This is a genomic window from Nocardia miyunensis NBRC 108239 (genome assembly GCF_001613065.1).
Taxonomy (GTDB): domain Bacteria; phylum Actinomycetota; class Actinomycetes; order Mycobacteriales; family Mycobacteriaceae; genus Nocardia; species Nocardia miyunensis.
This window is the reverse complement of record NZ_BDBQ01000083.1, coordinates 1-56381: the sequence shown is the minus strand read 5'-3', so window position 1 is coordinate 56381 and position 56381 is coordinate 1. Positions and strand designations below refer to the sequence as shown.

Below are 56381 nucleotides of genomic sequence, written 5' to 3'. Positions count from 1 at the left end.
AGCGTGTTGATCCGGCAGCCGATCGCTGCCACACCGCCCTCTTCACTTCCGGAGGTCTGCCTCGATGTCACCCGCACCACGATTCGAACGGTTCGTCGCCATGGGAGACAGCCAGACCGAAGGTTTGTGGGACGGTGACGACGACACCGGTGTGCGCGGCTGGGCCGACCGTTTCGCCGAGCGGCTGGCGCGGGACAATCCCGATATCGGGTACGCCAACCTCGCGGTCCGGGGCCGCCGCGTCGCCGAGGTTCGCGACGAACAGCTCGACGCGGCACTGGCCATGCAGCCGGATCTGGTCGGCTTCTGCGCGGGCATGAACGATGTGACCGCGCCCGGCAGCGATTTCGGCGCGGCGCTGGACGTCATGGAGGAGCTGTACGCGAAGCTCAGTGCCAGCGGTGCGACGGTCGTCACCACCACGTTCCCGGACGCCCGCCGCATCGTCCCGCTCGCCGCCCGCCTGATCGGCCCCCGCATGGATCTGATCAACGACCGAATTCGCTTGTGCGCCAATAGGTATGATCTTCGCCTGGTCGACCTCTTCGCCGCACCCTCGATGGCCGACCTGCGCATGTGGAGCCCCGACCGATTACACGGCTCCGCTGAAGGCCACAACCGCTTCGCCCTGGCCGCCGCGCAAGCCGTCGGCCTCGACGGCACGGACGACAGCTGGTCCACACCCCCGCCGAACACCGAAAACCACCGCGCCGGTGCGATTTTCGGCGAACTCACCTGGGTAGCGGCCACGGTCCGCCCCTGGCTGTGGCGACGCCTGCGCGGCACGTCCACCGGTGGCGGCCGCACGGCCAAACGTCCGGAACTGCGGCCGGTCGATCGCTGACGCGCACCCGACCCGGCTCACAGTCGTTCCGACATCGCGTTATCCGGTTGTGCGGCTACCGCAGACAGGTACGCTCGATTCGGTGGAATGGAGCTTCCGGACGGCTGAAGAACTCATCGTCGCGCTGCGCGCCGGTGAGGTGACCTCGGTGGAACTGACCGACGAGGCGATCGCTCGGATCGAGCGGGACGACAAGGAGATCAACGCGATCTGCGTGCCCGACTTCGATCGGGCACGGGATGCGGCACGCGAGGCCGATCGGGCGCGCGCCCGGGGTGAGGATCGGCCGCTGCTCGGTATTCCGGTGACGGTCAAGGAGTCCTACAACATCGCCGGACTGCCCACGACCTGGGGCATGCCGCAGTTCGCGGATTTCCGGCCCGGGGAGGACGCGGTGCAGGTGGCCCGGGTCAAGGCCGCGGGCGCGGTGATCCTGGGCAAGACCAATGTGCCGTTCATGCTGGCGGATCTGCAGAGCTTCAACGAGATCTACGGCACCACCAGCAATCCGTGGGATCTCGGGCGCACGCCGGGTGGCTCGTCGGGCGGATCGGCGGCGGCGCTGGCCGCCGGATTCGGCGCGTTGTCCATCGGCTCGGATATCGCCGGATCACTGCGCGTCCCCGCGCATTTCTGCGGAATCTATTCGCACAAGCCGACTTTCGGGCTCGCCACGGCTCGCGGGCACGTCCCGCCGCCCGCACCGGCACTGCCGTCGGATCGTGATCTCGCGGTCGTCGGACCGATGGCGCGCACCGCCCGCGATCTGTCCCTGCTGCTGGATGTGATGGCCGCGCCGGATCCGCTGACTCTCGGCGTCGCATACCAACTCGCACTGCCGCCCGCCCGGCACGAACGTCTCGGCGACTTCCGCGTCCTGGTCTTGGAGGACCACCCGGCCATTCCGACCGGGTCCGCGGTGCGAGCCGCGGTTGATCGTGTCGCCGACGCGCTGGTCGCCGCCGGTGCCCGGGTGGAACGACACAGCCCGCTGCTGCCCGACCTCGCCGAGGCCGGGACGCTCTACACCCAACTGCTGCTGGCGAACCTCGCCTCCGGATACCCCGACCAGGCGTACGACGCGATGCGCGAGCACGCCGCCACGTTCGCCCCGGATGATCGGAGTATGGACGCGGAGCGATTGCGCGGCGCGGTATTCAGCCATCGCGACTGGATCGCCGCCGCCAACCGCCGCGAACTGCACCGTCAGGGCTGGCGCGAACTGTTCACCGAATTCGACGCCGTGCTCTGCCCGATCACCCCGACTCCCGCGTTCCCGCAGGAGCGCGATACCAACCTGGGCACCCGCCGGATCGACATCGACGGCGTCGCATACCCGTTCGCCGATCAACTCGTCTGGCCGGGCCTGGCCACCATGCCCGGCCTCCCGGCCACCGCGATCCCCGCGGGCCGATCCCCCGAGGGTCTCCCCGTGGGCGTACAACTCATCGGCCCGATGTTCGAGGACCGCACACCGCTTCGACTCGCCGAACTGCTCGAACTGGAGATCGGCGGTTTCGAACAGCCGCACCGGTAGAGCTTTCCCTGCGTGGCGACATCGTGAGTGTGGAGCACGCCGAGTTTTCGTGAGCAGCCGCCGGTCGCAGTCGCCACGAGGTGCCGAAACACATTGGTATATCGCTATTTCGACGGTATTCGGTGCGGATTCATACGCTCGGTGGAACCACAGCTGTTCTCGCGCTTCGCTTTTCGAGCGCGTCGAGATCAGCTGCGGTCAGGGCAGGGCGAGCCTCCGGGGCGCCACCACTTCGGACGGATCGGCGTCGAAGGATGTGTGCGGCCCGAATCGCGACCTGCGGCGTGGACGAGTTTTGGGATCTTGTCGCGGGTCGGTCTTCGGTGAGGCCGGATCGTTGGCGGCACAAGGACATTCAGGCATCGGGTAGGTACGGGTTCCGGCGGATCCGGTGGTCGGTTGGGGGAGTAGTCGTCGTCGGATGACCGAAGTGGGTGGGGATCATCGAGAGAGGGCCGGGAAACGCTCTGGCGAGCAATGGGATCGGGTAACAAGTCCATCACGGAACGGTCCGTCGGGGTGGGCGGAATCGAATAGTGCGCGGCAGAGCGTTGTCCACTGCGTCGCTGGTAGATAGCTAAATGAGTGCCAGATGGGCAGTTTCGGGGATGGATGCGCCCGAGCGAACGTGGCGTGTACGGATGCTGATCGATACGTGACTCGCTACACGGAATCGGCGAACGTGCGATAGCGTGATGCTCGGCATTTGCCAGTACGTATGGATCTGCACGGAAGGAACCTGTCGAATGGGATTCGAAGTCAAGGGAACGATCGGCGACCACTACAACGAAGCCGGCGGTGCGTCGAGCCCCTTGGGCGAGCCGACCTCGGAGGAACTGGACGCCCCCAACGGCGGCAAGTACCAGGAATTCACCGGCGGCGTCATCTATTTCAACCTCCCGACGGGCACCTACACCGTGTACGGCGAGATCCGCAAGGCATGGGAGGCCGAGGGCGGCGCGGGCGGCCCGCTCGGCTACCCGACCTCCGACGAGCAGGACATCGAGGGCGGCAAGGTCAGCAACTTCGAGCACGGCTCGATCAGCTACTCGTTTGCTGACAACAGCACTTCGGTCAACCGGGCCTGATCCCGCGCGACTAACAGGTGGGCACCGACCGATCGGTCGGTGCCCACCGTTTTGTCCTAATTTACCCAGCAAATCATTGCGGATAGTTAGCTATTCGAATCGAATCGCAGGCACTCGCCGCACCGGCGGCAGCCGCTCACCGGGCAGCGTTCCGCGCGCGAGCGCCCGCACCGCCGGACTCCGGATGACGCGCCGCATGCAGATATGCCTCGAACAGCGCATCTAGACTCCCGGACATGACGTCTCTGCACGCCTTTCGCGACGACGCGCTCGGCGGATTCGATGCGGTAGCCCTCGCCGAGCAGGTCCGCGAGGGCGCGGTCAGCCCACAGGAACTCGCCGCCGCGGCGATCGAACGCGCACGCCTGGTCGACCCGCGGTTGCACGCGGTGGCGAGCACGATCTACGACGCCCCGCGCCATTCGGACCGCACCGAGTCCGCCCTCTACGGCGTGCCGACATTCGTGAAGGACAACACCGACGTCGCCGGTCTGCCAACCACGCACGGCAGCAATGCCTTTCAGGCCCGGCCGGCCGCGCGGAACGGCGCGTACGCCGAACAGTTCCTCGGCACCGGCCTGTCCCTCATCGGCAAATCCCGGTTGCCGGAGTTCGGTTTCAACGCCACCACCGAGTTCATGACCGAACCACCCGCACGCAATCCATGGCATCTCGACTATTCGACCGGGGCGTCCTCGGGCGGTTCGGCCGCGCTGGTCGCGGCGGGAGTCGTGCCGATCGCGCACGCCAACGACGGCGGCGGGTCGATTCGCATTCCGGCCGCCTGCGTCGGACTCGTCGGACTCAAGCCGAGCCGCGGCCGTCACATCGACGGCGAGCAGGTGCGGCGCCTGCCGATCCACATGATCTCCGAGGGGGTGCTCACCCGCACGGTGCGCGATACCGCCGCATTCCTCGCTGCGGCCGAAAACGTCTGGCGCAACCCGAGTCTCGCGCCGATCGGCGATGTGCGCGGCCCGGCGCGACGCAGGCTGCGGGTCGGGCTGATCACGGAAAGCGTGACCGGCGCCGGCGTGGACGCGCCCACCCGGGCCGCCGTCGAACACACCGTCACCCTGCTCGAGCGGGCCGGTCACATCGTCGAGCCGATCACGTTGCCGGTCACCGCGCAGTTCGCCGCCGATTTCGTCCAATATTGGGCGCTGCTGGCCGATCTCGCGGTCCGCACCGGCCGGCTCATCCTGGACCGGTCCTTCGACGCGACGCGCATCGACGGACTCACTCGTGGCCTGCGGGCGCAGCACCTGCGCACCTTCCACCGGACCCCGAGCGCGCTGTGGCGGCTGCGCCGCGTTCCCGCCGCCTACGCCCGGATGTTCGCTCGGCACGAAGTTGTTGTCTCACCGGTACTTTCGCACACCACCGCACGGCTCGGTTACATCGCGCCGACGGTCCCGTTCCCCGAGTTGATCGACCGGCTCACGAACTACGTGGCATATACGCCGCTGAACAATATCGCCGGGACACCGGCCGTCTCGCTCCCGATGGGCCGCACACCCGAAGGACTTCCGATCGGCGTGCAGCTCTCCGCCGCCTACGGCGACGAACGGACGTTGATCGAGTTGGCGTACCTGCTCGAAGCCGAACATCCGTTCCCGCGTATCGAGAGGGATGCGATCGACGATGCGCAACAGTGAATTTCGTGAGCCAGCAACCCGATATGACGTCCGCCCACCGCTTCCATCTCGAGCATCCGCAACCCGGCCCGTTCCGCGACCACCCCGGCGGCGTCGACGCCGACCTGCGCCCAGGCGAACCAACTGCCGGACCACCCGCCGGTCTCCAGTCTGATCCGATGGCTCTGCAATCCCACACCCGCCGAAGCGAATTCGACGATCGCGACACCGTCCGGCGCAAGCAATTCCCGGACCCGCCGTAGCAGCCGCACGGGATCTGCGCCGATGCCGATATTGCCGTCGGCGAGTAGAGCACAGCGCCACCGCCCCTGGCCCGGCACCGGATCGAACACATCCCGGCACAGTGCGGGAGCGCCTCGTCGGCGGCTGACCGCGATCGCGATGGCATCGGTGTCGATCCCCAGGGCGGGAACTCCGCGCCCCAGCAGGTCGGCGACCAATCTTCCCGGGCCACAGCCGATATCGAGACTCGGACCGTCGCAGTGACGAATGAGCGCCTCATCGGCGCGATGTGCGGCGTCGGGGAACCCCAGCCACCGCCGCATCGGCAACCGCAGCCGCACTCCGCCTTGCGTGCGGGCCCAGACCGGCTCGCCGGCGAGCGCGCTCAGATAGGCCACCGACACATCCGACAACGCCGAGACACCGGCATTTCCCCTGGCGGCCGCCCGCAACTGCCCTGGTACCGGCCCCACGGTCACCGCCGCACCACCCGATCCGACACTCCGCCTTCGCATCGTCCCGGGGACCCGGTACAGCCGCGACCAACTCTCGGCACCACCGGGCCGTCTCCTGAAATCGCATCCATGGCTTCGACGCTAGGACCCCCGGCGGCATTTCAGGGCCCGCAAATCATGACCGAACTCTGACATCCGCCGCAGGCCACGGCGCCGCGCGAGCACCATCGAGGTCGACAGGCTCCCCTGCCCGTGCCACATCACACCCTGCCGAACCGAGAAGGCGGCACAGCGCGACCGGGCCCACCGAAGCGGATGCCACGATCACAGCCAACGAGGGAGCAGCGTTGCTCGAGACCCTGACCATTCACTCGACCGAGCCGCACCAGGATTTTCCCTACGAATGGCTCACGGCCACTGCGGAATTCGCTGTTGATCCGGCAGCCGCGGCGAACGCTCGCATCGTCGATCTCGACCGGGCCCCGCGCACCGGGGACGGGCGCGTCCGGTTCGACGCGGATGTCCGGATGCTGCGCCCGCGGACGGGCGGCAATGGCCGCACCCTGCTCGCGGTGCCGAATCGCGGTATGGCCCTTGGGCTTCCGTGCAATGCGGAACCCACTCCCCTGTCGTTCGATCCGACCGCCGCGCCGTCCGCGGGCGATGCGTTCCCGTTCCGACGCGGCTGGACCGTCGCCTGGTGCGGCTGGCAGTGGGACGTTCGCCGCGAATGCGGTGCGTTGCGGCTCGACGCACCGATCGCCGAGGTCGAGCCCGGCTGATCCACCAGGATCCCCGCACCGGCGAGGATCTGCCCGAGGATCCCGACGCCCGAGCCCACCTGTTCTCCGGCACCGACCACATCGGCCCGGCGCCGGAGATGAAAAAGATCATGCCCCTTGCCAATCCACCGCACGAACTGGATCCCGCACTCGTACTGCGCGCGTTGTTCGTCCAACTCGAACAGTGGGTCTGCGACCGCCGCGAGCCGGGACCGAGCCAGGTCCCCCGCCGCGCGAACGGCACCGCCGCCACCCGCGAACAGGTCCTCGAGCAGATCCGCGCGATATTCCCCGACGCCGCCCTCCCCGATCCCGAACACCTGCCGTGGACGCCGGTCATCGACCCGAACAGCACGGAACTGCCTCTCGCACTGGGCGATCCACTCATCGCCCTGGTCTCGACCGTGGACGAGCACGGCAACGAACTGGCCGGTATCCGTCTCCCCGACCTCGCCGCCGGAACAGCCGCCTACACCGGCTGGAACCCCCGGATCCACATGGACGGCCTCCCCGACGTCCTCTGCGAAATGCTCGGCAGCCGTCTCACTTCCGGATCCCCGACCACCCCGGACACCGCCGCCATACAGGCCGCAGCCAGAGCCTTGGCCGACCACCGCTTCCTACTTCCCGAAGACCTGGACCGAGCCGTCGACCAGTCGAGCAGTTCGACCTGACCCACTGCTCATAGCCATCTCCGCCTGCGCATTCGGACCGCAGCAATATCGATCAGATGGGACGCGAACTCATCGATCACCACCGGAATCTCCCGCTCGGCCGTCACCGCCAGCAGCCCATCGACCGCTTGCCGCCCATCACCCAAGCTGACGGGCAGCGCCGACCCGGTGAATTCGGCAATCGCGTCGCTGAAATACCTCAACGATTCCGTCTCGGTGGCTTGATCGGCGGCGAAGCAGAAGCCACCGGCCGTCTCGCACAACGCCTCCAGCGGGAATGTCTTACCTTGACGCCACCGACCCGACACCACGCCGAGGGTCGCGTGTGGCTGTCCGCTGGTGACGAATCCGGTCAGCGCCTTCCACTCACGTTCCCGGTCGAACCTCGGACGGGGCCGAATCCGCGTCCTATCAAAGATCGGGTCGAGCTCCGTCAACGCCCATCAGAGTCCACTAGTGATACGAAATTGATAATCCGTATCACCCGGACATCACGCCTCGGGGTCGAGAACCACCGCGCGGGTGGCGGTGGCGGCGACCTGTTCGTCGCTCAGGTTGCTGTGGGCGAGTAGGACGTGCGACAGGACGATGCGGACCACGACCTCGGCGGCCTGCACGGGTGTCAGGGCGAGGGCGTCGTCGGCGCGGGCGGCGATCAGGGGTGCGGCCAGGGCGGCGACGGTTTCGACCAGGTTCAATTCCGATTTACCGTGCGTGATGGCGACGTTGATCAGCCATGCTGGTTCGTGATCGCGGATGTATCCGAACGCGGCGTGCTTGCGCAGGTAGCCGAGCGCGAAAAGGGTTACGGCGTGGACGATTCGCGCGGGCGGGGCGAACAGGTCCAGCTCGGTGTACGCGGCGGTGATCATCTTGACCACCTCGCCGCGACCGATGGCGGCGAGCAGGCCGTCCTTGTCGCCGAACTCGCGGTAGGCCGTCGCGCGGGAAACTCCGGCGCGTTCCGCGACGCCGCCGATGGTCAGAGCGCCCAGACCGCTCTCGGCGATCAGCTCGACCGCCGCGTCGTGCAGCACGTCAGAGGATCGAGTCGGTGAGGTCATGCCTATTTTTCTACCTGCACGCCACCTGCCGCCGCGCGCGAACCGGATGACAATGGTTGCGACAACCAACTAACTGAGACTATTCTCCGATCCAGTATCAGTAACCGGCGGTTTCGCACACCGCCGGACAGGCCACGACGCCGGAGGACGCCGATGACCGCACGCGGGCAGGCCCATCCGGCGCGACGCGGACATGCCGTGGTCCTGGGCGCGAGCATGGCCGGGCTGCTCACCGCGCGGGTGCTGAGCGAGAGTTTCGCCTCGGTGACCGTGCTCGAACGCGACGACCTGTCCACCCCCGGCGACCGCCGCGGCGTGCCGCAGGGCAGACATGTGCACGCCCTGCTCGCGCGCGGCGAACGCGTTCTGGCCGAACTGTTTCCGGGCATCACCGCCGAACTGCTCGCCGACGGCGCGGTGCGGTGCCGCTCGCTGACCGAGATGCGGATGAGCATCGCCGGATACACGCTGTCGCAGTCCGACGCCGGATACTCGCTGTTGCAGGCGAGCCGCCCGTTCCTGGAATGGCGTGTGCGGCAACGCGTCCGGGCCCTGCCCAATGTCGAGATCCAGGACCGCCGCACCGCGCTGAACCTGCTGACCGACTCCGCGCGAACCAGGGTCACCGGAGTTCTGGTGCAGCCGGAGCGAGACGACCATCCGCACGAGCTGTTCGCGGATCTTGTGGTGAGTTGCCTGGGCCGCCACGGCCCGATCATCGACTGGCTCGAGGAGCTCGGCTACCCGCGCCCCGCGGAGGAGGGCGTGCGCATCGACATGATGTACGCCAGCCGCTATATCCGCCTGCCGGACGATTCGGCCGCGAACCTGGGCGGCGACAAGGAGATCGTCGTCGCGAACCAGGATCCCGCGCGCGGCCTGGCCCTGTTCGCGGTCGAGGAGGGCAAGCACATCCTGACCCTGATCGGCTACGGCGCGGACCATCCCCCGACCGACCAGGACGGATTCTGGCGATTCGCCTCCTCGGTCGCGCCACCGGACGTCGCCCGGGCGCTGCTGTCGGCCGAATCCGTGAGCGGCATCAGCACCTACCGCTATCCGGCCAATCAACGCCGCCGCTACGAGCGCCTGTCCCGCTTCCCGGACGGGCTGCTCGTCCTCGGCGACGCGGTGTGCAGTTTCAGTCCGGCGTTCGGACAGGGCATGTCGGTCTCGGCAATGCAGGCGATGCAGCTGCGCGAGGTACTCGCCGCGGGCGATCACGATCTGCCGCGCAGGTTCTTCCGCGCCGCGGCCCGAGTCATCGATGACCCCTGGCTGATCACCCGGCTGTTCGACCTCGCGATGCCGCACGTCGATGCCGCGCGCGGGATCCCGATCCAGCTGCTGGGTCTGGCCGCACGCACGGCGATGGCCATCGGTGCGCGGGACGCGACTGTGGGACAACAGATCTCACGCATCGCGGGTCTGCTGGACAGTCCGCTGGCGGTGGCCCGCCCGCCCCTGCTGACCCGGATCGCCGCGAACGGGGCCGTGGTCGGGCTGAATCTCCTGCGTGAGGTCGTGAAACCCGGATATCCGCCCCGGGCAACCGGATTCGACCCGATCCCGCAGACTCCCGCACACGACTTCCACCTGCTTGCGGTCCGCGCGGTCGAGCGCGACACCGTCGACAGCGTGCTGATCGAATTCGAGGTCCCCGATCGGCTCGCGGATCGTTTCGGCTACCTCGCCGGACAGCACGTCGTCATCCGCGGCACCGCCGATGAACGTGCGATCCGGCGCAGCTACTCCCTGTTCGATCCACCCGATGCGGGCCGGTTGCGCATCGCGGTGAAACGGCAGCAGGGCGGCGTCTTCTCCGAGTACGCACTCGAACGACTCACCGCGGGAACGGTTCTGCACGTCGGCGAGCCGGCGGGAGCGTTCACCGCGCGCCGCGATCCGGCGACGGGTCACCACGCCGCCGTCGCCGCGGGCAGCGGGATCACCCCGGTCGCCGCGATCGCCGCCGCCGTCCTCGCGGACGACCCACACAGCCGTTTCACCCTGTATTACGGCAGCCGCGACAGCACGACGATCATGCTCGGCGATCTGCTCACCACACTGACCGCCCGGTTTCCCGGACGGCTGCGGATCGTCCACCACCTGTCCCGCCGAGACGGCACACCCCTACCGTCGGCCACCCCCGGCATCGAATACCGCCACGGCCGCATGGACATCCGCGAACTCCCCGGCCTCGACGCCGACCGCTGGTACCTGTGCGGACCGGACTCGCTGCTCTCGGCCGCCCGCGACGCACTCCTGGACGGCGGCGTCGCACAGTCCCACATACATATCGAGCGTTTCCGGACCCGCGAGCCCGAACCCGCGGCCCCGCAGCCGGATCGGCCGCCGTGCACGGTCACCCTCACCGGCCACGGCGAGGATCTGGTGTTCACCATGCCGCAGGGCGGCCACATCCTCGACGCCGCCCTCGCGCACCGCGAGGATCTGCCCTATTCCTGCCTCGGCGGATCGTGCGGAACCTGCATCGCCACAGTACGATCCGGCACAGTGCGCATGGACGAGGATCCGATGCTCGCGCTCACGTCGGCCGAAATCGCCGACGGCGCGGTCCTGACCTGTCGCAGCGTCCCCGAATCCGCCTCGGTCACGCTGCGGTTCGGCCGCTGAGGCGAGAGTGACCCAGACCGCATTCCGACCGGTTTCCTGCCGCAGGTCTTGCATATGTACTTGCATCCGCTGTTACACTATGGATCTACAGTAAGTACGTGTCAGGTTGCGCCCCAAGGGATTCAGCGGTACCGGCGATATGGCGAAAAAGGTTCATCTGCAGTTGCGATTCCCACTCGGGGGAGCGGTGCTGGACTACCGTGCCGAGAGATCGGTGGCACACCGGGTGGCCGTCGAGCTGAGCCGACACGGGGTCGACGTCTCCATCGACGATAATCTCCGCACCGGCCTGACCGACCTGCCGCACGAGGAACTCTGGTCGGTGTAATCGCTGGCCGGCCAGCCTTTTTCCGACGCTGGCAATTCTTCAGCATCCCGCTGGTTGTGCATATGCATTTTCGAATGTTCTTGCACTGGTACAATTTTCGCGAACCTCGCGGGAATGTGACACCATACCTACCGGCATGCTCACCGCCGGTGTTGACGCGAGCGTGCTCCGCGCCTCGTACGCACCCAGCGCATCTTCTCCAGCCAGGAGTCACCTGCCACATGCAGCACGCCGCACCCACCCCGGGCTCTCGAATGCCGAATACACAGCGTCTCGCCGATCTGCTGTCCGTGATTCGCGCCGAGGAGAAACTCTTACGCGAGCTCGGTAGTCAGGTCGCGGCCATCGCGATCGGAACCGCGCCCAATCCGCCCGGCACCGGCCCGGCGCACCGGGGCCCACGGCCCGAACTGTTCGTCGGTCGGCCCGACGATTTCCTGTGGGAATGGTACGGATTCCCCTGAGCGTCCTTCGAGATGCAGTGCGGCCCGGGGACGTGCTTGACAACGTCGAATCCTTGGGTTCTGCTGGAATTCGGGTGGTTTCGTGCGCTTTTCTGGCGCGGCCGGACCGCATGCCGACGCAAACAGGCCTCTTGGTCCGGCGCCGCCGAGGTAGGCACGTTGTTTTTCTGATCACGATGTCAGGAGGTGTGGTGTCAGGCGACAGGCCAGCACCCGAGGGTATCGACCCGACGAAACCCAATGCCGCTCGCGTGTACGACTATCTGCTGGGGGGCAAGGACAACTACAACGCGGACCGCCTCGTCGCCAAGCGGATGCTGGAAGTCGCTCCGGAGAATCGGACGCTGGCCTGGTTCAGTCGCAAATTCCTCACCGGCGCGGCCCGATTGGCCGCCGACGCCGGTGTGCGGCAGTTCATCGATATCGGTGCTGGCATCCCGACCTCGCCCAGCGTGTACGAGACGGTCGTCGAAGTCGATCCAGCGGTGCGCGTGGCCTCTATCGACTACGACCCGGTCGTCTGTGTGCACGCCGAAGGCATGACGGCGGGCCAGACCGGTATGACACCGATGCTCGCGGACTTCCGCGAACCCGCGGATCTCATCGCGCGCCTGCGCACCGAGGCGGGCATCGATTTCGATCAGCCGGTTGCGCTGCTGATCGTCGGAGTCCTGCACTTCATCATGGACGATGAGCACCCGGCCGAGACCCTGGCGCGATTCTCCGAGGTGATGGCGCCGGGTAGCTACGTAGCCTTCACCCACGGATCCACCGATACCGACGACACGTTCGTCGACCAGACCGCGAGGGATACCAAGGGGAGTACCGCGCAGTTCGTCTTCCGATCGAAATCCGAGGTGGAGAAGCTGTTCAACGGCTTCGACCTACTCGATCCAGGAATCGTGACCGTGCAGGAGTGGCTGGCCGACGACCTGCCACCCACTCGGCTGGTAATTCTGGCCGGCGTCGGGCGCAAGCCCTAGCGGCCGGGGTAGCACCGCATACGCAATGGCCTGTCGGCGACTCGCGGATGCCCGAAGCACATTCCGACATGACGGACGAAACATACTGCCGGACACGCTTTTCCATTTCAGCTTATCCGATTGCTGGCAATTCTCCGGATTTCTTGCGTGCCGTTGTGCGGCGTTATAGCCTTCCTAACCAATCCATTCGAACGATCAATTCACGAGGACCTCCTCGAGGAGCTCCTCGTATTTCACGACAGGGAGCGCGTCGCGTGCGAGCCTCGGTGCGGACACTGGCCCTATTCGCTGCAGTCCTCTTGTCCTGCTGCACAGGAGGACTCGCCCATGCCGACACTGGAGCGGGGACCTGTCGATCCTTTACCGTGCCAGCGGCGAAGGGCCACCTCGCCGCGACTCTCTGCACACCCGCGGGCAAATCGGCGAGCACCGTCATGGTGCTGATGTCGGGCTCCAATTACAACGGCACCTACTGGGATTTCGCCTATCAGCCGCAGACCTACAACTTTCGCGAGGCGATGAACAAGGCCGGTTACGCGACACTGGTGGCCGATCGTCTCGGCAACGGTGCGAGCACCCACCCCGCCGCGCTGACGCTCACCGCCAACGACACCGCGCAGGCACTGCACGGCATCGTTCAGGGCCTGCGGCGCGGACTGGCCGGAGCCGCGCCCTTCGCCAAGGTCGTCAGCGTCGGCCACTCACTGACCTCGGGCACGTCGGTGATGGAGGCCAGTTCCTATCACGACGTGGACGGCGTTGTGCTGACCGGTTATTCGCACGCGCTGAACATCCCCGAAACCCTCGGCGTGGTCTCGACCTACCACCGCGCCGTGGACGATCCGGTATTCGCCGGACACGGTCTGGACGCCGGATACCTGACCACGCGCCCCGGCGCCCGCATGCACGATTTCTTCGACCCCGGCGACGCCGACCCCGCGGTGGTGGCGCAGGACGAGAAGACGAAGGAGATCTTCTCACTCAGCGAATACCCCGACGGTCTGATGTCGACCCTGCCCGGCATGTCCGGCCTGATCAGCGCCCCGGTGCTCATCGTCGACGGCGGCCGGGACCGATTGTCCTGTGGCACAGGCTATTCCGCGTGCTCCTCCGCCGCGACGCTGAAGGCCGAAGAGGCTCCGTACTTCGCGCCCGCGGCCAGGTTGCGGACCTTCGTGCTGCCCGGCAGCGGACACTCGGTGAACCTCGCGCGCAATACCGGCGCGTATCACACCGCGGTTCTCGATTGGCTGGATTCGACCGTCGGACACTGATATTCGGCGCGGCCTCCCAACGCCGAGAAGGCGAAAATCAACGCCCCCACGAGTATTCGGCAAAACTTCAGCAGATCCGCTGGCGCGGAGCGCCATACGCCGGGCGGGCACGCCCCTCGCGCGGCCGCAGTGGCGCGGACCTGGGGACGACCGGTATGGTCGTCGGCACAAGGGGAATGCCGAGGGGATTCGATGCAACAGTTACTCAGGGTCACAGCAAAACGCTGGACATTCTCCTCGTCACGCTCGGTTTTTCGCCCGTTTCGGCGTTACCATGAGCGGGTGCGGTGATGACGGCACGCACATGCGCATGTACCGACGCGGTGTGTGCCAGTGATCGGAAGACAGCGGAGAAAGCCTCATGACGGCAGAACAGACCCAGATCGACCTCGTCACCACACCCTTGGAGCAGCGCGGTCCCACAGCACTGCGCATCATGGTCGGCGGTCAGCTACGCAAGCTACGTGAGGCCCGCAATATCACCCCGCAGGCCGCCGGTGAGCACATCCGTGGTTCGCACGCCAAGATCAGCCGACTCGAACTCGGCCGCACGGGCTACAAGATTCGCGACGTCAACGATCTGCTGACCCTCTACGGCGTCGTCGATCCCACACAGCGCGAATCCTTCCTGCGGCTGGTCGCCATGGCCAACGAGCAGGGCTGGTGGCACGGCTACAGCGATCTGCTGCCGTCCTGGTTCGAGAACTATCTCGGCCTCGAGGGCGATGCGAAATCGATCAGAACCTATGAGGGACAACTGGTCCCGGGCCTGCTGCAAACCGACGCCTACGCCCGCGCGGTCGTCTCGCTCGCACACGGCGAGCGCGAGGTCGACCGTCGCGTCGAGCTGCGGCGCCGGCGTCAGCAGATCCTGGACCTGCACGACGGCCCGACGCTGTGGGCGGTCCTGGACGAATCGGTGCTGCACCGCCCGGTCGGCGGCCGAGAGGTCCTGCGCGAGCAGCTGATCTACCTGGAGCAGATGTCGCACCGCACCAACGTCACCATCCAGGTCCTGCCCTACCGCGCCGGTGGTCACGCCGCGGTCGGCGGTTCGTTCACCATCCTGCGTTTCAACGAGCAGGAGATCCCGGACGTCGTCTACCTCGAGCAGATGGCCAGCGCCCTCTACCTCGACCGCCCCGACGACCTCGAGCTCTACCGTGAGGTCATGGACCGCCTCAGCATCCAGGCCGACCCGCCCGGCCACTCCCAGGAACTCCTGCGCGCCGCCGCAGCCGAACTGGCCTGAGCCCGACCCCGCACACCGCACTCGCCGGAACTGCTCCTGGCCGCAGTGTGCCGGGTCCGAGCACAGCCCTTCCGACTCCGCGCGCACCCTGACGACACGTACACACTCGACTCGACGGCCGATCGAATACTCCTGCGGCACAGACGGTTCCGCCGACGTCGAGCCGTCGATTCGCCACGGGTAACGCCGCAGTCGGCGATTCGCATCCGAGCGGGTCAGGGCCGCACACCAGCGGAACTGCTCCGTGCCACAGGGGATACGCGCCACCGTCGATCCCGATGACATCAACCGATCGGTTACCCACGAGGAACGCAAGCGGCGGCGATTCGCATTCGAGCGAGGCGAGGTCGTGTCCCAGCGGAACTGCTCCGGCTCGAGGCTCGGTCGCGGGTGTTGCTCGTGGCGCGTCGCGCATCCGGCCGATGATCCGGACCGAGGCGGATGTGCTTGTGCGGAATCTGATCTCACGCGCATCGGATATCAGTTCCGCGCGAGGGCAGGGGCGGTGGCGGGTTCGTGCACGTTCGGGGAGAGTGTGGCGGTGTAGAGCGCTTCGATGTCGGTGGCGTACTTCTCGGTGACGACTCGGATCTGCGCCAGCGGAACCGCGTGGACCGGGTCGAACCGCGAAATATGCTCACACGCACTTCTTTCGTATACCAGCTGCGGCGCGGTCGGCGTCGCACCGCGTCCTCGTCGAGGTAGATCGGACCTGCGGGGACCATTGCCGCAGCGAAACATGTTCACACGCAGGTCATTCGGATACCGGCTGCGATCTCCTTCTCTGCTCGATCTCGCGAATGAGTTGGTGGACGGTCGAATCGGCGGCGAGTTTGGCGTCCAGGACGACGTTGATCGCACCGCGGAACAGGGCATAGGGCTCCCAGCTGGCGGGGGCCACCGTGCGGGCGGCGCGGCGGCCGATGCCGTCGGCGATGGTGCGGGCGGCCTGGGTGGCGGTGATGCGGTGGTTCAGCGGCCAGGGCAGCAGGCCGTCGATGCGGCGGCCCAGGTCGTCGGCGTCGAGCATGTCGTGGGTCATGGCCGTTTCGACGATGCCGAAATACGCGACCCCGGCACTGGCTCCCGAGGCGGCCAGCTCCACGCGCAACGCGCGGCCCATCTGCTCGACCGCGGCCTTGCTGATCATGTACGGCGAACCGCCCATCCCGGGTGCGAAGGCCGCGCAGGAGGACACCACCGCGACATGCCCGCGCGAACGCACGATGTGATCCAGCGCCGGGTGCACGGTATTGAACGCACCGGTGAGATTGATACTCATCACCCGGTCGAAATCGGCCGGATCCATCGCGCGCACGGTCGAGGGCACCGGGGTCACACCGGCATTCGCCACGACCACATCGAGGCGGCCGAACTGTTCGATCACCTGGTCGACGGCCGTCGCCATCTGCGCGCGATCCGCGACGTCCGCGCCGATCGACAGTGTGCGCGTGCGCAATTCACGCGCGACCCGCAGCGCGGCCTCGGTATCGATGTCGACCACGACGACGATCGCGCCGCGCTCGTGCAGGATCCGTACGAGCTCGCGGCCGATCCCCTGTCCCGCACCGGTGACCAGCGCGACCTTGCCCGCCACGTCGTACCCGGCCGAGCCGAAGCCCGGGATTCGGAGAAGTCCCATCACGCCACCTCGTACGCGTCGGCATCGAATTTACTTGTGCGACGGCGGTATTCGAAGCTCCAGCTCGGATACAAGCCCGCGTTCTGTCCCTCGGGAGTGGTGTAGTAGCCCTGGCATCCGCCGGTGAGCCAGACCGTGGCCGCACTGCGTTCGCGCATCTCCTCGACGAAGGCGTCCTGCACCTCCGCGCGCACCTCGACCCGCGACGCCGCACGCTCCCGCACGGTCGACAGCGCGTCCACGATGTAGGCGATCTGCGATTCGATCATGAAGATCGCGGACTGATTGCCCGCCGCACCGAACGGTCCCAGCGTGCAGAAGAAGTTGGGGAATCCGGCGACGCTCGTGCCCAGATAGGTCTGCGGCCGTTTGTGATACAGATCCGCGATGGATACGTCCTCGCGCCCGATGATCCGGCCGAACGCGGTCGGGATGGGCGCGAATCCGGTGCCGAAGATGATGGTGTCCACCGGAATCTCGTCCCCGGCGTGGGTCACGATGGAGTGCGCCCGGACCTCGGCGATTCCGTCGGTGACCACCTCGACGTTGTCGCGGTCGAGCGCGGGCAGATACGCGTCGGAGAAGATCGCGCGCTTGCAGCCGATGATGTAGTCCGGCGTCACCTTCCGGCGCAGCCCGAGATCGCGGATCTGCCGCCGCAGCTGGTACCGCCCCATCAGCTCGAACGGATGCCGGAATCGGTTGTCCACGAAGCCGACCAGCCCGAAGCTCTCGATCAGGGTGTACCAGGTGCCGCGAACCGTCTTCCGCGCCAGCGGAAATCGTCGCAGCAGGAAACGCTCGAAACCGAGGGTGGCGCGGTCCATGCGCGGCACGATCCAGGGTGCGGAACGCTGGAACACCGTCAGCTCGGCCACTTTCGGCGCGATCTCCGGCACGAATTGCACCGCCGAGGCCCCGGTACCGATCACCGCGACGCGCTCACCGGACAGATCGTGCTCGTGATCCCAGTGCAGCGAGTGGAAGGTCTTGCCCTCGAAGGTGTCCAGTCCGGGCACCGACGGGAGCTTCGCCTCGGCGAAAATCCCCGCGGCAGAGATGAAGAAGTCGGCGGTGAGATCGCCGCGCGAGGTCTCGATGCGCCACAGCGACGCCTGTTCGTCCCAGCGCGCCCCGAGCATCTCGGTGCCCAGCCGGATGTGCCGGACCACGTCGTGCTCGGTTGCCACCGAACGGATGTAGTCGAGGATCTCGCGCTGCCGGCCGTAGGTGCGCGTCCAGTTCGGATTGGGCGCGAACGAGTAGCTGTACAGTTGCGAGGGCACATCGCAGGCGCAACCCGGATAGGTGTTGGCCTGCCAGGTGCCGCCCAGATCGTCGGCCCGCTCGAGCAGCACCAGATCCTCGAATCCCGCCTCGCGCAACTTGATCGCGAGGCCGATTCCGCCGAAACCCGCGCCGAGGATGACGATTCGATGATGTTCGGCGCTCATCGCCGCGCCTCCTGCTGCGCCTTGGCCGTGATGCCCTGCGCGATGCTCCGGGTGACGATGTTGTTCACCGGACTCGCCACGCCGAGCAGCGGTCGCAGCAGCGGATTGCCCTCGAGGGCGAACGTCCAGGTCAGCCGGGTTCCGCCGGAGGTGCGTTGCAGCACCAGATCCTCCGCGAAACGCCGCAGCCCGGGAATCGAGGCGGCGTCGACGGTGAACGTCATGCGTTCGCCCTCATCCCAGCGATAGAACCGTTCCTCGAGCCGCACCGCACCGCCGAGGGTGACCAGCCGGGTCGTCCCGACGCCGAACGGCCTCGGCGAGAGCCACTTCGAGGCGGTGATCACCGTCGACCAGGACACCAGCGCGTCGTCGGCGGTCAGCATGTCCCAGACCTCTTGCGGGCCGGCGGATATGTCGACGGTATGCACGTAGCGGCGGGCGGCGGTCGCCAGGAACGTGTCGTCCGAGGCGGCCAGTGTGAAGCGTGGAGTCATTGTGGCCGTGAGCCTTTCGCGGATCTACAGATCGAGTACGAGGGGGCCGTCGCAGCGGGAGACGCACACCAGCATGTGGTCCGCACGGTCGGCGTCCGACAGCAGGCGGTCGCGGTGGTCGACCGCGCCGGAGAGCACACCGGACTTGCAGGTGCCGCAGAAGCCCTGGCGGCAGGAGTACGCCGCATCGGGTTTCACGCGCTGGATCGCCGCGAGCGTGGTCTCCTGCGCGCCCACCCGAACCGTGCGGCCCGAACGCGCCAGTGTCACATCGAATTCGCGGCCGTCCCGCACGGGCAGCGGCGAAAAGCGTTCGGTGTGCAGCGATCCCGACGGATTCAGCTCGAACAGGCGACGCTGCGCGGTGTCCAGCACCGGCGGCGGGCCGCAAACATACACCGCCGCACCGGGTTCGGCCTCGGCGAGGATGGCGGCGATATCCGGGATGCCGTGCTCGTCGTCGGTGCGGACCTCCGCGCCCTCGGGCAGTTCGTCCAGGAACGGCATACTCTCGCGGGACCGGCCCAGGTACACCAGCCGCCCACGGGATCCGGCCGCGTGTGCCATCGGCAGGATCGGCGTGATCCCGATACCGGCGGCCACGAACAGATAGGACGGCGCGGTCTCCACGAAGGTGAACGCGTTGCGCGGGCCGCGCAACCGCAGCCGATCACCCGGCCGCAACGTGTGCATCTCCCGCGATCCGCCGTCGCCATCGGCGATGCGGCGCACCGCGATTCGATAGCGGAACCGATCGCGCGGATTGCCGCACAGCGAGTACTGCCGCTGCTGTCCCGAGGGCAGGAAGACATCGACGTGCGACCCGGGGCGCCACGACGGCAGCGGTGCGCCGCCGGGCCGGATCAGGGTAAGGCTGACCACGTCCCGCGCCTCGCCGCGGACCGACTCGACCAGAACGTCCAGATCGAATCCACTGCGCCGCAACGGATTCGGCCGGGATACCGCGGGCGCGGTCACGACCTTCTTGTACACGTCCATCACCACGCCCAGGGCCCGCAGGGCGACCATGGCCTTGTCCACACCGGCGCGCTCGGCGGTCACCTCCGCGACGACCTCGGCCGGCGCGACCGTCCCGGACCCTGACCCGCTCATCCGCGAGCCGCCGGGGAATGCGCCAGATAACGCAGTGCGCTGTCCATCGATCCCAGCTGCGAGGGGTGGAAATTGCGGCTCAGATACCGCGGCATCTCGGTGAAGAACGTGGTGAAGCTCGGAATCACGCCGCGCGCGGTGGCACTGGCGAATTGCCGGAGCCAGTACCGGCCCTTGGCCGGGCTCGGATCCTTGCGGTACAGGTATGCGGTCGAGAAGATGAACAGCGGCAGCAGCAGACCACTGGCCAGCAGGCCGGTGCGGAACCGGCGGGCGTATCCGCCGTCGACGTGCATATAGGCGTCGAACACCACGCTGCGGTGCTCGACCTCCTCCGCGCCGTGCCAGCGCACCAGATCCAGCATCGTCGGGTGCATGCCCAGCTCGGCGAGCACCTCGGACTCGAGCAGCCATTCGCCGATGACGGCGGTGAAATGTTCCATCCCGGCGAACAACCCGAGACGTTCGCGCAGCCATTGCTCCTTGGCCCGCCCGCTCAGGCCGTGATCACCCAGCACCCGGTCGACGAGCCAGGCGACCTTCGACACATAGGACTCCACGTCCAGACCGATGGACTGCAGATGCTTGCGCGCACCCTCGTGGCTGCTGGCGTGCATCGACTCCTGACCGATGAATCCGGTCACCTCTTCGCGTAGGCGCTCGTCGTCGATGTACGGCAGCGCCTCGCCGAGGCACGCGGCCATCGCCCGCTCCCCTTCCGGCAGAACCAGATGCATCACATTCGTGACATGGGTCGCCAGAACTTCTCCGGGAATGTAGTGCATCGGCACCGACGAGAAGTCGAAGTGGACGTCCCGCGGGTGGATCGCGTGCGCTTCTTCCCGGTAGGGGTGCGATGCCGCACCGTCATAAGCCATGCCCCGACCGTACAAGACCACAAATCGCATTGCAATGTTGCAGCAACAAATCGATGAAGATTGTTGCAATCGACGCGGGAGCTGCTAGCGTCGAAGTATGCCCACCGCCTCTCGGACCTCGAAAGAAGCGCCCAAGACCGAGTCCATCGAGGGGCGCATCCTCGACGCCGCCCTCGTGCAGTTCCAGCGTCTCGGCGTCAAGAAGACGACCATCGAGGACGTGGCCCGCCAGGCCGAGGTCGATCGGGTCACGGTCTATCGGCGTATCGGCTCCCGGGAGGATCTGGTGCGTTCGGTGACCGCGCGGGAGGTGCAGGGCGTCCTGGCCGAACTACGCGAACTGCCCGCACAGCACGCCACCATCGAATCCGTGGTGACCGCGGTCTTCGTCACGGTCGTCACGCGCTGGCGCACCCATCCACTGGTCGAGCGCATGATCGCACTGGAACCCGATCGTCTGCTACCCCAACTCACCACTGATGGGGCGTCCTTCTTCACCATGGCCTCCACGGCCAGCACCGCCATCCTGCGCCAAGCCCTGCGCGAACGCGCCCTACCCGACATCCCCGACCTGAGCACACGGGCCGAAATCTGCTGCCGCATAGTGCATTCCCTGATCCTCCAGCCCGTCGGCACGGTCACTCTCGACACCACGGACGACCTGGAGACCTTCGCCCAGCAGTACATCGTCCCCATCGTCGTCGGCTGACCGACGGACCCACTCCGAGGCAACGGAAGTCGACGCCCCCGCACTGCCCGATCGGATCGACGCGACGACGCCCGCAACCGAGCGACATCGCGATGCGCGGATGCCGAACCCGTTGCCGCTGCGATGAATCGGGCTCGGCCGCTCCACCGAACGGACGAGCCGCGGCAACCGAACCCCTCACCATCGCAGTGAATCCAACTCACCTCGCGGCCACCGACCGAACGGCTTGCGCCACAACGCCGCCGCGGCCATCAGACGAACAGTGCCGATTCGGGTCCGGTCCGCTGCCACCGGACCGATGGCCGCAACCGAACTCGACACCGCAACAGTGCATCCAGCTCACTCCACGGCGACCGACCGAATGGCTTCGGTGACCGCAGCGACCGCCATCAGACGCACGGTGTCGACGTGGGCCTCGACCGAACCCGTTGCCGCGGCTATGAATCCGTCGCCGTCGTAGCGGGTGTGCGGTGGGGTCAGGGCGCGAGCCAGGCCGTCGTGGGCTCCCTGGGCGGCGATCAGGCAGCCGGTTTTGTCGAGGCGGGCGTTGGTCAGGACCGCGCCGATCGTGGTGTGGGTGCGGGAGGTGTCGAATTCGAAGGGTTCGCCCATGATCGCGACGGCGTCGAGGGAGATGTCCGCGCGGCCGTCGTCGATATCGCCGAAGGCGTTCACCGCGCACAGCGCCCCGACCACCAGTGGGCCCAATGTTCGCTCGGCATAACCGATTCCGCCGGGACGTCGTCGCTCACCGCGCCACTGCGAGGTGTACGCACCGGTCCCCGCGCCGACGCGCCCGCGCAGGATCTGCGCACCGGCGGCGGCCTGCGCGGCGGCGTAACCGTGCTCGGCGGTCGGCCGGGCGGACGGATCGCCCGCGGCCAGATCGAACAGGGCCATGGTCGGCACCAGCGGCACCGGCCCGGCCGGGGTCGGCACGCCCCGGCCCTGCTCCTCGAGGTAGCGCAGCACCCCGTCGGCGGCGGCCAGACCGAAGGCGGACCCGCCGGTCAGCACGATCGCGTCGATCGTGACCGCGGCCTTGTCCACCGCGAGCGCATCCAGCTCGCGACTCGCCGGCGCCCCGCCGCGCACCTCGCACGAGGCCGTGGTGTGTTCCGGCAACGTCAGCACCGTGCAGCCGGTCTGCGCGGCCGGATCGGACCAGTGCCCGACCCGGATACCCGGAATTCCGATCGTCATGTGCACCCTCCTTCGCGGCAATGTCCCGGCGATCATCGCATTCATCGGCCGGAATTCCGTTGCGCCACAGCACCGCCACTGCCGTCGACCTGGACCCCGCCGCGGGGCAGCCCCCTTCCGTCAGGCGGCGATCTCCCCGCGGGAGAACTCGAGTTCAACGTACGACGGTGTCGTCGGATGTCGAGCCGTGCATCCCGGGCGGCCCCTCTCGGTATCGACGGCGACGCTCGTTGCGACCCCGCGTCTATCGCGAGAATGGAACCGGCCCGCAACGCGGTCGGGACAGGTCGGAGGGCCCGCATCGCGAGTCCTCCGACCTACACAACGCATCGCTCGAAAGTCGCCCTGCGCCCCGAGACAGCGACTCTCGTTACACCCCAACGCCTATCGCTTCGGCGCGGTGAGGTCGTAGACGCTCGTGCCGTCGACGGTGGTCGGGGTGTAGTGCTGCTCGACCCAGGTGGTGATCTTCGTCGCCTCGGAGTCGGCGTCGTGGCGCGGGCCGCGGTCTTCCTCGGCGATGAAGTAGTGGATGCGGCCCTGGGCGACGTACTGCTGGAATTGCGCCAGGGTGGGGGCGGGGTCGCCGCCGCTGAATCCGCCGATGGACATGACGGGCACGTCCGCGGCGAGCTGATAGCTGTTGGCGCCGTGCGAACTGACCGCCGAACCGGCCCAGGTGAACCGGCCCGCATCGGATTTCAGCAAAGCGACGATCTGCGACGACGGACCCGAGCCCCAGCCCGGCCCGCCGTGTCCGCGACCCGGCTTCGCCGCGTCAGCCGGTTTGTCGGCCTTCCCAGGCTGTGCGGCGTTCCCCGGTTGGGCACCGTTCGCGGGCTGTGCACCACCAGCGTTGCTCCCCGGACCATCGCCGCCCTTGTGCCCACCCTGGGGCCCCCACCCCGTCCCCGGAACCTGCGGCCCCGCACCGCCGAACCCACCCGAGTCGGACGAATTCGCCAGCGTGTCAACGGTGTACGACACCGGCCCGGCCAGCCCCACCAGCACCGCCAGCACGGCCGCCGCGATCCCGGCGCGCGTCCGCACGACCAACCCCACCGCCGCGACGATCCCGGCGACGAGCACCACCCACCGCAACCACGGCACGAAATCCGTTGTGCGCGAGAGCGTCACCCATGCCATCGCCACGGTGAGCAGCACACTCACCGCGAGTACCGCACGCACCCAGCCGCGTTCACGCGCCCGCCACACCAGCACGCCCGCGCCGCCGACGAGCGCGGCGACCGCCGGGGCCATGGTCATCGTGTAGTACTGGTGGAATGTCCCGTTCATGAAGCTGAACACCAGCCCGGACACGACCAGCCACCCGCCCCACAGCACAAGCGCACCGCGCACGCTGTCGGTCCGGGATCCCCTGCCGCGCAACACGAGCCCCGTGACGAGCAACACCAGCGCGGCCGGAACCAGCCAGGTGATCTGCCCGGCCAGTTCGGGCCCGAACAGTCGTGTGATGCCCGGTTCCCCGGCGCGGGGTCCGAATCCGGAGGTGTCCAGCCGCTGGATCCCGTTGTAGCCGACGGTCAGGTCCAGGATCGAATTGTTCTCCGAACCACCGAAATACGGCCGCGAGTCCGCGGGCCACAGCTGCGCGATCAGCACCCACCATCCGGCGGCGACCAGCAGTCCCGCGACCGCGGCACACAATTGCGCGATCCGCTTGCCCAGCCGCGGCGGACCGGCCACCAGATAGGCCAGCGCCAGCCCCGGCACCACCAGCATCACCTGCAATTGCTTTGCCAGGAAACCCAATCCGACGAACGCACCGCACAGCACGAGCCACCGCCAGCGCCCGTCACCAAGCGCCCGCGTCATCGCCCAGGCCGCGGCGATGATCAGGAAGGTGAGCATCGCATCGGGATTGTTGTACCGGAACATCAGCGCCGCCACCGGCGTCAACGCCAGCACCAGGCCCGCCAGCAACCCCGCGGCGGGCCCGAACACGCGCCGCACGGTCGCCCACAGCAAAGCCACCGAGGCGACGCCCAGCACGACCTCAGGCAAGAGCATGCTCGCACTGCTGAATCCGAAGATCCGCCCGGACAGTTCCATCGGCCACAGCGACAGCGGCGTCTTGTCGACCGTGACGATATTTCCGGGATCCAGCGACCCGAACAGGAACGCCTTCCACGACAACGTCCCGGATTGCACCGCGGCGGCATAGAACTCGTTCGCCCAGCCCCCGGCGGTGAGGTTCCAGCAGTAGGCCGCGGCCGTTCCGATCAGCAGCAGGGCCAGAATCAAGCGTTCACGTGGAATTCCGGGCCCGGACGAGGTGGGCACGGCCGCTGGGCGCGCGGCGGCCCCGGGTTCCGCGGTGGCAGTCTCGGTCATGATCGGCAATCCTGGTCGATCACCCTGCTAGAGCTCTCAACCGACACTGGGAGAACTCTGTGAGCCCCCGCCGCCTCGGCTCCTGCCGGAGAACGATGGACGCCCACCGGCAAAAAAATTTCCGAGGTTCCTTTTCCGGCGGGCGCCCGAAATCAATTGTAGTAGTGTCATGTCCCGATGCCAGAGTTGTTTCCTTCAAGCAGCTTCCGGATCGAGAATTACCCGATACCGCCATTGTCCACAGCATCTCGGGCAATCATCGAAATTACATTCGAACCGGTCAGTTCGTCGCAACCCGACCGAGCGCGAGCAACGACGTATTCGACCGTAACGAACGCGTCGTCCGCGCATTGTGTCTGGATTCCTCCGATTTCTGCTGCTGCTCCTCCGAATCGGGTTGCCACGCGGGACTGTTCCGCGCTGCCAGCGCACGCGATATCTGCGCACCCGCAGTGCGCAACAATGGCACCATCGCCCGCGCGCCATCGGTATTCGGCACTATCGCAGACAATGACGCCACAACCTCCCGGGTACTCGACCGCAACGGCACGGAGATCGCGGCGTTCGCGGGATCGATCAGTCCGGGACAGAACGCCGCACCGGTCCGGCGAATCTCGCTCAGCAATGCGCGCAGGGCGTTCGGCTCGGTCACCGTGCGCGCCGACAGCGCGGGCAGCGGGCCCGCAAGCACGGCCTCCTGCACCACCGGGGGCCCGTAGGCGAGCAGTACCAGTCCCGCCGCGGAGGCGTGCAGCGGCAGCCGCGATCCCGGCCCGCGCAATACGGTCTGCACCGCATTGGGTGCGGACAACGTCTCGATGAACATCGCCTCCGAGCCCTGCCGCACGCTCAGGTTCACGTTCTGCCCGATTCGGGCGCTGAGCTCGGTCATGAACGGCACCGAGGTTCGCACCAGATCCCGGGTGGGCGCGGCCCGGGAGACCAGTTCCCACATCCGCAGCCCGATCCACACCCGCCGGTCGGCGTCGCGCTGCAACCACCCCCGTTCGACCAGTTCGGACACCATCCGCGAAACCGTCGGTAACGAAAGGCCCGTTCGTTTCGACAACTCTGAGACAGTGATGACCGGACTGTCGTCCTCGAACGCCTCGAGGAGGCGGGCCAATCGCGAAAAAACGGACTCACCGTTGGAATATCTGGCCATCTACGACTTACCTTCCGGTATATCCGGGACACGCAGCATCGGTCCGCGGCGTTGCGGACGCGACAGGTCCGACTTTGTCGTATGGGGCTGGAAACCTCCTGCCCAAAAGCTTAGAATCCACTGTGCGTCAGGCTTTGTTGTAACCAAGGAAATCCATCGCGTGTCCGTTTTCATACAGAAAAAAACCTCCACCGTGACAACGAACACAATTCACGGTGGAGGTTTATTCTATTTGTCCGAATTATCCGATGTCCGAATCATCCGATACTGAAGGGCTTCCCCCAGACCGTCACATATCCGATCGACGAGTTCGTGTACACCTTCGCCTGAGCGAACGAACGCGCCTGGGCGTACCCGCCACAACCGTCCACGGCGAAGGTCTCGTTGTGCCAGGTCACACTCTGATGCGGCCCCTTCACCTGCTGGAAATTGTTGTGCGAATCGGCGCCGAAATCGTCCGGCGCCTCGACATCCAGCAGATTCAGCACCTTGGCCTGTCCCGCCGCGATCGTCAGGGTGGTCGAGGCCCCGCCGGTGGCCGAGACGGTCGCCGGGCTGGTGCTCAGGTCAGCGTCACCGCTGGCGTTGACACCGGGCTCGATGCCGCCGCTCAGATCGACCTGGCAGCCGACGATATAGCCGACGATCAGCCTGGTCGCGGTCTTCGGATCCTTCGCTTCCCCGCCGGTCAGATTGACCTCGGCATGGCCGCTGGTCCACGCGTTCCGGCTCAGCGGGGTGCCCTGCAGGGAGGGGTTGATATTCGCCGATTCGCCGGTGATGTCGACGTTCACGACGGTCCCGTCACCGATGGTCCGGGTGATGTGCCCGCCCGGCAGCGGTACGAAGGTGTCGGCGTTCGCCGCGCCCACGGAGAAGTATCCGAACGCGGCGGCCGCGGCCAGCCCGATGCCGGCCGTCCGGGCCAATAGGCCCATGCGAAAAGTATTCATGTGAGTATTCCTCGATCGAGATTCGCCGTAGCGAAATGCTGTGAGTGACAGGCGAACTCAGCCGAGGCTGAACGGCTGGCCGTAGAGGGTGGTCTTGGAGTAGTCGGGCCCGACGATTTCCACCGTCACCACCTGACGTGCCTGGGCATAGCCCCCGCACCCCTGGATATCGACCTGTTGATCCTGCAGATCGAACGTGTATCGACCCGAGGAGGTCATATCCTTCTCGTCGAAATTCACCCACTTCACCTGTCCGGGCGAGAGCGGCACCGACAATGAACCCGACAGGTCCGGTGTGGTGCTGATCGAGCCCGACAGCGACGCCGAGAAGCTACCCAGGGAGACCTGGCAGCCCACGAGGTAACCGACCGCCATGGTCGAGGCGCCGTGCGTCGAGGAATTGTTGGTACCGGCATTGTTCTCCGGCCCGTTCCACGGTCCGACCGTGCCGGGCGGCGTCGTCACGTTCGCGGCGATGTGCGAGGTCAACCAGGCCACGCGGCCCGCCCCGTTCGCCGCCAGCGACGGCGAGATGTTCACACTGTTTCCGACGCTATCGATGGAAACACCCGGGTCCACGATGTGTCCGTCCGGCAACGGCACAAACGTGTCCGCGTTCGCGGCTCCCGTTGATAGAAAGCCGATCGCGGCGCTCACCGCCGCCGCTATGCCGGCGGCCCGGAGCGCCCGGGTCCCGGCACGACGATATTCCCTCATCTGTTGTCCCTCACTACCTTCATCGGTCTACCCCGCGTGAGCGGGGCAATCGTGTGGCGCGTGGGCGGTTACGCCTTCGAATTCGCAATCCGCCGAACACGCACCGAGCCGAACGGTAGCCCAAATCACTATTTACATCAGTCGCACTTTCCTTGATTACACTATCTATCATTGAAATTCGAATCGCGGCATTTTCTTCAAGGAAATTCTTCCTTCAATGAAAAGGGAGTGGCGAAACCAAGGAATTCGAGGCGATGCTGGTAGTGGCCCGTACGGAGGGCAGGACAAGCACTCGTCGAGCACGCACCCGGTACTGCAGCCGGACTCTCGCGACCTGCCGCCGTAAGACCACCGGGCCTGTGCGCGTGCCCGCCGAAGTGTATGTCCCCTCATCATATTTCGGCGGGCACGCAACCTCCCCCTCTACTTCCAAGGCGGAAGCCCTTCCCGGGCGGAAGTCTTCCGATTCGGAAGTGTCCTCTCCGGCGGAAGGCCCCTCTCAGGCGAAAGCAGGTTGCAGTGCGACGTGTCCGCTTCTTCCCGATCGTGGCCGGGCTCACCCTCGCACTCGGCCTCGGTGTCCCCGGAATCGCCTATGCCGCAACGGCTTCCACCGCCTGCCTGTGGGATGGATCACCGCACACCGATGGTTTGGCGATCTCCTCCGGCGGCTGGAACTTCCGCTGCACCGACGATCAGGGGACGCCGACCTGGCAGTCGTCCGGACGCACGACCGCGCACAGCACGGTGCCGGTGCCGGGCGCGGACACCAATCCGACCGGACTGTTCAGTGTCGGCGCGCGCCAGCCCGGCACCGCCTACGACGACTACTGTGTCGGCGATCAGCTCATCCCCGGCACCGACGACGTCTACGAGGCGTACTCCGGCGGCGACGGCCACCTCTACTGGCACGCGGTCGCCCCGATCTCGCAGTGGTCCTTCGATCCCGGCGCGGCCCGCCCCGCCCCGACGACCCGCACCGGAAGCCTGTGCCACGACAGCAATCTGACCTGACCAACCGGTAGGAAATTCGCTTTTGCCGCCCGCTACGAGCAGACTTCTTCGAATGGACCAGGAGAACGGGCCGAAACCCGGATTGTTCAGCCACAGCACCGTCACGGTGCCCACCCCAGCGAGCGCCACCACCGAGGCGAAGGCGCAACGCCCCGTCTTCAGCAGCGCCCCCAACGCGCAGCCCGCCGAACCCGCCGACGGCGACCACTGAACCCCCTGCCCGAATGCCCGATCGGCGATTACGGTTGTCCCGAGACCATCACCTCACCTCAGGAGAGCTGACTGCCGTGAACGCACTCGCCGACAAGGCCACGAAATTCCTCGCCCTGCACAAGCCCGGTGAACCGGTGATCCTGCCGACCGTCTGGGACGCCTGGTCGGCGAACCTGGTGCAGCAGGCCGGATTCGCGGCGCTGACCGTGGGCAGCCACCCGCTGGCCGATTCGCTGGGCAAACAGGACAAGGAGGGCATGACCTTCGCCGAGTCGCTGGCCCGGGTCCGCGAGATCACCGCTGCCGTCGAGATCCCCGTCTCGCTCGACATCGAGGCCGGATACGGCCGCAAGCCCGCCGAACTCATCGAGGGCCTGGTCGAGATCGGCGTGGTCGGCCTCAACATCGAGGACACCGTGCACAGCGAGGGCGGCCGCCTGCGCGAGCCGCAGGAGCACGCCGATTTCGTCGCCGCCCTGCGTCAGGCCGCCGACGCCTCCGGCGTGCACGTGGTGATCAACGCCCGCACCGATCTGTTCCTGCGCCAGGACGGCGACGAGTCCGACCGCACCGACCGCGCCATCGCCCGCCTCCGCCTGGCCGCCGACGCGGGCGCCGACGTCCTCTACCCGGTCGGCCGACACGCCCCGGAAACCCTGCGCCGCTTGACTTCCGAGCTCCCCCTCCCGGTCAACGCAATCTCCACCCCAGACCAGAACGACCGCGCGTACTTCGCCGAGGCGGGCGCCGCGCGAGTCAGCTTCGGCCCGTTCCTCCAGGCCGCCCTCGCCACCGAAACCAACCGCCTGCTCCAGCGCTGGAGCTGATTTCCCCCGGATCCGGGGCGGCCCGTCGTCATCACCCGAACGGGTCGCCCACGGATGGACACCGCACCCTCGACGGTCATCTCGGATCCCCCTCCGTCTCGCCTTGTCCACCTGCCGATTCCAGTCTTCCACAGCGCTCACCACTCACGCCGCGATCGCACCCATACCTGAATCCGGATCCGTACGATGCGTCGGCAACAGGTGCGGATGCATGCATGGGGTGCGGCAACCCGGGCCCACGCGTGAACCCCGATACCAGTGCGGCGGGTCGGGCGATGCGGCCGTGTCATGGCCCGCCCGGTAGACGGCGGCGGCCGGATTGCAGTTCGGTGATCAGGTCCTCGTAGCCGACGGCGAGTTCGGCCAGGCGTTCCCAGGCGTCGCCGAGGCGCCAGTCGGTCGAATTCGCCAGTGCCGCAAAGGCGGCGGCGGTGAATTGGGCGAGGCGGTCGACCACCGCGCCGAGCGTCTCGGTGTGCACGTGTGCCGCACCGTGCGCGGGCGGCAGCGATGCGGTGACCCAGCGGTCGATCTCCGCGACCCGGAGGGCGCGTTCACGATCCATCTCCGCGGTCGCGGCGCAGCCCGCGCCCAGACGTCTCTCGTGCAGTTCGGTCAGCGTGTGCGCGGCGCGCAGGATCGGGTGACGGTCGAACCCGACGCCCCGACAGGCATGCAGCACTTCATATTTCGTCGGCAACGGCTCACACGGCATCGTCATGCATTCTCCGAATGGTTCTAGGCCGAAGTGGATCTACTCGGGTCGTCGTCTCGGCACAGGGAGCACTCGCCCGGAGCGTCGTCCGGGTTCAGCCGTCCGAGTTCGATCAGCCGCCCCCGGCAGTACCGGATCATCGCGCAGGTCTCCGGCGTGCAGTCCGCATGCCTGGACATGTGCAGTTCGCGATGCATCTGCACGACCGGAAGCGGATTCGGCGGATAGTCGTGAAAAACCGGATTGCCTCGCAACGTTTTTCCTCCTTGGTTATTTCGAACTGAATCCACAATGGACACAGCAAGATTGGGCACGTTCCATTTCCCTGGACAAGCCATGCCCTTCGGAACTACTGATGTACGAACGTATTCCGTTCTACGCCAACCGACAGCGAAGCAGAACATCACGACCTACTATGTCCGCTGAAACAGCAAAGATATCCAGTGCGATCCTCACCGCGAATCCCATTCCAGCACGGAACATTCCGACACGGATGCCACCGATGCATTGTTTTTCCGCAATTCGGTTTTCCAATGCGACGCTTTCCAGAACCGTCGCGCCAGTATGGAATTCACCGGCCAGGACAGCACGAACGACACCAGACAGTGAGGCAATGCCATGACAGGATCAACGCTCGCGCGACGGTCACTCGGCCGTCGGCTCCGAAAGCTCCGGGACGCAGCCAAACTCAGCCAATCCGCCGCCGCACGAGCCGTCGAATTGTCGCCGCAGTCCATCGGCAGACTCGAGGACGGGCAGGTCACCCGGGTATCAGGCTTGCACATCAACGCGCTGTGCAACCTGTACGGGGTTTCTGACGACGAGCGTCGACTGCTGCTCGAATTGGGTCAAGAAGCCCGAGAGGCATCCAAATCCGGCGGTAAGTGGTGGCGCGCCTACGCCGACCTGTCGCCCGACGGATTCGAGCATTACTACGGATTGGAGGAAGCTGCACGAAGGTTCACATCGTTCCAAATCACGATGGTCCCGGGCCTGTTGCAGACCGCCGACTACCGGCGCGCAGGAGAGTGGACAATGCACCCGCAGGACTCGACCCCCGATGTGGAGCGTCGCGTCGAGATGGCCATTCGACGCCAAGAACGATTGCAGGACAGAGAGTTCGAGGTAGATCTCTACCTCTCCCAAGCTGTCCTGAACCACCAGATCGGTGGGCCCAGCGTCATGGAACGCCAGTGTTATCACCTCATGACGGTCGGCGAACTGCCCAATGTCTCAGTCCGTGTGATACCGCATTCCGTAGGCAGTCATATGGGTCTACACGTCGGCGCATTCGTCCTGCTGGAGTTCGACAGGCTCCCGGCCAGCGGTTCGATCGAACCTCCAGTGGTGTACGTCGAGGGCTTTACCGGCGATCTCTATCTGGAGCGCGATACCGAGATCGATCCGTATCGGCATGCGCTGGAACACATTCGCCGCGTAGCCTTGAGCGAGGACGAATCAAGGGCCCTCATGGGTCGGATTGCAAGGGAGTACCGAGCGTGACTTACGACCTGTCCCAAGCACATTGGTTCAAATCGAGCCGCAGCAAGGAATCTACTGCCTGCGTGGAGATCGCTCACCTCGACGCCGCCATGGTGGGTGTCCGCGACTCGAAGAACCCCACCGGACCAGCCCTCGTCTTCGGCCCTGAGGATTGGGACGCATTCAATACGAGAGTTCGGAACGGCGAACTCGATCACCCCTGACCGGACACGAATTGCGGGAGGATCGAGTACCGTCTCCGCCCTCCCGCAGCTCGTCACAAATGGGCGGTATCCGAGTCCACCGCTCGAATCCTCTCCATCACTCTTGCGAGCCGCGGACGTCTACCGCCGACCCGATGGAAAGTCGATCAATCGAATCATCGTTGTGGACGAGCGAGACTCGTCGACCCGCGACGTCCACATCCAGCTGTTCACCACCTGATCCGATCGTCCCAGCGCTCCGGACCACAGTTCGCCCCGGGTGAACCTCCGTAGGCAGCCGCGGGCGAGTGATGATCTCGATTGCTCGATCAGCACGCGGATACCCGGCGGCACAGTCGATTTCCACGCATGAGTGAGGACGCATAATGGCGCTTGCTCGCTCGGCGTCGTGAACCATTGTCTCCGTACTGGAATCCCCGGTAAGGTTCGTCGCACAGTCGGGGGATGTGTTGATCAGCCCCTCATTGCCATGACTTCGCCGATGAGGAGGGCAGCAGATGAGCCGTATGCCGAAGACACTCGGGGTATTCGCCCTGATCGCGGCGGCAGAATTGACGCTCGCGGGATGCGGCGAGTCCACCCCGGGCTCCCCGACCGCCGACGCGCAGACCACCGCCAGCGCCTCGGCCGTTGCGACCTCGAGCAACTCGGCGGCATCCCAATGGGATCCCTGCACGATTCCCGAGTCGGCGATTTCCGGTCTGGGACTCGACGCAACGACGAAGAGCGATCAGATCTCCGGGACAACATTCGATGGCTGGAAGGTCTGCGGATGGAAGTCCGCTGACAAGACGTACGGATTCGAGATCTTTACCTCGGACCATTCGCTGGACGACCTGAAGCAGCGAACCGACTACACCGACTTCACACCCACGACCGTGGGCAACCGTCAGGCTCTCCAGTATCGCGCCGCAGGCGGAAATCACGATCTCGACTGTTCGATCAGCGCGCAAATCCCCGGCGGCACAGTCGACTTCGAGGTTCTCAACAACTACGGAGTCAGCGGTACGAGCGATCCGTGCACCCACGTTCGCCATCTCGCCGACGGACTGGCCCAGTATCTCCCTGGCGTTTGAGAGGGGACGTGCTATGGATGGGGTCGACACCAACATATGGCGTAATTTGCTCGGTCAAGCCAACTCTGGCGAGTTGTACCTGGACCCGGAGACGGGAAAAGGGCTCGACAAAGTATGTGACGATCATATTCAGAAACTTAATTCCGTTCTGCAGTCCATCCAATTCGTCAGCCGCATAACCGGTTTCGGAAGCTTCAATTCCAGCCAAGTCCTCGAGAAGAAGTTTTCTTCGCTGGCTTCGGGCGGCGACCGCGCTCTCGACACTGTGATCAAACAGCACATCGATGCAATCAACATCACGAAAGAAGTTGTCGCGAAGGCAATCGCAAACTATGTCGCACTCGATGAGGAACAGCGCGCCAAGATCGAGAAGTTGAAGCCGTAATGGGAATCATTCAGGATCTCGAGAATCTCTTCGGGGATAGTTACGACGCCTACAAGCGCAAGGTCATCCAAGCCCAGGAGCAATGGAACAAGGACCGGGATTGGATCTACAAGACCGAACAGCAGGGTAATTACGACACCGAATTCGCAGGTGACATCCAACCCCGGAAGCTCACGACGCCGGATAATTACGACAGTATGGACCTGGCCACCATGCAGAAGTCGGTGGACAGCATGAATCCATCGACCGTGAACGACGCCGTCACTGCGTGGGCGAATATCGGCCTGACCCTGACCGGCGCGTTCGCCCAATTCCAACGGGAATTCGCCCGCACGATCAACGGTCAGGGACAACATTCCGGCTGGCGCGGAGCGGCCGCGAAAGCCGCGGTCGACGCGGTGAACAACTACTCCACCAAGTCCGAACACCTGGCCAAAGCCGCGACCCTGATCAGCCTCAAGCTCTCGGAGATGAAGACCGGACTCGAGGAGACCAGGAACCTCATGCCCGGCGTCACCGTGACCACCACACCGGCCGGGAAAACCCTCCCCACCGACGGCGTGATGAAGGTGAACGACCACAACAAGGACGAGGCCACGCAGGAGGCCCGGCGCATCCTCAACACCGTCTACGGCCCGGTGGCGAGTCAGACCGACACCGGTGTCCCGTATCTGCCCACGGCCCCGCGGATCACCTCGGGGCCGACCGCGGCGGCGTCCGGACCATCGGGACCGTCGGGCCCGAATGCGCAGCCGGACAACGCGACCGGGTCCGACCAGTCCCCCGGCCCCGCCGCCTCTGGCCCGGCCGCCTCGGGGCCGGGCGCCACCGGTCCCGACAGCGACCGAGCCCAGGATCAGGGCGGCGCGTCCGGCCCGTCGCAGACATCCAGCCAACAGCTCTCCGGCACACGCGATTCCGCGAATTCCGCCGCCACCGGATCACAGTCGACTTCGACGGCGGGCTACAATCCGGCCGCCTCCCAATACAGCGCGGGCGCCAGCCCCGACGCCTCCGGCCACTCCGCTGGCGGGCTCCAATCAGCCAGTGGTCCAACATATTCCGGCACAGACAATTCGGGCGGATCCGCATCCGCGGCACCGGGCCGCAGTGTCCCGGGCACATCGGGAGCCGCGCAGACCGCCGCCGCCGAGCGCGCAGCCGCCTCGGCCGCCCGCACCGGCACGTCGGGAATGGCGGGCCTGGGTTCAGCAGCGCAGGGCAAGAAGGGCGAGGATGCCGAAAAGCCCGGCGTACCTGAATATCTCGTCACCAAGGAGCACGGCGACGAGCTCACCGGCCTGGACGGCCGCCCCAGACATGTACCGCCTGTGATCGGTGGAGACCATGATGCCCCGAAGTACTAGATTCACCGGCCTGGAATTCGAAATCCTCTGGGCCGCATACGGTCGCGACCGTATGCCGTATCCACTGCAGCACCGCACCGACATCGAGGATTTCGACGATCTGAAGCGGGCCCGCGAGGCGGCGGTCGAATCGCTGCTCACCAAATACGACCCGGATCTCGACCGCGCCCTTGCCGTCCTGGTCAATCCCGACGCACGCGTGGAGGCCATGGGTTTCGGCGGCCCCGACCACGACCGGATCTATCGTTTCCACGGCGCGGTCCGCGACAACGGCGGCGCGGTCATGGTCCAGTTCCCCGGCACCGCCCCGGACTCCGGCGGCGATGTGATCGTAAAGTATTGCCCCGCAACCCAAATCGGTGAATACGCCGTCGAATCCCTCCCCAAACGCAAACCCGGAACCCACCCCGCCCTGGAAATCCGCCGCGACGACCTCGAACGAGACCGCCTCAACCCCGTGCGCCACGGCCCCTCCCTCACCGACCGCCTCGACCGCATCTTCGACCGCCCCCGAACCGCCTACGGCGAAGTAATGATCTTCCCCGGCCCCGCCCTCGATGCCCGCCGCTCCCCCGGCCGCTCCTTCTGGTGGATGGACTACCCCGACGGCCGCTACTACGTGAAAACCACCGACCCCATAATCGCCAAACCCATAACCCCTAAATCCCTTGCCGCAGAAGTAAACCGCCTGACCACCCTAACCGCCACCTACTACCGGGACGACCGAGAACACGAGTCCTACCTCCGCACCCGCCGCCCCTGACCCCGTCCGCAATGGGCAATCCATCCGTGCCGGGGCGTTCCGTGCAGGAAGGCCACCCGAAATCCGCCGAAACCGGATGAATCCGCTACCGCCGGAATATATTTCGCACATACCTTCGAGCCCATGGTCGGCAACCCGCACGAGGCGATGCATCGCCTGTTCCAAGAAGATCCAGGAGTCTTCGGTCGAGCCTTCAAGAGGCTGGACCTCCCAGCAAGCCGTGCTCGTGGTCGTGCGCCAGAGCCGCACGACAACTCGGCACCGAAGAAGAGTCCAACGTCTTCACCGAACTCACCGAACTGGGCTTGGGCAAGACAGCCGCCGCCAAGAAATGGAGCCAACTGATGAGCGCAAACCTCGCTTACTTCAAGTCCGAGACCTCGAACTCCTCGAAAAATGGTTCGACCGCGCGATCAGGGCCACAACCATCGCGGAAGTCTTCGCCCAATAACCAACCGCCGCACAAACAAACATGTAATGGCACGAACGCTCACCTCCAACAGGAGTTGGAGGTGAGCGAGACCTGTCCTCGAGGTACGTGGAATACGAAGGTAGCCCGCATCGCACGAGCCAGGCTCACACCGCCGGATCCCCCAACGCTTCCAGCGAGGGCGCCGAGCGCATGAACACCTCGTCCCGCTCGGTGAAGAACGCGGGCAGTTCCCGCCGCAACTCCTCCGCCCACCCGGTAGCCGGATCGGCCGCCACCTCGGCCTGAATGTGCTCGTACGATTCGCGATCGTCGTACTCCCACACCGCGATCACGCGCCCGTCCTCGGTCTCCCACCGACCCACCAGCCGCGCCCCGTGGCGCAACTGCACCGGCAGCAGATGTATCCGGAAGTAGTCGTGGAAAATCGCCAGATTCTCCCCCACCGCCTGATAGATCTGCATCCGATAGATCACAGCTTCCCCTCCAACCGATCACACCGCCGACAATCGCCCCATACTCCCATATCGACGCCGATCTCATTGCCACACAAGATGATCGGTTTACTTCGTCACACCCGGCGAATGTATCCGTACCCCGGAGACTCAGATACGGAAATCCATATTTCCCGTGCTCGGGGCGTCCGGCTCTCGGTTTCGCGGACCGCGGGGATCGCTGTCGGCGGGGCGTGGTTCGATGCCCATGATGGCGGAATAGGCATCGGGGTCGGTGGATTCGTATCCTCGGGCGGGGGTGTCGAATCCGGCGTTCGGGTCCTGTTCGAAGACCACCGAATCGAACTCGTGCACCACCGAATGCGAACCGGCGCTCGGGGCATTCGAGCGCGGCCGAGGGGGCAGGACCGACGGCTCGGGCGCCGGTTCGAACCGCTGGACCGTCGAGTGGGGTCCGGTGAGCGGATCGGGTACCGGCTCGAATGATTCGGGATACCGCGGGTCGTATTCCCGAATCACCGAATCCGATCCGATAACCGATGATTCGTCCCGGGAACCCGATGACTCCGAGGAAGACTCGAATACGTACGGTTCCGACCGCGTCGAGAAATCCGTCTCCCGCCCATACGATTCCGGTTCGTACGACCGCGAAACAGGCCTCTCCGAATCGTATCGATTCCCGAAATCATCTGACCGCGTGGGAGGCTCGACCTCCGAGGCGAACAACCCGGATTCGACCCCGAACTCATCGGTCCGAGCATGCGATTCGTCCTGCTGACCGTATGTATCCGACCAGGCCTCGGAATTATCCTGCGCCGCTGACACTTCTGGCTCGAACGACTCGGCAGAATCGCCGGAATACGCCTGCCGCCAACGCGATTCGGTATCCGGGTCGTACACGCCGGACCGAAACCCGGTTTCCCCCTCCGACACCAGCGGATGAGGTCCGGTCCGCAGTTCGTGCGCACCCAACCCGGGACGCGCGGGAGGCACCTGCACCGTGAAGGATTCGGCGATGAACACCCCTTCATCGATCTCGTCGGCGAAGGTCGTCACGGTCAATTGCAGCAGATACTGCCCGGTGGGGGTGCTGGCGACGAGATAGCGTGTGGACATCCACAGGCTCAACTCGGCATAGGTATAGGTGCCGGAGATCTCCGCGGAGGGAAAACCGTCGTAATCCTCGACGTCGCCACCGAGTTCCACCCAGTCCGGCAGACGCCGCGAATCCGTGTACGCGCAACGCATCACCGCACGTGGGTCGACCGGCAACGACAGCCGCCAGACCATCAGGACGACATTCTCGACCCATCCGGACGCCGCGGCGACGCTGCCCTCCTCGGCTGGTAAAGCCCAGGCCCCGAAGGCATTCGGCAGCACATCGCGGACAACCTCGTGCCAATCTCCCGGAATGTCCAGCAGCACAACGGGAACTCCGGCATACTCGGGATGCACCACGACCGGCGTCGCGCCGACGGCGGCCAGAAACTCCCCGATCGTGGGCAATGACTGCTCGCGCAGTGCTTGTTCGTCCGAGTCCTGATCCCGTGGGACCTGGTCTTGTGAAGCCGCATTCATCGCGCCGAATCCCCTCCTTCTCGTGCGCACCCGACGGTACCGCACATATCGGGCACGTCCATCCTCCGCCGGACGGAAATCTCAGGAACGTGCCTTCTCCGCGGACAACAGCGCGGTGACCACGCCGAACACCGCACCGGCGAAGCCGAAGAACGAGGTCGCGGACGTCGGGTGACGGGTGGCGTCGGACCAGAAACCCATGGCCGCGAGCACCGCGAACAGCACGACCGACAACATCGCGCGCCCCCAGAAGAATTGCGACGGCGGCGCGGCCGCGAGCGTCGCGGCGGCCGCACAGGCCTGGTCGTCGGCATCCGATTCGGACGGCGGCGAGATCTGCAACGCGGTGGTGATCGCCGATTCCAGCCGCGGATCCTCGACGCCGAGTATCGCCATGCGCTGCGCGGCAACCGCGGCCGCGTCGTCCTTCCCGGAATCCAGTAGCGCACGCCGAATCTCGGCGCGAACCACGTCCGCCGGAACCCGCTGCACCGGATGTTCGAAGAACAGCCCCATACCCCGTCGCCTCCCTCAACGACTTGTCCTCGCGCACAGCGTAACTTGTCGCCACGATGGACGCGCGGCAAGCCAGCGAATCTCGATCGCGCAGTGCGACAACGGATGCTATGGTTTCGCACCGACCGGAACGACCGGACACGACCTCGGGGGATTCTCATGTTCAATTGGTATGTGGCCCTGCTTGCGATCAGCGGCATCGTCATGCTGGCGATGGCCGCGCTGAAGCAGGGGCAGAGCGTCGTGTCGCGCTCGATCAACGGCATCTTCGGCGCGGTCTACCTCGGCTACGCGATCTATCTCGCCTTCCTCTTCGACGGCGGCTCGTATCTGATCTTCTTCCAGGCATTCCTGCTGCCGGTGCTGATGGTGGTGAACTTCTTCCGCAACCGCACCCCGCGGCCGAAGCTCACCGAGACGCAGAAGACGTGGCGCGAATTCCAGCGGGCCGATCAGGCGCGCTAGCGTTGCGCGGGTGAAGATCGAGCAGGTTTCCGACTCCGTCCACGTCGTCGCCGGGACGAATGTCAACTGGGCACTGGTCAGCGACGGCTCGGGTGTCACCGTCATCGACGCCGGATACGCCGGGGACACCGCGGACGTGCTGAAATCGGTGCGGCAGATCGGCCACCAGCTCAGCGATATCGCCGCGGTCCTGCTCACGCACGCCCACCTCGACCACATCGGGGCCATCCCGACGCTGGTCGAACGTCTCGGCGTGCCCGTGTACACCGGCGCGGAGGAAGTCCGGCACGCGAAACGCGAATACCTGCAACAGATTTCACCCGCGCAGATGGCCGCGCAGCTGCTGAGCGGCAGGGGCCGGCGCTGGGTGGCCCAGACCGTCCGGGCGGTCTACGGCCACATCAACACCTCGATCCCGTCGGCCACCGCCGCCGACGAGGCGACCCTCGCGGCCCTGCCCGGCGGCATCGTCGCGATACCGACCCCCGGCCACACCGACGGCCACACCGCCTATCTGCTGCCTGCCGACGGTGTCCTGTTCTCCGGCGACACCCTCGTCACCGGCCACCCGCTCTCCCAGCGCACCGGCCTGCAACTCCTGCCGACCTTCTTCAACCACAACGAGTCCGGCACCCGGGCCAGCGCCGTCGCACTCGCCGCCCAACCGGCCCACATCCTCGTCCCCGGCCACGGCGCGCCCACCGAATACGACCCGGCCGATCTCACCCGCCTGTTCGGCTCGACCACCGAATAATCGGTATCCGAATCCCCCGGTGGTACAGCAGATCGCGCCGGTCAATTCAGCGCAATCGCTCTGCGCATACCCGGCAAACCCCGCAGGTGCCGGAACGGGCCGGGGACGGATCACCCTGCCTCACGCCCCTCGATGAACTCACCGAACGGTCGCGCGGGCTCAGTCAACGAGTTCCGCCCCCTTCGTGATACGGGTATTCCGCGCACGACAGGACTCCGACTGTCCAGCAGCCCCTACCGCGCGCCGCACGATTCGAACGCACCTCGGCACGATCGAAAGCGACATCACCCGGGCAATCTATGTGCCGCACCTGGATCGAAGATTTCACCAAACTTGTTGGAGGCCATAGAATTCCGCCCAGCTGGATGGAGCGTTCGGGCCGGGCCGGAACCCCTCGATCGAGATACGCCGCGCACCGAAGGTCCACCCGTACCCGGGGCGACGAACAGTGCGGCGAAGTGCTCGATATTCAGCCGAGCTGGATGGACCGTTTCGCCAGCCCGAGCCAGAACCCCTCGATGGGAGTTCGCCGGTTGTCCAGGTCGGCTTCGCCCGCGCCGAGGGTGACGAACAGCGGGGCGAAGTGCTCGATGCGGGGATGGGCGAGGCGGGCCGCCGGGGCGGTGTGCCGGAAGTCGAGCAGCGCGTCGATATCGCCCGCGGCCAGGGTTTCCCGGCCCCAGGCGTCGAACTCGCGGGACCAGGCGGGAGCCTCGTCGTCGCCGGCGGCGTCGCGGATCATCTCGCTCAGGTTGTGAGTGAAGAATCCACTGCCGATGATCAGCACTCCCTCGTCCCGCAGCGGGGCGAGGCGGCGGCCCAGGTCGAACAGGCCGACCGGATCGAGCGTCGGCATGGACAGTTGGAGAACCGGGATATCGGCCTCGGGGAACATCTCCACCAGCGGCACGTACGCGCCGTGATCCAGTCCGCGATCGGGTGCCTCGTATATCGAATCACCCAGTAGCGCACGCACTTTCGCGGCCAGCTCGGGCGCTCCGGGCGCGGGGTACAGCACCGAGTAGTAGTGCTCCGGGAAACCCCAGAAGTCGTAGACCAGTGGCACGGTCGTGGTCGCGCCGTACGTCACCGGCGCGTCCTCCCAATGCGCTGACACCACGAGAATCGCTGTGGGCCTGGGCAATTCGGCGGACCAGGCGGCCAGCTGACCCGGCCACAACGGATCGTCGGCCAGCGGCGGAGCGCCGTGGCTCAGATACAACGCGGGCATGCGCCCGGCGGTCTCGGCGGTGGACATGGCGAACCTTTCAGCCGATCAATCGAATGGTATGTCCGGTGTGCTGGGCCTTGGCGTGCAGATAGCGAAGGTTGTGCGTGGTCGCGTGCACACCCGTCGGCACCGTGACGCGCACGTCCACACCCAGCACGCGCAGCTGCCGCGGCTTGTCCGGATTGTTGGTGAGCAGCTCGATCGTCCCGACGCCCAGCGCCTCCAGCATCTGCGCGGCGGCGGTGTAGTCGCGGGCGTCCTCGGGCAGACCCAGTGCGGTATTGGCCTGATAGGTGTCCAGTCCCTGATCTTGCAGCGCGTAGGCGTCGAGCTTGTTGTACAGCCCGATATCGCGACCCTCCTGCCGCAGGTAGAGCAGATATCCGCCGGTCTCGGCGATCAGCTGCACGGCCTCCCGCAGCTGCGGCCCGCAATCGCAGCGGGCCGACCCGAACACATCACCGGTCAGACACTCCGAATGCAGTCGCACCAGCGGCGTCGGCCCGGGATCGCCCAGAACCAGCGCCAGATGTTCGCGGCCGTCGGCCAATCCGTCGAAGGTGACCGCTTCGGCGGTGATCGAGTACCCGTCGGCGAAGGCCAGCGGGATGCGCACCCGGGTTCGCACCGCGGCCGCGGCGTTCCCGCCTGCGAGGATGGATGTCATAGCTGCTCCGGGGTCCGGTAATTGTTCCGTTCAAATTTGAACGGAGGCGCCCACGAGGTTATTCCAATTCGAACGATGGGCGGTAACCTTGGATAATGAGTGGTCCGCGCTGGCTCGACGAGCAGGAGCAGGGCGCCTGGCTGGCCTTCGTCACCACAGCGGCCATGCTCAACCGCCGCCTCGATCAGCAGCTCGAACGCGATTCGGGACTCTCGCATCTGCAATACGAAATCCTGGTCCGCCTGTCCGCCGCCCCAGACCGGGAACTGCGGATGAGCGAACTGGCCGGTGCGCTGCTGGACTCCAAGAGCAAACTCACCTATCAGATCGACCGTCTCGAACAGGCCGGACTGGTCCGCCGACGTTCCTGTCCGAGCGATATGCGCGCGGTCTACGCCGTGCTCACCGAGGCCGGGCAGCACACTCTGGAACGGGCCGCACCCGGACATGTCGCCGCGGTCCGTGAGATGTTCCTCGATCCGCTCACCCCCGAACAGCTCACCGCCATCGCGCAGGGCCTGGGCGAGATCGGCCGCCGGCTCCGCAGCCAGCCCTGAGGGCTTCCGCGGCGCGCGCTGAACGCCGGGCGCGGTTACGATTCGACCGCTATGCAACCTCCACCCGACGCCCGCATCTGGATCGATAAGCAGACCCCCGAGCCGTTCCACGCACTCGAGGCGGTGGCCCTCGCCGTGCAGCATGCCGCCGAGGCCGCGGGCCTGGACCGGGACGTGATGGAGCTGGTGAACGTCCGCGTCTCACAGATCAACGGCTGCCCGTTCTGTCTGAACCTGCACTCCCGCGCCGCGATCGTGGCCGGAGTAACTCAGCAGCAACTCGACGTGCTCGCCGCCTGGCGGCGCAGCGACCTGTTCACCCCGCTGCAACGAGCCGCCCTCGTCCTGGCCGAGACGACCACGACTCTTCCGGATGAGGAAACCCTTACGCATGGGTATGCTCTTGCGCGACAACGTATGTCGGACGACCAGGTATCGGTCGTCATCTGGGCCGCGACGACCATCGGTGCCTTCAATCGCGTCTCGATCATGAGCAGGCATCCGGTGCGAGTGCGGAAGGAGAACTGAATGACCGAGCAGACGACACCGACATCGGTTGTCCGCAACGATGCGCAGTTGCGCTACGAGATCTGGTACCAGGACAGGCTGGCCGGATTCGCCGAGTACCGCGAGCGGGAGAACGACACGGTTTTCATCCACACCGAGGTCGACACCGAATACGCCGGTAAGGGCCTCGGCGGCGTCCTGGCCAAGGCCGCGATCGAGGATGTCGTGGAGCGTGGGCGGACCATCGTGCCGCGCTGCCCGTACATCAAGAGCTGGCTGGACAAGCACCCGGAATATGATGATCACGTGGTCGGAAAAGGCATCCAGCGGTGAGCGACCTCGAGGAGCATCCCGAGGCCGCAATCTGTGAGGCCACATCCGGCCCCGGACCGCGAACCGACAGCTACCCGTCGCGGGAGGTGCCGCTGGGCGGCGTGCGCGGAGTGACCGTGCATCGCGTTCTGCCCCAGCGGGATCTGCCGACCGTCGGAGCGTGGTGCTTCCTCGACCATTTCGGCTCCACCGCGCCGAGCACGGACCTGCCGCCGGATATCGATCCGCATCCGCATATCGGATTGCAGACCGTCACCTGGCCGTTCGAGGGCCGGATCCGGCATCGGGACAGCATCGGCTCCGACGTCGAAATCGAACCCGGTCAACTGAATCTGATGACGTCCGGGCACGGCATCGCCCACTCGGAGTACACCGTGCCGGGGGCGCCCGCGGGGCACGGCATCCAGTTCTGGATCGCGCTGCCCGAGAGCGATCGGGAGATCGCGCCGCATTTCGATCAACATCGCGAACTGCCCGTCGTGGAACTTCCCGGGTTGCGCGCGACCGTGCTGATCGGCTCGCTCGCCGGGCTGAGTTCCCCGGCGACGGTCTACACCCCGCTCGTCGGCGCGGATCTGCGCATCGAGCCCGGCAGTGCGGTAACCCTGCCGCTGGCAACGGAATTCGAGCACGCGCTACTGGTGATCGACGGGGATCTCACCGCCGCGGGCGTCGCCGCGCCCGCGGGACCGCTGCTGTATCTGGGCAGCGACCGTGCGGAATTGCCGCTCGCCAGCGACTTCGGCGCGCATGCCATCCTGATCGGCGGCGAGCCGTTCGGCGAGGATCTGGTGATGTGGTGGAACTTCGTGGCGCGCAGTCACGATGAGATCCAGCAGGCCCGGAACGACTGGGAGAAGCGCGATCTCGCTCGATTCGCCGATATCGCGGGACATCCTCCCGAGCAACGCATTCCGGCTCCGACGCTGCCGAATCTGCGGTTGAAGCCGCGTAAGCGTCGAGTTCATTAGCGCGGCAGGGGGATTCGAGCCCCGTTCAGGAAGTTCCGAATACCGTTGCGCCGTTGGTAGATTCATCTGTCATGGACTGAACGCCGATGACGCGCAACAGATCCAGTTTCTCTTGAGCCTCACTGCCGGGACGCGGGTAGTAGACCAGTAGTTTCTGTGTGACGTTCGGGGTGACCAGCGTCTCGCACACCATGTCCATCAAGCCGACCCGGGGATGGATCGTCCGCTTGGAATCCGAGAGTCGCACCGCCACTTCGTGTTCGGTCCACAGGCTCTCGAATTCCTGACTCGCCGAACGCAATCGGGTGATCAACTCGGTGACGTCGGTATCGCCCGATCGACGCGCGGCCGTCGCCCGTAGATCGGCAACGTGCTTGCGGGTCAAGCGATTCCAGTCCTCCTCCGGAAATTTCCGCCGCGATTCGATATTCGTGAACCAGCGCCACAACAGATACCGATCCATGCCGGTGTATCCGGTGTGGTCGCCCATCAGGATGATATGCATCCGATTCTGCGCGAGGATCTCGCCCAGATCCGAGGCCACCGCTGCCGGGGTGTCCTCGAGCTTGGACAGCAGGTACAGCAGTCCGGGACCGACGTGCCGATCACCGCCGCCTCGATGCGGCGCGGTGTGCCCGCACAGGTGGAACAGGTAGTCGCGCTCGTCGTCGGTGAATCGCAACGCGCGGGCCAGCGCGCCCAGCACCTGCACCGACGGCCGTGGTCCGCGGGCTTGTTCCAACCGGGTGTAGTAATCGGTGGACATACCGGCCAGCAGGGCGACCTCGTCGCGGCGCAGGCCAGGTGTGCGTCGCCGGTGACCGGGCAGCAAACCCACCTCGGCGGGTTGCAGCTGGTCGCGGCGGCGTCGCAGGAAGTCGGCCAATTCGTCGCGGTCCATGAGTCCACTGTCCTCCGCGTCCGGATGCGCAACCAGGGATCGCCGATCCCCCGATGCGTCGTCCCTCCCCGATCCCGGGATCCGCACGCACGATGGACCTCATGACCAACATCGAAGAAGTTCAGCTCGGCGCCCAGGGACCATCGGTAGGCCGCATCGGCCTCGGCGGTATGGGGATGTCCGGTGGCTACGGCCATGCCGACGAGCAGGAATCCGTCGCCACCGTCCACGCCGCCCTCGACGCGGGCGTCAACCTCGTCGACACCGGTGATTTCTACGGTATGGGTCACAACGAGATGCTGATCGGGCGCGCCCTGGCCGACCGCAAACGCGAGGATTACCTGCTCAGCGTGAAATTCGGGGCGTTGCGCGGGCCCGACAACAGCTGGGGCGGCACCGACGCGCGGCCCGTGGCGGTGCGCAACTTCCTGGCGTACTCCCTGCAACGACTCGGCGTCGACCACATCGACATCTACCGGCCCGCGCGGCTGGATCCGAACGTCCCGATCGAGGACACCGTGGGGGCGATCGCGGAGATGGTGCAGGCCGGATATGTGCGGTACATCGGACTGTCCGAGGTCGGGGCCGAGACGTTGCGCCGGGCGGCCGCCGTCCACCCGATCGCGGACCTGCAGATCGAATATTCGCTGATCTCCCGGGGTATCGAGGATTCGATCCTGCCGACCGCCCGCGAGCTCGGCACCTCCGTCACCGCCTACGGCGTCCTCTCGCGCGGACTGCTCAGCGATTCGCTGCGCGGCAACCGAACCTTCGGCGCGGGCGATTTCCGCTCGTTCAGCCCCCGGTTCCAGGGTGAGAATCTCGCGGCGAACCTGCGCCTGGTCGACGCCCTGGCCGCCATCGCCGACGCCCACGGCACGAGCGTCGCGCAACTCGCCATCGCCTGGGTCCTCGCGCAGGGCCGAGACATCGTCCCCGTGATCGGCGCCCGCACCCGCACCCGCCTCACCGAGGCGGTCGACGCCGTCGCCATCACCCTGTCCCCCGAAGAACTCGCCGCCATCGAAGCCGCCGTCCCCGCCGACCAGGTCGCGGGTGATCGCTACGCGCCCGCACAGATGGCGATGCTGGACAGCGAGAGCTGAGCCCTCAGGTCCGGTCTCGCCGGGTCCCGGACCGCCACACCCACGCTGCTCGATACCGCGACGCCCGCCCATCCCAGCTCGGCGGCAGCACTGCGAAACCCGAGCCACTCGACGCAGCCCAGCTCGATCCAGCGCACCCGGTCCAGCGCAACACGATCCAGCCCAACCCGATCCAGCGCAGCTCGGTCCAGCGCAGCTCAGTCCAGCGCAACCCGATCCAGCGCAGCTCGGTCCAGCGCAGCTCGGTCCAGCCCAGCTCGGTCCAGCCCAACACGGTCCAGCGCAACACGGTCCAGCCCAGCTCGGTCCAGCCCAGCTCGGTCCAGCGCAACACGGTCCAGCCCAGCTCGGTCCAGCCCAACACGGTCCAGCCCAGCTCGGTCCAGCCCAGCTCGGTCCCCGTCCGACATGCGGACGGGGACCGGCGAGGTTCTCTACTTGCGGCGCGGGCGGATGACGGCGGTGAAAGTTGCTGCGGCGACGGACTTTCCGGTGTTGTCGGTGATATCCACCGGCACGGCGAGTTCGACCGGAACGCCCGCGAGAATGTCCGCACGCATCTGCTTCAGCTCCTCGGAACTCAATTCGGAGGTGGCGCGAATCGGCCCCGCCTCGCCTTTGGCCCGCGCCAGATACTCGATGCGCCCGTCCCGCGCGACGATGAACGCATCCCCCATCAGATCCACGATCCCGGAGATCGACGCACCCATCGCCGCCGTCTCGGCCAGCCCGAACAGTATCGCCGCGTGCAGGTCACCGTTGTGATTCAGATGCTCGGCCGCGGGCGCCATCTGCACGACATTGCGCCCCTCCCGGTACTCGACGTTCTCCATCCCCGCATATTGGATGAACCCCAGCTTCTGAAACCCGGCCCACACCAGATCGCCCACGGCACCGTCCACAGCTACTCCCGTCCCAAGTGAAACACGTTCTACTTTTCATACAGCGTATGGAGAACGTTGTCCACGGGTCGACGGCCTCCTCGAAGCAGGCGAACCATACCGAGCCCCGCCCGAGGCCGAGCCTGAGTTGTGCGAGTGGTGCCCCGGCGGGAATCGAGCCCTGATCGAGTCAGTACCCCGGCCAGCAGAACATGGGGCCGTGGATGACGCGGGCCGGGATCGAACCGGCTCTAGTCCTGACTGAAAGCCAGGCCAGGAGAGCGACTGCGCCGAGCTGGGCGCCGGGACTCGAACCCGGTCGAATCAGCACCGAGCGCGCTCATGGACACCGGTCGATTTCGGGTTTGCGATCGGAGCGGCCCACGAGGTCGCCGCCGGTGAAACTCACACGGGCGATGGACCGTCCGAGCCACCCGCCGCACGGATTCGGAACCCACCCGGCGTCTCGCCGGTGCGCTGGCGGAAGAATCGCGTGAAGGCGCGGGCGTCGGGTAGACCCACCCGGGAGCCGACGGCGGCCGCCGACAGATCGGTATGCACCAGAAGGCGTTTGGCCTCCAGCACGATGCGGTCGTCGATGTAGTGCTTGGCGCCGTGACCGGTGGCGGCCACGGTCGCGCGGGTGAGGGTTCGCACGCTGTAGCCGAGGCTGCGGGCGTAATCCTCGACCCGGTGCGCGCGGGCGAAATCTCGCTCCACCGCGGCACGGAAGCGGGTGAACACCTCGCCGCCGGCGGGCCCACCGCCCGGTCCGTCGTGCAGGTGCGCGAGTCGCAGGAGCAACGCCGCGAGCAGGTGCCGGGCGATCTCGACATGCACGTCGTGCGGTAACTCGGTGCGCCGATGATATTCGGCGACGAGTAACGCCAGAGTCGTGTCGAGCGCCTCGCTGTCGGCCGGGGCCGGGCACAGCGGCCGGGGCGGGCCGGGCAGGTCGGCGTGCGCGGCGGCGACGGTGGCGGAATCGAGGAACCCGGGCGGAAAGAACACCACGATGCCGCGGGCGGTCTCCAGATCGCGGTGGAACTGATGGGTCTGACCCGGCCGCACCCACAGCCAGTCACCCGGCTCCAGCAGGCAGTCGGTGAGATCCACCGAGTGCCGCAACCGACCGGACTCCAGGGCGATCAGGTGGTGGAACCTCGGCCGCGTCGGCCGGTACGGGTTCACCCCGTGCCCGGCCGCGCGCTCGACGAGCTGCTGGAAATCGCAGATCTCGATCCCCTGCGGCGTACCGACCGAGGGATAGAACGGGACCTCGACCACCCGGCGCGTCCCGCTGCGATTGTGTCCGTTTTTGTCCATAGCCTGTCGCGAGCGTAGACCAAATTGCGCTGGTCGAATCCTACCGTTGGAGACATCGGAGCGACTATCTGTCCGAGATTGTTCTCAGCTCCCATTCGGAAAGGAGACCCGGCGTGCGATTGATCGTCGGCATGACCGGTGCGACCGGTGCGATCCTCGGCATCCGGCTGCTGGAGAACCTGGCGCGACTGCCCGAGGTGGAGACCCATCTGGTGCTCAGCCGCTGGGCTCGCGTGACCATCGAGACCGAGACCGGCCGCAGTGCCCGCGAGGTGAGCGAGCTCGCCGACGTCGTGCACCACCCCGACGATCAGGGCGCGACCATCTCCTCCGGCTCTTTCCGCACCGACGGCATGGTGATCGTGCCCTGCTCGATGAAGACCCTCGCGGGCATCCGCACCGGATACGCCGAGGGCCTGGTTCCCCGCGCGGCCGACGTCATCCTCAAGGAACGCCGGCCGCTGGTCCTGGTGCCGCGGGAGACGCCGCTGTCGGATATCCACCTGGAGAACATGCTGGCCCTCTCGCGCATGGGCGTGCGGATCGTGCCGCCGATGCCCGCCTTCTACAACCACCCGCAGACCGTCGACGACATCGTCGATCACGTGGTCGCGCGGGTGCTCGATCAATTCGATCTGCCCGCGCCCGCCGCGCGCCGATGGGCCGGGCTGCGCGCCGAACATGCTGCGCGGCAACCGGTTCCGGCAGGCCGCTGACACACGAACGGAACTCTTCGGAGTCGGAAAGGAATTCGACGATATGGCATACGACGACCTGCGCAGCTTCCTGGATTGCCTCGAGAAGGAGGGCCAGCTGCTGCGGATCACCGAGCAGGTGTCGCCCGAGCCGGATGTGGCGGCCGCCGCGAACGCGGCCTGCCGACTCGGCGACAACGCTCCCGCACTGTATTTCGACGACATCGCCGGTTTCACCGATGCCCGCATCGCCATGAACGTGCACGGCTCATGGGCCAATCACGCTCTGGCACTGGGACTTCCGAAGAATACCGGAACCAAGGAGCAGGTCGAGGAGTTCATCCGGCGGTGGGCGCAATTCCCGGTGAAACCCGAATGGCGCGACAACCCGCCGTGGGCGCAGAACACCATGGAAGGCGAGGACGTCGACATCTTCCAGGTGCTGCCGCTGGTACGACTGAACGACGGCGACGGCGGGTTCTACCTGGACAAGGCCGCGGTCGTGTCCAGGGATCCGGAAGATCCGGAGAACAGCGACAAGCAGAACGTCGGCGTCTACCGCATCGAGGTGAAGGGGAAGCGGAAGCTGGCCATGCAGCCGGTTCCGATGCACGACATCGCGTTACAGCTGCGCAAGGCCGAGGAGGTCGGCGAGGACCTGCCGGTTGCCATCACCCTCGGCAACGATCCGGTGATCTCGATCGTCGCCTCCACTCCGATGCGATACGACGAGAACGAATACGAGATGGCCGGGGCGCTGCGCGGCGCGCCGGCGCCGATCGCCGAGGCGCCGTTGACAGGTCTGCCGGTGCCGTGGGGTTCGGAGGTCGTCATCGAGGGTGTGATCGAGGGACGCAAGCGTGAAATCGAAGGCCCCTTCGGCGAATTCACCGGTCACTACTCGGGCGGCCGGAACATGACCGTGATCAGGATCGACCGGATCTCCTACCGCACCGACCCGATCTTCGAGCACCTCTACATCGGGATGCCGTGGACCGAGGTGGACTACCTCATCGCCGCGAATACCTGTGTGCCGATCTATCAGCAGCTGAAGCAGGAGTTCCCGGAGGTGCAGGCGGTCAACGCCATGTACACGCACGGGCTGGTGGTGATCGTGTCGACGAAGAAGCGCTACGGCGGCTTCGCCAAGGCGATCGGCATGCGAGTACTCACCCTGCCGCACGGATTGGGTTATGCCGCAACGGTTATCGTCGTCGACGAGAATATCGACCCGTTCAATCTGCCGCAGGTGATGTGGGCGCTGTCGGTCAAGATGAACCCCCGCGAGGACCTGGTGGTGGTGCCGAATCTCCCGGTACTGGAACTGGCTCCGCAGGCGCAGACCCCCGGCATCGTCGACAAGCTGATCATCGACGCCACTACTCCGGTGTCACCGGACCGTCGCGGCAATTACAGCACTCAGGTGCACGATCTGCCCGAGACGGCCGAGTGGGTGCAGCGATTGCAGCGACTGGCCGGAAAGTGAACCAGCAGAAGGGAATCAATATCATGACCGCTCAGAACATCTGCCCGCGTTGCGCATTCGAAGATATCGAACACGTCTTCTCCTCACCCGTACCCGGCCTGTGGAATGTGCTGCAATGCAAGCAATGCCTGTACATGTGGCGCACCAGTGAACCCGCCCGCCGCACCGACCGCGACGCCTACCCCACCGAATTCATGATCACCGTCGAAGAAATCCAGAACGCACCCGAGGTTCCGGCCGTCCCGCCGTTGCGCGCAAAGGCATAGCCCATGCTCGACCACCCACCGGACATCCTGCGTGAACTCACCGAACACAACACACTCACGCTGGCCTACGCGGACGAAGACGGTCCACAGGCATGCGCGGTCTTCTACGCCACCACCGAGACCGGCACACTGATCTTCACCAGCTCATCCCACACTCGGCACGGCCGAGCCCTGACAGCGCGAACTTCCGTACCGGTGGCGTTCACCATCCAACAGGATGGCCAGGCGTGGACGGACATCCGCGGCATCCAGGGAACCGGCACCTGCACAGCCGTGCCCGCCGCCGCGCGGTCACGAGCACAAGCCGCCTACCTCGCCCGATTCGAGTTCATCGCCAAAAATCCGCCCCTGGTACAACAACTGGACTCCAGCGACCTGTGGAAGATAACGCCGAATCACCTACGCCTGACCGACAATTCACGCGGCTTCGGTCACAAGACCGAATGGACCGCCGATGCCTGAGCCGACATCGCGGCGGTCAATCGGTTGGAGGAAGACAGAATCCATCACCACATCGCAGCCGATCCGACTGCCCGAACTCACCAGGTGATTTCGGGCAGCTCGATATCGATCGGGAACGGCCGCTCGAGGCGGAGTTGCTTACGGAAGACGCCACTCGGCGTGTAGCAACTGTCCTCAGGCAGCAATTCGAAGGTGTAGACGATCATTTCGTCCTGCTCGTTCTCCACCCGCCAGAAGTACTTGATGCCTGCCTCGGCGTATTGCGCCGGGCGCAACTTGCGGATGTCTTTCCGCAACAGGTCTTCGCGAGTGTAGGTGCGGAAAGATTCAGGGTTCGCAGCGCGTCTCTGCCGCGCACAACCGGCGCAGCTCCTCTCGTTCGGATTTGAGCTGCTGGTACTCGGCCATGCTGACGATGACTCCGACCATCCCATCAGGGTCGGTGATCACGCGATGCGGATCACCGGCGGGTAGCCGCCGATAAGCATTCGGCCCCCGCTCCGAAATGGAGCGGGGGCCGAATGCTGTTCTCTCCTACCGGATTACCGGTAGTCGCTGAAACCGTAATCGTCCAGCGGGACCGCTGCACCCGTGGTCTGGCCGAAGCCCTCCGGGGTGTAGTAGGTGTCGTCGTAGGACGGCACCGCGTAGGCGGCCGCGCGGGCCTCCTCGGTCGGCTGCACCTGGATGTTGCGGTAGCGGTTGATGCCGGTACCGGCCGGGATCAACTTACCGATGATCACGTTCTCCTTCAGGCCGATCAGCTTGTCGGAGCGGCAGTTGATCGCGGCGTCCGTGAGCACGCGGGTGGTCTCCTGGAAGGAGGCCGCCGACAGCCACGAATCGGTCGCGAGCGAGGCCTTGGTGATACCCATCAGCACCGGACGACCCGACGCGGTCGACGCGGCATCGCCGTGCTCGGCCATGACGCGGCGGTTGACCGCCTCGAACTCCGAACGCTCCACCAGCGAACCGGGCAGGAACTCCGTGGCACCCGAATCGATGATCGTGACGCGCCGCAGCATCTGCCGGACGATGACCTCGATGTGCTTGTCGTGGATGGACACACCCTGCGACCGGTACACCTCCTGGACCTCGTGGACCAGGTGGACCTGCACCTGACGCGGGCCCATCACGCGCAGCACCTCGTGCGGATCGGCCGAGCCCTCCAGCAGCTGCTGGCCGACCTCGACGTGATCGCCGTCGGCGAGCAGACGCTCGGAGCCGTCGTCGTGCTTGAACACCCGCAGACGCTGACGCTTCGACAGCTTGTCGTAGACCACTTCGTCCGAACCGTCGTCCGGAATGATGGTGATCTTGTAGAAGCGGTCGTCGTCCTCGAGCCGGATCCGGCCCGAGACCTCCGCGATCGGGGCCTTGCCCTTGGGCACGCGGGCCTCGAACAGCTCCTGCACGCGAGGCAGACCACCGGTGATGTCGTCACCCGCGACACCACCCTGGTGGAAGGTACGCATGGTCAGCTGGGTACCGGGCTCACCGATGGACTGCGCGGCGACGATACCGACGGCCTCACCGATATCGACCAGCTTGCCGGTCGCCATCGAACGTCCGTAGCAGGTCGCGCACACGCCGGTGCCGGTGGTGCAGGTCAGCACGGAGCGGACCTTCACCTCGGTGACACCCGCCTCCAGCAGCGCCTCGATGGCCGGGTCACCGAGATCGTGACCCTTCTCCACCACGACGTTGCCGTTCGCGTCGAGCGCGTCCGAAGCCAGCGTCCGGGCGTAGGTGCTGGTCTCGACGTGCGCGTCACGGATGATCGAGCCGTCGGCCAGCTTCTCCGCGATCGCGACCAGGATGCCGCGCTCGGTGCCACAATCGGTCTCGCGCACGATGACGTCCTGCGACACGTCCACCAGACGACGGGTCAGGTAACCCGAGTCGGCGGTACGAAGCGCGGTGTCGGCCAGACCCTTTCGCGCACCGTGGGTGTTGATGAAGTACTCCAGAACCGTCAGGCCCTCACGGAACGAGGACTTGATCGGCCGCGGGATGAACTCACCCTTCGGGTTCGTCACCAGGCCCTTCATACCGGCGAGGGTACGGGTCTGGGTGAAGTTACCCGTGGCGCCCGAGTCGACGATCGTGATGATCGGGTTGTCGGCCGGGTAGTGGCGGCGCAGCGCGGCGCCGACCTCTTCGGTGGCCTCCTGCCAGATCTTCACCAGCGCGTTGTTCCGCTCCGAGTGATCGAGCGCACCACGCTGGTACTTCTTCTCGATCCCGTCGGCCAGACCCTCGTAGCGCTCCATGATGTCGGCCTTCTCCGGCGGCACCAGCACGTCGGACATCGAGACCGTCACACCCGAACGCGTGGCCCAGTAGAAACCGGCGTCCTTGAGCTTGTCGACGGTCTGCGCGACCACGATCATCGGGTAGCGCTCGGCCAGATCGTTGATGATCGTCGCCTGGCGCTTCTTGGGCATCGGCTCGTTGATGAACGCGTAGTCCGCCGGGAGCAGATCGTTGAACACCACACGGCCCAGCGTGGTCTCGGCGGTCCACGCGTCACCGGGCTGCCAGCCCTGCGGGAACAACTCCGCCTCGATCGCGCGCGGCGGACGCTGATCGTTCAACCGCACCTTGATCTGCGACTGCACGGTCAGCTCACCGCGGTCGACCGCCATCTGCGCCTCGGCCGGCGAGGAGTACACGCCGAACTCCGGCTCGTCCTTGGTGGCCGCGCGGTACTCGCCCTTCGCGCCCTCGACGAGGCGGGTCAGGTAGTACAGGCCGGTCACCATGTCCAGACGGGGCATGGCGAGCGGACGACCCGAGGCCGGGGACAGGATGTTGTTCGAGGACAGCATCAGGATGCGGGCCTCGGCCTGCGCCTCCGCCGACAGCGGCAGGTGCACGGCCATCTGGTCACCGTCGAAGTCGGCGTTGAACGCCTCACACACCAGCGGGTGCAGCTGAATCGCCTTGCCCTCCACCAGAAGTGGTTCGAAGGCCTGGATACCCAGCCGGTGCAGGGTGGGCGCGCGGTTCAGCAGCACGGGGTGCTCGGCGATGACCTCTTCCAGGACATCCCACACCTGCGGCCGCTGCCGCTCGACCATCCGCTTGGCGGACTTGATGTTCTGCGCGTGGTTCAGATCGACCAGACGCTTCATCACGAACGGCTTGAACAGCTCCAGCGCCATCAGCTTGGGCAGACCACACTGATGCAGCTTGAGCTGCGGACCGACGACGATGACCGAACGGCCGGAGTAGTCGACGCGCTTACCGAGCAGGTTCTGCCGGAAACGACCCTGCTTACCCTTGAGCAGATCGCTCAGGGACTTCAGCGGGCGGTTACCGGGACCGGTCACCGGGCGACCGCGACGGCCGTTGTCGAACAGCGCGTCCACGGACTCCTGCAGCATCCGCTTCTCGTTGTTGACGATGATCTCGGGCGCGCCCAGATCGATCAGTCGCTTGAGGCGGTTGTTGCGGTTGATCACGCGGCGGTACAGGTCGTTCAGGTCGGAGGTCGCGAAGCGGCCACCGTCCAGCTGCACCATCGGGCGCAGCTCCGGCGGGATCACCGGGACCGCGTCCAGGACCATGCCCATCGGCGAGTTGCCGTTGGTCTGGAACGCCGCGACGACCTTCAGGCGCTTGAGCGCGCGCAGCTTCTTCTGGCCCTTACCCGTGCGGATGGTCTCGCGCAGGTTCTCGGCCTCGGCCGCGATGTCGAAGGTCTCCATCAGCTTCTGGATCGCCTCGGCGCCCATCGCACCGGTGAAGTACTCGCCGTAGCGGTCCTGGAGCTCGCGGTAGAGCACCTCGTCCACGATCAGCTGCTTGGGAGCCAGCTTGGTGAACGTGGTCCAGATCTCGTCCAGCCGGTCCAGCTCACGCTGGGCGCGGTCGCGCAGCTGACGCATCTCGCGCTCGCCGCCGTCCTTGACCTTGCGGCGCACGTCGGACTTGGCGCCCTCGGCCTCGAGCTCGGCGATGTCGCCCTCGAGCTTCTGGGCGCGGGCCTCGAGATCGGCGTCGCGCTGATCGGCGACGGCCTTCTTCTCGACCTCCATCTCCGCCTCGAGCGTGGACAGCTCGTTGTGGCGCAGATCGTTGTCGACGGCGGTGATGACGTAGGCGGCGAAGTAGATGATCTTCTCGAGATCCTTCGGCGCCAGGTCCAGCAGGTAGCCCAGACGCGAAGGCACGCCCTTGAAGTACCAGATGTGGGTCACCGGGGCGGCCAGCTCGATGTGGCCCATCCGCTCACGACGCACCTTGGCGCGGGTCACCTCGACGCCACAGCGCTCACAGATGATGCCCTTGAACCGAACGCGCTTGTACTTACCGCAGTAGCACTCCCAGTCCCGGGTGGGACCGAAGATCTTCTCGCAGAACAAGCCGTCCTTCTCCGGCTTGAGCGTGCGATAGTTGATGGTCTCCGGCTTCTTGACCTCACCGAAAGACCAGTTGCGAATGTCTTCGGCGGTAGCCAGGCCGATCCGGAGTTCATCGAAGAAGTTGACGTCTAGCACGTAACTTCCTTTCCCCTGTCGGGATTGATTTCGAGCAAGTTCTCAATCGTCGTTAACAGGTGCCCCGCCCGCCCTGCTCGCCCGGCGCGCGGCCGGGTGAGCAGGGGGAACGGGACCAAAATCACTGCGCCAGATCGTCTACCGTGGCGGCTTCGTTGCGCGAAAGGTTGATGCCCAGGTTCGCGGCGGCCCGCTCCAAGTCCTCGTCGTCGCCGTCGCGCATCTCGATGGCCGCGCCGTCCGAGGACAGCACCTCCACGTTCAGGCACAGGGAC

At 66.1% G+C, this 56381-nt stretch carries 59 protein-coding genes; 33 read left to right on the top strand and 26 right to left on the bottom strand.

Annotation, left to right across the window (positions count from 1 at the left end; translation table 11 throughout):
• The first annotated feature begins 64 nt into the window (after positions 1–64).
• From NM2_RS33455 to NM2_RS33440, 4 genes are all read left to right on the top strand, one after another.
• Positions 65–844, top strand: coding sequence for an SGNH/GDSL hydrolase family protein (locus NM2_RS33455; RefSeq protein ID WP_067677298.1), 780 nt, complete (start codon positions 65–67; stop codon positions 842–844).
• 82 nt (positions 845–926) lie between these two features.
• Entirely contained in the window at positions 927–2381 is a 1455-nt protein-coding gene (locus NM2_RS33450) for an amidase (RefSeq protein ID WP_067677358.1), read from the top strand.
• Positions 2382–3127: 746 nt separating this feature from the next.
• A complete protein-coding gene (locus tag NM2_RS33445; protein WP_067677296.1) occupies positions 3128–3469 on the top strand; it encodes an LGFP repeat-containing protein in 342 nt (113 codons plus the stop codon).
• 236 nt (positions 3470–3705) lie between these two features.
• Positions 3706–5127: an amidase gene (locus tag NM2_RS33440; protein WP_067677294.1), complete on the top strand. Its 1422-nt coding sequence runs from the start codon at positions 3706–3708 to the stop codon at positions 5125–5127.
• Here the strand turns inward: NM2_RS33440 and NM2_RS33435 are convergent.
• Complete coding sequence (locus NM2_RS33435) at positions 5025–5828, bottom strand: methyltransferase domain-containing protein (RefSeq protein ID WP_157121458.1); 804 nt, start codon at positions 5826–5828, stop codon at positions 5025–5027. The two genes, NM2_RS33440 and NM2_RS33435, sit on opposite strands and share 103 nt — an antisense overlap.
• A gap of 323 nt (positions 5829–6151) precedes the next feature.
• Between NM2_RS33435 and NM2_RS52010 the strand changes: the two genes are divergently transcribed.
• Together NM2_RS52010 and NM2_RS33425 are read left to right on the top strand one after the other, a co-directional pair.
• Positions 6152–6586, top strand: coding sequence for a hypothetical protein (locus tag NM2_RS52010; RefSeq protein WP_067677292.1), 435 nt, complete (start codon positions 6152–6154; stop codon positions 6584–6586).
• Positions 6535–7260, top strand: a complete 726-nt coding sequence (locus NM2_RS33425; protein ID WP_067677290.1) for an alpha/beta hydrolase domain-containing protein — start codon at positions 6535–6537, stop codon at positions 7258–7260. Before NM2_RS52010 ends, NM2_RS33425 begins: the two co-directional genes overlap by 52 nt.
• A gap of 8 nt (positions 7261–7268) precedes the next feature.
• Here the strand turns inward: NM2_RS33425 and NM2_RS33420 are convergent, their stop codons facing one another.
• Positions 7269–7697, bottom strand: coding sequence for an ATP-binding protein (locus NM2_RS33420; protein ID WP_067677288.1), 429 nt, complete (start codon positions 7695–7697; stop codon positions 7269–7271).
• 54 nt (positions 7698–7751) lie between these two features.
• Positions 7752–8324, bottom strand: coding sequence for a TetR/AcrR family transcriptional regulator (locus NM2_RS33415; RefSeq protein ID WP_067677286.1), 573 nt, complete (start codon positions 8322–8324; stop codon positions 7752–7754).
• Positions 8325–8477: 153 nt separating this feature from the next.
• Between NM2_RS33415 and NM2_RS33410 the strand changes: the two genes are divergently transcribed.
• The 6 genes from NM2_RS33410 to NM2_RS33385 all read left to right on the top strand — a co-directional run bounded on the left by NM2_RS33410 (position 8478) and on the right by NM2_RS33385 (position 15262).
• On the top strand, positions 8478–10961 hold the full coding sequence (locus NM2_RS33410; RefSeq protein ID WP_067677285.1) for an FAD-dependent monooxygenase: 2484 nt from the start codon (positions 8478–8480) through the stop codon (positions 10959–10961).
• Between the two features lie 139 nt (positions 10962–11100).
• The gene (locus tag NM2_RS33405) at positions 11101–11289 is read left to right on the top strand and encodes a hypothetical protein (RefSeq protein ID WP_067677283.1); all 189 of its coding nucleotides are present in this window, start codon (positions 11101–11103) and stop codon (positions 11287–11289) included.
• A 221-nt stretch (positions 11290–11510) separates the two neighbouring features.
• A complete protein-coding gene (locus tag NM2_RS33400; protein WP_157121457.1) occupies positions 11511–11753 on the top strand; it encodes a hypothetical protein in 243 nt (80 codons plus the stop codon).
• A 191-nt stretch (positions 11754–11944) separates the two neighbouring features.
• The gene (locus NM2_RS33395) at positions 11945–12736 is read left to right on the top strand and encodes an SAM-dependent methyltransferase (protein ID WP_084531825.1); all 792 of its coding nucleotides are present in this window, start codon (positions 11945–11947) and stop codon (positions 12734–12736) included.
• A gap of 365 nt (positions 12737–13101) precedes the next feature.
• Entirely contained in the window at positions 13102–14010 is a 909-nt protein-coding gene (locus NM2_RS33390; RefSeq protein ID WP_245718332.1) for an alpha/beta hydrolase, read from the top strand.
• Between the two features lie 361 nt (positions 14011–14371).
• Positions 14372–15262, top strand: coding sequence for a Sco1979 family transcriptional regulator (locus tag NM2_RS33385; RefSeq protein WP_067677275.1), 891 nt, complete (start codon positions 14372–14374; stop codon positions 15260–15262).
• A gap of 754 nt (positions 15263–16016) precedes the next feature.
• Here NM2_RS33385 and NM2_RS33375 read toward each other — a convergent pair.
• From NM2_RS33375 to NM2_RS33355, 5 genes are all read right to left on the bottom strand, one after another.
• Entirely contained in the window at positions 16017–16904 is an 888-nt protein-coding gene (locus tag NM2_RS33375) for a short-chain dehydrogenase/reductase (RefSeq protein ID WP_067677271.1), read from the bottom strand.
• A complete protein-coding gene (locus NM2_RS33370) occupies positions 16904–18358 on the bottom strand; it encodes a flavin-containing monooxygenase (protein ID WP_067677269.1) in 1455 nt (484 codons plus the stop codon). Before NM2_RS33370 ends, NM2_RS33375 begins: the two co-directional genes overlap by 1 nt.
• A complete protein-coding gene (locus tag NM2_RS33365; protein ID WP_067677267.1) occupies positions 18355–18855 on the bottom strand; it encodes an SRPBCC family protein in 501 nt (166 codons plus the stop codon). Before NM2_RS33365 ends, NM2_RS33370 begins: the two co-directional genes overlap by 4 nt.
• 24 nt (positions 18856–18879) lie before the next feature.
• Complete coding sequence (locus NM2_RS33360) at positions 18880–19884, bottom strand: PDR/VanB family oxidoreductase (RefSeq protein ID WP_067677356.1); 1005 nt, start codon at positions 19882–19884, stop codon at positions 18880–18882.
• A gap of 80 nt (positions 19885–19964) precedes the next feature.
• Positions 19965–20846 (bottom strand): metal-dependent hydrolase, encoded by an 882-nt coding sequence (locus NM2_RS33355; protein WP_084531824.1) that lies wholly within the window; start codon positions 20844–20846, stop codon positions 19965–19967.
• Positions 20847–20943: 97 nt separating this feature from the next.
• Between NM2_RS33355 and NM2_RS33350 the strand changes: the two genes are divergently transcribed.
• Positions 20944–21555: a TetR/AcrR family transcriptional regulator gene (locus NM2_RS33350; protein WP_067677263.1), complete on the top strand. Its 612-nt coding sequence runs from the start codon at positions 20944–20946 to the stop codon at positions 21553–21555.
• A gap of 339 nt (positions 21556–21894) precedes the next feature.
• Here NM2_RS33350 and NM2_RS33345 read toward each other — a convergent pair whose 3' ends face one another.
• The 5 genes from NM2_RS33345 to NM2_RS33325 form a co-directional block, all read right to left on the bottom strand.
• Positions 21895–22758: a P1 family peptidase gene (locus NM2_RS33345; protein ID WP_067677261.1), complete on the bottom strand. Its 864-nt coding sequence runs from the start codon at positions 22756–22758 to the stop codon at positions 21895–21897.
• Positions 22759–23142: 384 nt separating this feature from the next.
• Entirely contained in the window at positions 23143–25113 is a 1971-nt protein-coding gene (locus tag NM2_RS33340; RefSeq protein WP_084531818.1) for a glycosyltransferase family 39 protein, read from the bottom strand.
• 280 nt (positions 25114–25393) lie between these two features.
• Positions 25394–26278, bottom strand: a complete 885-nt coding sequence (locus NM2_RS33335; RefSeq protein WP_084531817.1) for an IclR family transcriptional regulator — start codon at positions 26276–26278, stop codon at positions 25394–25396.
• A 257-nt stretch (positions 26279–26535) separates the two neighbouring features.
• Positions 26536–27231, bottom strand: a complete 696-nt coding sequence (locus NM2_RS33330) for an MspA family porin (protein ID WP_067677257.1) — start codon at positions 27229–27231, stop codon at positions 26536–26538.
• 57 nt (positions 27232–27288) lie between these two features.
• The gene (locus tag NM2_RS33325) at positions 27289–27948 is read right to left on the bottom strand and encodes an MspA family porin (protein WP_067677255.1); all 660 of its coding nucleotides are present in this window, start codon (positions 27946–27948) and stop codon (positions 27289–27291) included.
• 519 nt (positions 27949–28467) lie between these two features.
• Between NM2_RS33325 and NM2_RS33320 the strand changes: the two genes are divergently transcribed.
• The 3 genes from NM2_RS33320 (at position 28468) to NM2_RS33315 (ending at position 30002) form a co-directional block, all read left to right on the top strand.
• The gene (locus tag NM2_RS33320) at positions 28468–28962 is read left to right on the top strand and encodes a hypothetical protein (RefSeq protein ID WP_067677253.1); all 495 of its coding nucleotides are present in this window, start codon (positions 28468–28470) and stop codon (positions 28960–28962) included.
• 52 nt (positions 28963–29014) lie between these two features.
• Complete coding sequence (locus NM2_RS49540) at positions 29015–29173, top strand: hypothetical protein (protein ID WP_157121456.1); 159 nt, start codon at positions 29015–29017, stop codon at positions 29171–29173.
• Between the two features lie 76 nt (positions 29174–29249).
• Positions 29250–30002, top strand: coding sequence for an isocitrate lyase/PEP mutase family protein (locus tag NM2_RS33315; protein ID WP_439956954.1), 753 nt, complete (start codon positions 29250–29252; stop codon positions 30000–30002).
• A 286-nt stretch (positions 30003–30288) separates the two neighbouring features.
• Here NM2_RS33315 and NM2_RS33310 read toward each other — a convergent pair whose 3' ends face one another.
• A complete protein-coding gene (locus NM2_RS33310; RefSeq protein WP_369690349.1) occupies positions 30289–30723 on the bottom strand; it encodes a DUF4254 domain-containing protein in 435 nt (144 codons plus the stop codon).
• Between the two features lie 17 nt (positions 30724–30740).
• Positions 30741–30971 carry a hypothetical protein gene (locus tag NM2_RS33305; RefSeq protein WP_067677251.1) on the bottom strand — a complete coding sequence of 77 codons (231 nt, stop codon included), beginning with the start codon at positions 30969–30971 and terminating at the stop codon, positions 30741–30743.
• A gap of 364 nt (positions 30972–31335) precedes the next feature.
• Between NM2_RS33305 and NM2_RS33300 the strand changes: the two genes are divergently transcribed.
• From NM2_RS33300 to NM2_RS33275, 6 genes are all read left to right on the top strand, one after another.
• Complete coding sequence (locus tag NM2_RS33300; protein WP_067677249.1) at positions 31336–32220, top strand: helix-turn-helix domain-containing protein; 885 nt, start codon at positions 31336–31338, stop codon at positions 32218–32220.
• Positions 32217–32423, top strand: coding sequence for a DUF397 domain-containing protein (locus NM2_RS33295; RefSeq protein ID WP_067677247.1), 207 nt, complete (start codon positions 32217–32219; stop codon positions 32421–32423). Before NM2_RS33300 ends, NM2_RS33295 begins: the two co-directional genes overlap by 4 nt.
• 497 nt (positions 32424–32920) lie before the next feature.
• The gene (locus tag NM2_RS33290) at positions 32921–33499 is read left to right on the top strand and encodes a DUF3558 domain-containing protein (RefSeq protein WP_084531816.1); all 579 of its coding nucleotides are present in this window, start codon (positions 32921–32923) and stop codon (positions 33497–33499) included.
• Between the two features lie 13 nt (positions 33500–33512).
• Positions 33513–33884, top strand: coding sequence for a hypothetical protein (locus NM2_RS33285; RefSeq protein ID WP_067677243.1), 372 nt, complete (start codon positions 33513–33515; stop codon positions 33882–33884).
• Positions 33884–35251, top strand: a complete 1368-nt coding sequence (locus NM2_RS33280) for a hypothetical protein (protein ID WP_067677241.1) — start codon at positions 33884–33886, stop codon at positions 35249–35251. Before NM2_RS33285 ends, NM2_RS33280 begins: the two co-directional genes overlap by 1 nt.
• Entirely contained in the window at positions 35235–36014 is a 780-nt protein-coding gene (locus NM2_RS33275; RefSeq protein WP_067677238.1) for an ESX secretion-associated protein EspG, read from the top strand. The genes NM2_RS33280 and NM2_RS33275 overlap by 17 nt, the downstream gene beginning before the upstream one ends.
• Positions 36015–36590: 576 nt before the next feature.
• Here NM2_RS33275 and NM2_RS33270 read toward each other — a convergent pair.
• From NM2_RS33270 to NM2_RS33260, 3 genes are all read right to left on the bottom strand, one after another.
• The gene (locus NM2_RS33270; protein ID WP_157121455.1) at positions 36591–36908 is read right to left on the bottom strand and encodes an NIPSNAP family protein; all 318 of its coding nucleotides are present in this window, start codon (positions 36906–36908) and stop codon (positions 36591–36593) included.
• A 141-nt stretch (positions 36909–37049) separates the two neighbouring features.
• Entirely contained in the window at positions 37050–38477 is a 1428-nt protein-coding gene (locus tag NM2_RS33265; protein ID WP_067677234.1) for an LpqN/LpqT family lipoprotein, read from the bottom strand.
• Between the two features lie 81 nt (positions 38478–38558).
• Entirely contained in the window at positions 38559–38993 is a 435-nt protein-coding gene (locus tag NM2_RS33260; RefSeq protein WP_067677232.1) for a hypothetical protein, read from the bottom strand.
• Between the two features lie 159 nt (positions 38994–39152).
• On the opposite strand from NM2_RS33260, the gene NM2_RS33255 reads away from it, so the two are divergent.
• A complete protein-coding gene (locus NM2_RS33255; protein ID WP_067677230.1) occupies positions 39153–39458 on the top strand; it encodes a hypothetical protein in 306 nt (101 codons plus the stop codon).
• Between the two features lie 10 nt (positions 39459–39468).
• Positions 39469–40212 carry an MBL fold metallo-hydrolase gene (locus NM2_RS33250; protein ID WP_067677228.1) on the top strand — a complete coding sequence of 248 codons (744 nt, stop codon included), beginning with the start codon at positions 39469–39471 and terminating at the stop codon, positions 40210–40212.
• A 469-nt stretch (positions 40213–40681) separates the two neighbouring features.
• On the opposite strand, the gene NM2_RS33245 is transcribed toward NM2_RS33250, so the two are convergent.
• Together NM2_RS33245 and NM2_RS33240 are read right to left on the bottom strand one after the other, a co-directional pair.
• Entirely contained in the window at positions 40682–41470 is a 789-nt protein-coding gene (locus NM2_RS33245) for a dioxygenase family protein (RefSeq protein WP_067677226.1), read from the bottom strand.
• 10 nt (positions 41471–41480) lie between these two features.
• On the bottom strand, positions 41481–42110 hold the full coding sequence (locus NM2_RS33240) for a GTP cyclohydrolase II (RefSeq protein WP_067677224.1): 630 nt from the start codon (positions 42108–42110) through the stop codon (positions 41481–41483).
• A gap of 95 nt (positions 42111–42205) precedes the next feature.
• Between NM2_RS33240 and NM2_RS33235 the strand changes: the two genes are divergently transcribed.
• The 4 genes from NM2_RS33235 to NM2_RS33220 are packed head-to-tail and all read left to right on the top strand — an operon-like array spanning position 42206 to position 44478.
• Positions 42206–42667, top strand: a complete 462-nt coding sequence (locus NM2_RS33235; RefSeq protein WP_067677222.1) for a MarR family winged helix-turn-helix transcriptional regulator — start codon at positions 42206–42208, stop codon at positions 42665–42667.
• A gap of 51 nt (positions 42668–42718) precedes the next feature.
• The gene (locus NM2_RS51060; RefSeq protein ID WP_067677220.1) at positions 42719–43195 is read left to right on the top strand and encodes a carboxymuconolactone decarboxylase family protein; all 477 of its coding nucleotides are present in this window, start codon (positions 42719–42721) and stop codon (positions 43193–43195) included.
• Entirely contained in the window at positions 43196–43507 is a 312-nt protein-coding gene (locus NM2_RS51055) for a GNAT family N-acetyltransferase (protein WP_067677218.1), read from the top strand.
• Entirely contained in the window at positions 43504–44478 is a 975-nt protein-coding gene (locus tag NM2_RS33220; RefSeq protein ID WP_067677216.1) for a pirin family protein, read from the top strand. Before NM2_RS51055 ends, NM2_RS33220 begins: the two co-directional genes overlap by 4 nt.
• 25 nt (positions 44479–44503) lie before the next feature.
• Here NM2_RS33220 and NM2_RS33215 read toward each other — a convergent pair whose 3' ends face one another.
• Complete coding sequence (locus NM2_RS33215; RefSeq protein WP_067677214.1) at positions 44504–45379, bottom strand: helix-turn-helix transcriptional regulator; 876 nt, start codon at positions 45377–45379, stop codon at positions 44504–44506.
• A gap of 101 nt (positions 45380–45480) precedes the next feature.
• Here NM2_RS33215 and NM2_RS33210 point away from each other — a divergent pair, with 101 nt between their 5' ends.
• Positions 45481–46485 carry an aldo/keto reductase gene (locus NM2_RS33210; protein ID WP_067677348.1) on the top strand — a complete coding sequence of 335 codons (1005 nt, stop codon included), beginning with the start codon at positions 45481–45483 and terminating at the stop codon, positions 46483–46485.
• A gap of 4 nt (positions 46486–46489) precedes the next feature.
• Here the strand turns inward: NM2_RS33210 and NM2_RS33205 are convergent, their stop codons facing one another.
• From NM2_RS33205 to NM2_RS33195, 3 genes are all read right to left on the bottom strand, one after another.
• A complete protein-coding gene (locus NM2_RS33205) occupies positions 46490–46846 on the bottom strand; it encodes a hypothetical protein (RefSeq protein ID WP_169816281.1) in 357 nt (118 codons plus the stop codon).
• A 73-nt stretch (positions 46847–46919) separates the two neighbouring features.
• Entirely contained in the window at positions 46920–47387 is a 468-nt protein-coding gene (locus tag NM2_RS33200) for a PaaI family thioesterase (RefSeq protein WP_067677211.1), read from the bottom strand.
• Between the two features lie 384 nt (positions 47388–47771).
• Positions 47772–48692, bottom strand: a complete 921-nt coding sequence (locus NM2_RS33195) for a helix-turn-helix domain-containing protein (RefSeq protein WP_067677209.1) — start codon at positions 48690–48692, stop codon at positions 47772–47774.
• Between the two features lie 77 nt (positions 48693–48769).
• Here NM2_RS33195 and NM2_RS33190 point away from each other — a divergent pair, with 77 nt between their 5' ends.
• Genes NM2_RS33190 through NM2_RS33175 form a run of 4 tightly spaced genes read left to right on the top strand, consistent with a single transcriptional unit; the run spans position 48770 to position 51601 of the window.
• The gene (locus NM2_RS33190) at positions 48770–49408 is read left to right on the top strand and encodes a non-oxidative hydroxyarylic acid decarboxylases subunit B (RefSeq protein WP_501193637.1); all 639 of its coding nucleotides are present in this window, start codon (positions 48770–48772) and stop codon (positions 49406–49408) included.
• Positions 49409–49451: 43 nt separating this feature from the next.
• A complete protein-coding gene (locus tag NM2_RS33185) occupies positions 49452–50873 on the top strand; it encodes a non-oxidative hydroxyarylic acid decarboxylases subunit C (RefSeq protein WP_067677347.1) in 1422 nt (473 codons plus the stop codon).
• A 23-nt stretch (positions 50874–50896) separates the two neighbouring features.
• Positions 50897–51139 (top strand): non-oxidative hydroxyarylic acid decarboxylases subunit D, encoded by a 243-nt coding sequence (locus NM2_RS33180; RefSeq protein ID WP_067677346.1) that lies wholly within the window; start codon positions 50897–50899, stop codon positions 51137–51139.
• A gap of 3 nt (positions 51140–51142) precedes the next feature.
• Positions 51143–51601: a pyridoxamine 5'-phosphate oxidase family protein gene (locus NM2_RS33175; RefSeq protein ID WP_067677205.1), complete on the top strand. Its 459-nt coding sequence runs from the start codon at positions 51143–51145 to the stop codon at positions 51599–51601.
• 77 nt (positions 51602–51678) lie between these two features.
• Here NM2_RS33175 and NM2_RS33170 read toward each other — a convergent pair whose 3' ends face one another.
• Together NM2_RS33170 and NM2_RS33165 are read right to left on the bottom strand one after the other, a co-directional pair.
• Positions 51679–51897 carry a hypothetical protein gene (locus tag NM2_RS33170; RefSeq protein WP_084531815.1) on the bottom strand — a complete coding sequence of 73 codons (219 nt, stop codon included), beginning with the start codon at positions 51895–51897 and terminating at the stop codon, positions 51679–51681.
• A 246-nt stretch (positions 51898–52143) separates the two neighbouring features.
• Positions 52144–56106, bottom strand: a complete 3963-nt coding sequence (locus NM2_RS33165) for a DNA-directed RNA polymerase subunit beta' (RefSeq protein WP_067677203.1) — start codon at positions 56104–56106, stop codon at positions 52144–52146.
• Between the last annotated feature and the right edge of the window lie 275 nt (positions 56107–56381).

Excerpts from the sequence above, each read along its gene's own strand:
- NM2_RS33455 (WP_067677298.1), top strand. The coding sequence starts at position 65 with ATGTCACCCGCACCACGATTCGAACGGTTCGTCGCCATGGGAGACAGC.
- NM2_RS33445 (WP_067677296.1), top strand. The coding sequence starts at position 3,128 with ATGGGATTCGAAGTCAAGGGAACGATCGGCGACCACTACAACGAAGCC.
- NM2_RS33440 (WP_067677294.1), top strand. The coding sequence starts at position 3,706 with ATGACGTCTCTGCACGCCTTTCGCGACGACGCGCTCGGCGGATTCGAT.
- NM2_RS33425 (WP_067677290.1), top strand. The coding sequence starts at position 6,535 with ATGCGGTGCGTTGCGGCTCGACGCACCGATCGCCGAGGTCGAGCCCGG.
- NM2_RS33415 (WP_067677286.1), bottom strand. The coding sequence starts at position 8,324 with ATGACCTCACCGACTCGATCCTCTGACGTGCTGCACGACGCGGCGGTC.
- NM2_RS33410 (WP_067677285.1), top strand. The coding sequence starts at position 8,478 with ATGACCGCACGCGGGCAGGCCCATCCGGCGCGACGCGGACATGCCGTG.
- NM2_RS33405 (WP_067677283.1), top strand. The coding sequence starts at position 11,101 with ATGGCGAAAAAGGTTCATCTGCAGTTGCGATTCCCACTCGGGGGAGCG.
- NM2_RS33400 (WP_157121457.1), top strand. The coding sequence starts at position 11,511 with ATGCAGCACGCCGCACCCACCCCGGGCTCTCGAATGCCGAATACACAG.
- NM2_RS33385 (WP_067677275.1), top strand. The coding sequence starts at position 14,372 with ATGACGGCAGAACAGACCCAGATCGACCTCGTCACCACACCCTTGGAG.
- NM2_RS33375 (WP_067677271.1), bottom strand. The coding sequence starts at position 16,904 with ATGGGACTTCTCCGAATCCCGGGCTTCGGCTCGGCCGGGTACGACGTG.
- NM2_RS33370 (WP_067677269.1), bottom strand. The coding sequence starts at position 18,358 with ATGAGCGCCGAACATCATCGAATCGTCATCCTCGGCGCGGGTTTCGGC.
- NM2_RS33365 (WP_067677267.1), bottom strand. The coding sequence starts at position 18,855 with ATGACTCCACGCTTCACACTGGCCGCCTCGGACGACACGTTCCTGGCG.
- NM2_RS33360 (WP_067677356.1), bottom strand. The coding sequence starts at position 19,884 with ATGGTCGCCCTGCGGGCCCTGGGCGTGGTGATGGACGTGTACAAGAAG.
- NM2_RS33355 (WP_084531824.1), bottom strand. The coding sequence starts at position 20,846 with ATGGCTTATGACGGTGCGGCATCGCACCCCTACCGGGAAGAAGCGCAC.
- NM2_RS33350 (WP_067677263.1), top strand. The coding sequence starts at position 20,944 with ATGCCCACCGCCTCTCGGACCTCGAAAGAAGCGCCCAAGACCGAGTCC.
- NM2_RS33345 (WP_067677261.1), bottom strand. The coding sequence starts at position 22,758 with ATGACGATCGGAATTCCGGGTATCCGGGTCGGGCACTGGTCCGATCCG.
- NM2_RS33340 (WP_084531818.1), bottom strand. The coding sequence starts at position 25,113 with ATGACCGAGACTGCCACCGCGGAACCCGGGGCCGCCGCGCGCCCAGCG.
- NM2_RS33335 (WP_084531817.1), bottom strand. The coding sequence starts at position 26,278 with ATGGCCAGATATTCCAACGGTGAGTCCGTTTTTTCGCGATTGGCCCGC.
- NM2_RS33330 (WP_067677257.1), bottom strand. The coding sequence starts at position 27,231 with ATGAATACTTTTCGCATGGGCCTATTGGCCCGGACGGCCGGCATCGGG.
- NM2_RS33325 (WP_067677255.1), bottom strand. The coding sequence starts at position 27,948 with ATGAGGGAATATCGTCGTGCCGGGACCCGGGCGCTCCGGGCCGCCGGC.
- NM2_RS49540 (WP_157121456.1), top strand. The coding sequence starts at position 29,015 with ATGGACCAGGAGAACGGGCCGAAACCCGGATTGTTCAGCCACAGCACC.
- NM2_RS33310 (WP_369690349.1), bottom strand. The coding sequence starts at position 30,723 with ATGACGATGCCGTGTGAGCCGTTGCCGACGAAATATGAAGTGCTGCAT.
- NM2_RS33300 (WP_067677249.1), top strand. The coding sequence starts at position 31,336 with ATGACAGGATCAACGCTCGCGCGACGGTCACTCGGCCGTCGGCTCCGA.
- NM2_RS33290 (WP_084531816.1), top strand. The coding sequence starts at position 32,921 with ATGAGCCGTATGCCGAAGACACTCGGGGTATTCGCCCTGATCGCGGCG.
- NM2_RS33285 (WP_067677243.1), top strand. The coding sequence starts at position 33,513 with ATGGATGGGGTCGACACCAACATATGGCGTAATTTGCTCGGTCAAGCC.
- NM2_RS33280 (WP_067677241.1), top strand. The coding sequence starts at position 33,884 with ATGGGAATCATTCAGGATCTCGAGAATCTCTTCGGGGATAGTTACGAC.
- NM2_RS33275 (WP_067677238.1), top strand. The coding sequence starts at position 35,235 with ATGCCCCGAAGTACTAGATTCACCGGCCTGGAATTCGAAATCCTCTGG.
- NM2_RS33270 (WP_157121455.1), bottom strand. The coding sequence starts at position 36,908 with ATGCAGATCTATCAGGCGGTGGGGGAGAATCTGGCGATTTTCCACGAC.
- NM2_RS33265 (WP_067677234.1), bottom strand. The coding sequence starts at position 38,477 with ATGAATGCGGCTTCACAAGACCAGGTCCCACGGGATCAGGACTCGGAC.
- NM2_RS33260 (WP_067677232.1), bottom strand. The coding sequence starts at position 38,993 with ATGGGGCTGTTCTTCGAACATCCGGTGCAGCGGGTTCCGGCGGACGTG.
- NM2_RS33255 (WP_067677230.1), top strand. The coding sequence starts at position 39,153 with ATGTTCAATTGGTATGTGGCCCTGCTTGCGATCAGCGGCATCGTCATG.
- NM2_RS33245 (WP_067677226.1), bottom strand. The coding sequence starts at position 41,470 with ATGTCCACCGCCGAGACCGCCGGGCGCATGCCCGCGTTGTATCTGAGC.
- NM2_RS33240 (WP_067677224.1), bottom strand. The coding sequence starts at position 42,110 with ATGACATCCATCCTCGCAGGCGGGAACGCCGCGGCCGCGGTGCGAACC.
- NM2_RS33235 (WP_067677222.1), top strand. The coding sequence starts at position 42,206 with ATGAGTGGTCCGCGCTGGCTCGACGAGCAGGAGCAGGGCGCCTGGCTG.
- NM2_RS51060 (WP_067677220.1), top strand. The coding sequence starts at position 42,719 with ATGCAACCTCCACCCGACGCCCGCATCTGGATCGATAAGCAGACCCCC.
- NM2_RS51055 (WP_067677218.1), top strand. The coding sequence starts at position 43,196 with ATGACCGAGCAGACGACACCGACATCGGTTGTCCGCAACGATGCGCAG.
- NM2_RS33215 (WP_067677214.1), bottom strand. The coding sequence starts at position 45,379 with ATGGACCGCGACGAATTGGCCGACTTCCTGCGACGCCGCCGCGACCAG.
- NM2_RS33210 (WP_067677348.1), top strand. The coding sequence starts at position 45,481 with ATGACCAACATCGAAGAAGTTCAGCTCGGCGCCCAGGGACCATCGGTA.
- NM2_RS33195 (WP_067677209.1), bottom strand. The coding sequence starts at position 48,692 with ATGGACAAAAACGGACACAATCGCAGCGGGACGCGCCGGGTGGTCGAG.
- NM2_RS33185 (WP_067677347.1), top strand. The coding sequence starts at position 49,452 with ATGGCATACGACGACCTGCGCAGCTTCCTGGATTGCCTCGAGAAGGAG.
- NM2_RS33180 (WP_067677346.1), top strand. The coding sequence starts at position 50,897 with ATGACCGCTCAGAACATCTGCCCGCGTTGCGCATTCGAAGATATCGAA.
- NM2_RS33175 (WP_067677205.1), top strand. The coding sequence starts at position 51,143 with ATGCTCGACCACCCACCGGACATCCTGCGTGAACTCACCGAACACAAC.